The following is a 57671-nucleotide window of genomic DNA, read 5'->3' on the forward strand; positions in this document are numbered from 1 at the left end:
ATTAGGTGATCAGTTTGCTCCGAATCGAGTGATCATTTTAAACTGAAAATCTATGGTCAATTTGACCGTTTTTTCCATAATGTTACCTACGGTCAAACAGGTAAAAGTAAATCTACGAATGAATTAGGGATGCGTGAAATGCAGGCAAAAGCATATGAGTCACGAACAGCAAAATATTTATTATTAAAAGCACCCCCTGCATCAGGAAAATCACGAGCTTTAATGTTTCTTGCATTGGACAAACTAATTAATCAAGGATTAAAAAAAGCTATTGTAGCAGTGCCTGAAAGATCTATTGGGAATTCATTTGCTCCAACAGAATTAAAAAAATACGGCTTTTATGCTGATTGGGAATTGCATCAAAAATATAATTTGTGTTCTCCTGGAAGTGATAAAGCCAAGGTAAAAGCCTTTGCTGAATTTTTAAAATCAGATTCAAAAATATTAATTTGTACCCATGCTACTTTACGTTTTGCTTTTGAACGTCTGCAAGAATCTGATTTCAACAATTGCTTACTTGCTATTGATGAATTTCATCATGTTTCAGCGGATGGAGATAATATTTTAGGAAATGTGATGCGAAAGATAATGGAGAAATCTTCCGCCCATATAGTAGCAATGACAGGGTCCTATTTTCGCGGAGATAGTGTCCCAGTGCTCTTGCCAGAGGATGAAGAAAAATTCATTAAAGTTACTTATAACTATTACGATCAACTAAACGGTTACGAATATTTAAAATCGTTAGGAATAGGTTATCATTTTTATCAGGGGCGTTACTATAAAGTACAACCTGAACGTAATATGTCAGCTTTAGAAGAAATATTAAATGAGAATCTGAAAACAATTATTCATATTCCTAGTGTCAATTCAGCTGAGTCTTCCGGAGATAAATTTGAAGAAGTAAATCATGTTATAGACTGTATAGGAGAATTAGAATATCAAGATACAGAAACAGGTGTTTTATTTGTAAAAAGTAAACGTTCAGGACGTATTTTGAAAATTGCAGATTTAGTCAATGACAATCAAAAGGAAAGGGATAAAATTGTTGCTTACTTACGTGGGGTAAAAACTCCCGAAGATATTGATATGATTATTGCCTTAGGTATGGCAAAAGAAGGTTTTGACTGGCCTTTTTGCCAGCATGCTCTAACCATTGGATACAGAGGTTCTCTAACAGAAATTATCCAGATTATTGGTCGTGCAACTCGCGATAGCAATAACAAGTCACATGCCCAATTTACCAACTTAATAGCTCAACCCGATGCCGTAGATGATGATGTCCGTTTGGCAGTAAATAATATGCTCAAAGCGATAACTGCTTCTCTATTGATGGAACAAGTATTAGCTCCGAACTTCAAGTTTAAACCAATGGACGATATTGATAATGAAGGAGAAGAAGAGGATTCAGATGAAAATACCATAAAAATAAGAGGTTTTAAAAAACCGACTTCACAAAGGGCAAAAGACATAATTGAAAGTGATTTAAATGACTTAAAAGCACGTATTCTTCAAGACGACACTATGCTAAAAGCTTTACCAGGAAATTTGGAACCTGAAATAATCAACACAGTACTTATTCCAAAAATAATTCGCGAAATTTACCCTGATTTAGCAGCAGAGGATGTCGAGGCAATACGACAGTATGTAGTAGTAGATTCTGTAATTAAAAATAGTGAAGTGGAGGAACATGGGACTAAAAAATTTATACGTATGGCTGGTAGCTTTGTGAATATTGATGACATTCATATAGATTTAATAGATACTGTCAATCCGTTCCAAAAAGCGTTTGAAATTTTATCTAAAAATGTTACAACCTCTATCTTGAAATCAATTCAAGACACTATTAATATAACCAAAATTGAAATGACGGAAGAAGAAGCTATAGCTTCTTGGGAAGCGATTAAACGTTGGAAAACAAATACAGGAAAAGCACCGGACATTAATTCTTATGATTCAAAAGAACAACGATTAGCTCAAGCTTTATTAATTTTGCAAGAAGCAAAACGTAGAAAAATTCAAAATGGCTAAAAGTTTAGATGATATTTTTAATGATGATGATTTTGGTTTATTAGAATCAAAAGGGAAACAGAACTTTGTCCGAACCGACGAAGATCGTTTGATTGATTCTTTTGAGGAAATTAATTTATTTTTTGAAAAGAATAAAAGAGAGCCATCTACATCTTCGATGTCCGAATATTCTTTGTGTTCACGACTGAAAGAATTTAAAAATAATGAGCGCAAGAAAAGTATTTTAAAAGCTTTTGATCGATTTAATTTATTAGGTGATGTTGAACTTCAAATTGAAACCATTGATGATATTTTAAATGATGATTCTCTTGGTTTATTAGAAGACATAGGAGATGATTCTATTTTTGAATTTAAATACACTCCTAAAGGACCTAGTAGAGCTAACGCTGATTATATTGCACAACGAAAGTCTATGTCTGAGCGAGAATTTAAGAAATATGAAATCATGTTTCAAGAAGTTCACAAAGATTTAAAAACTGGCAAACGAAAACTACTTGATTTTTCTAATGCAGAAAATAATCTGATTGAGGGAAATTTCTATTTAGTAGATGGAATACTGGCTTATCTTGAAGTTTCTAATGCTGAAAGGACTTTAATGGAAATTAAAACGGGTGATAGGATGCGTATAGAAGGACGAACAGTTACAATATTTGAAAACGGAACTGTTTCAAACATGTTATTTAGATCGTTAGGTAAAGCCATTCAAAAAAATGGAAAAATTATTACAAACAGAGATAAAGACCTGGACAATCAATTACAGCAAAATTTTGGTGCAGTTGGTGAAGAGCATATACAAAGTGGCTGGATTTATATTTTAAAATCGAAATCAGAAAACCCAGAAATCAAAAAAATAGAAGATCTTTATAAAATAGGATTTTCTAAAAACCCAATAAAAGAGCGAATAAAAAATGCTTCAAATGAAGCTACATATTTATTTGCAGATGTAGAAATTGTTGCCTCTTACAACTGTTATAGTTTAAATGTAAAAGCTTTTGAAAGCCTTTTGCACCGTTTTTTTGCTGAGGCATGTTTAAATATTGATTTATATGATAAATCTGGGAATAGATTTATACCTAGAGAATGGTTTAAAGTTCCTTTAACAGTTATTGATGAAGTGATTGAATTGATATTAAATCAGAATATAGTTAACTACAAATATGACTTTACAAATACAAAGATTATTTTAAAATAAAACTTAATCATATTAATTGGGAAAATCAGCGTATTTGGCTACTATTTGTGAAATAAAATGACCATCTAAGTTCGGTTTAAATTTTTCATTTTTTTTACAATTAAAAATCAAATCATACCGAAAAAGTATAATCCAAAGTACAATTTATTCAATTTACAGCCTTGATAATTCACGATAGGGATTATTATATGTTTGTATTATATTGACATTTTTAATATCTTTACATCTATAAAAGTACATTGACTGACTGCAATTAAATTGATCAAGGAAACAAAGGGCTACAAGGTAAGTCATTATAAATGAGACCTATTCGGCTACCCTTTTTGGAAGAGTACTTGAGAACACCAATAAAATCAACGAATTAAGAAATAGGTAGGTCGTCCTGCCACCCCGACAAAAGTCTTTTCATTTACTTGGAAAGACTTTTTTTTTGCACAAAACTCAAACACAGAACATTATTTCCCGACAATTTCTTTTCTGTGCGTTATTCCCCAATCTGTCAGATTACTGATTATGGTTTGTAACGTATTACCGTGTTCTGTAAGTTCATATTGAACTGTTATCGGTTGTGTATCTAAAACAGTTCGTTTTACCAATTGGTTTATTTCTAATTCTTTTAATTCTTTACTCAACATTCTGTTAGAAATTCCTTCTATATCATTCAAAATATCAGAAAATCGTCTTTTACCGTAACAACAAATAGACGTGATAATAGCAATCTTCCATTTTCCATTCAGCACGTCCATTGAATCTTGAACAGCTCTCATTCTTTTCTTTTGTTCCTGTTTAAACTCTTCTATTTTACACCCCATAATGTTACTTTGTTACCTCTATGTTACTGTTATTTTTCAGTACAAAGTTACTAAAAATAACTTCCCTTATCTAACTTTGTCGCTCACAATTAAATTTAACAAAAATGAATAAATTAAAAAATAAGGTTGTCGTGATTACAGGCGGCAATAGCGGAATCGGATTTGGTATTGCTGAAGCATTTAAAAATGAAGGCGCCGCAGGAGTTATTGTCGGCAGAAATCAGAAAACCTTAGATAGTTCTGTGGCTCAACTTGGAGATGATTTTATAGCCATAAATGCAGATGTAACCAATGTTGCCGACTTAGAAAAAATATTTGCAGTAACATCTGAAAAATTTGGTAAAATAGATGTGATTGTCGCCAATGCGGGTGGCGGAATCGTAGGAACTGTAGAAAATATAGGGGAAACCGACTATGACAAGACGATGGATCTAAACCTGAAAAGTGTTTACTTCACTGTTCATAAAGCACTGCCTTATATGAATGATGGCGGTTCTATTATTCTTATCGGGTCAAACGCAGCACATCGGGCATATCCGTCATTTACATTATATGGTGCTGCAAAAGCAGCAGTAATCTATCTTGCAAAAGGATTTTCAAGCGACCTTTTAGGCAGAAGGATCAGGGCAAATGTTATAACACCGGGCACAACAGATACGCCGGCATTCGAGAAGTTTGTTCCCGCAGAACAAATTGAAGGTCTAAAAACACACTTTGCAGGTGAAATGCCGATAGGCAGGATTGGACAACCATCTGACATTGGCAAAACAGCAGTTTTTCTGGCTTCAGATGATTCTTCCTTTATGCTTGGTGCAGAACTTCTTGTTGATGGAGGTATGACCTATTTGGCTAAATAATTAAAATAATTTTCAAAATGAGTAAATTAAAAAATAAAGTTGCCGTAGTTACCGGTGCTTCAAAAGGAATAGGTGCATCTATCGCAAAACACTTTGCCAAAGAAGGCGCAAAAGTTGTAGTCAATTATGCTTCAAGCAAAGAAGGAGCTGACAAAGTAGTTAAAGAGATAACCGATAATGGAGGTACAGCCATTGCGGTACAGGCCGATGTATCGAAAGAAGCCGATGTCATCAGATTGTTTGAAGAAACAAAGAAGGCTTTTGGCACGTTGGATATTTTGGTAAATAACGCAGTTTTTCAGCAGTTCTTACCTATTGAACAAGCATCGGCAGAAGCTTTTCATCAGCATTTCAATGTCAACGTTTTAGGTCCTATACTTACTATCCAGGCATCTTTAAAACTATTTGGCAATAAAGGCGGTAATATTATCAATATCAGTTCGGGTGCAAGTAAATATCCACTCCCGGCAGCTTCATTGTACTCTGCAACTAAAGCAGCATTAGATGCCATAACGATTTCATTATCGAAAGAACTGGGCGTAAAAAACGTTCGTATCAATTCTATTTTGCCGGGCGCTACAGAAACAGAAGGTGCACATAGTGCGGGCGTCACTCCTGGCAGCGAGTATGAAAAAATGTTTATAGCAAATACACCTCTTGGTCGCAGAGGTCAGCCCGAAGATATTGCCAAAGCAGCCGTATTTCTTGCTTCTGATGATGCAGCTTGGATTACGGGAGAACAAATTTCCGTTTCGGGTGGCATGTATGGTTTTTAAATCCATAAACTAAAAAAATGAAAGACAATGCAGCGTAATTGTTGATTAACATCGGTTTCATCAATTACACACTTGTTTCAAAAGTATAAGTTTCTTTCAAATCCCTGTTTCCAAAAGAAACAGGGATTTATTTTAATATAAAAACAAAAAATGTCTTTATATACCATAAATATGACTTCAATAAAACATCAAATTTCTCGCAATTACATCTCTTTGCAAGAAAAATTGAAAAATGAAAAAAATACTATTATATATTATTTTCCTCATCTCTTTAACAGCTGTGGCACAACAAAACCAAGAACTTAAAGATCAGGATATTGAATGTAAATCATTTAGATTATATAAAGAAAATGCTCATGCTTCTTATTACCACAATAAATTTAACGGACGAAAAACAGCAAGCGGTAAAAGATTCGACAACAGTAAGCTGACTGCTGCTCATAAAAAACTCCCTTTTGGTACAATATTAAAAGTTACCAACCCGAGAAATAAAAAATATGTTATTGTAAAAGTTACAGATAGAGGTCCATTTATTAACGGAAGAGAAATTGACCTTACAGAAAAAGCTTTTATGGATATTGCTTCAAACAAAGGCAGCGGCGTGATTAAAGTAAAAATTGAAATCATGGAAAAATAATTAATTTTCCATGATTTCAATTTTAATTCTTTTTAAGCAAAAAAAACTTACCCTATCAAATTGTTATTATATTTACCAATTCATAACATCTTATTAAATACAATATGGAAGTTTTTCTTTTAGTAGTTTTATTTTGTCTTTTAATTTACGTTCTCAATACAATAAAAGGTCGTTTTGACAGTCTCGAAGACGACATTAAAAGACTTAGCAAAAAAATAGATCTTCTAAAAGTTACCGAAAAACCTATTGAAAATCTTCAGCCAACGCCAATTCCTGTTATTAAACATGAGGAAATTAAGATTACACCAGAGCAATCGAAACCAATAATTCCTGAACCACTTAAAAAAGAAGTTCCGGAAGAAAAAATAAGTGATGAAGAATTAGAAAAAATTGCTTTATCTGCAAGTATACATACTCCACCTAAACCGGTTGAGCCTAAAGTAGCTCCAAAACCTTTTGTTCCTGTTGAGCCGGAAAAATCATTCTGGGAAAATTTTAAAGAACAAAATCCGGATTTAGAAAAATTTATTGGAGAAAACCTAATCAACAAAATTGGTGTTTTAATTCTGGTTTTAGGAATTAGTTATTTTGTAAAATATGCTATCGACAAAGACTGGATCAACGAACCGGCACGTGTTGGAATTGGTGTTTTATGTGGCGTTCTTGTAATGGGAATTGCGCATAAACTCCGTAAAAATTATGCTGCTTTTAGTTCTGTTATTGTGGCGGGCGCGATTGCCATTTTTTACTTTACAATCGGAATCGCTTTTCATGATTATCATTTATTCAATCAAACTGTCGCCTTTAGTATAATGGTTGTTATAACCGCTTTTAGTGCGCTGGTTTCATTATCGTATAACCGAATCGAACTTGCCGTTCTTTCCTTAATTGGAGGTTTTGCAGTTCCGTTTATGGTCAGTACGGGCGAAGGAAATTATGTCGTTCTTTTTAGTTATATCATTATTCTGAACATCGGAATATTAGCTATCGCTTATTATAAAAAATGGAATCTTGTCAATGTTCTTGCTTACCTATTTACTGTTCTGTTATATGGCGGATGGTTGTTTAAAGACATCAGCTCCGGAAAACCACATTATGTTGGGGCGCTTTCATTTGGTTTTGCTTTCTACTTCATTTTTATTTTAATGAATATCATTAATAATATTAAATCAAAAGGAGAATTCTCAAAAACACAATTAACCATTTTAGCCAGCAATACCTTTTTGTTTTATGCCGCAGGAATGGTTATTTTAAAAGATTATCATCCCGAATACAGAGGCTTATTTACGGCAACTATAGCATTATTAAATTTGGTGTATGCTACATTTTTATATAAAAAATTCGGTTTAGACAAAAAGGCCGTTTATTTATTAATTGGATTAACGCTAACTTTTATAACACTTGCCATCCCTATTCAGTTTGAAGGCAACTATATCACATTATTCTGGGCAGCCGAAGCCGTTTTATTATTATGGCTTTCTCAAAAATCTAAAATTTCAAGCTATCGATTTGGCTCGTTAATCGTTCATATTTTAATGCTTTTTAGTCTGATTATGGATTGGAATAAATACTATAGAAGCGATTTAGCCCTAAATATCATTATTAATCCAATATTTAGCACAGGTATTTTTGCTTCATGTTCCTTATTTGCAGTTTTATATCTATTAAAAAAAGAATCACAGGAAAATTCTTCATTTAATAGCATATTTGATCCTGAAACATATAAAAACAGTTTTTTAGGAACTGGTCTTTTAATAACTTATTTAACTGGTTTATTTGAAGTTATTTATCAATCTAACAATCATATCGAAAGTATTTACAGCGCCATTTCGTTACCAATCTTGTATCATTTACTGTTTTCTATAGTATTTTCTTCATTCATCATCAAGAAAAAAACATTATCAGGATATCAAGCTGCAACCGTACTGATTGTTGTTAATATTGTTTTATTTGCATTTTGGTTTTCGAACTACCCATTTTTAGAACACAAAGAAATCATCGGTTCCGGAACCGGAAAATCAATTGCTTTTTATTTGCATTATGTTACATTGTTTATCACGGTTTATGCTGCATATCAATTGTTTCAAATTAGTAAAAAAACTGATTTGGCTTTTTTTAAAAATAAATATTTTATCTGGGTAGCTTCTTTTTTTATTATCTACATTGCCAGTTCAGAAGTTATGCTTCATGGCCTTGTATTTATGAATTCACCTGTTACAACTCAAAACATACAAGCAAGTTCTATGTATTTAAGTTACAAAAATGATTTGCCATACTTACGAGATTTCATTGCAGATGACTTTATTGATTTAGCAAGAACTAAAATAATCAAAACAGGTTTTCCTATTCTTTGGGGAGTTTTAGCATTTATATTTCTAATCGTTGGTATAAAAAAGCAAGTTAAAACACTTCGAATTATTGCTTTAAGTTTACTTGGATTAACAATCGTAAAATTATTTTTCTACGACATCAGCAACATTTCCGAAACCGGAAAAATTATATCGTTTATCCTTTTAGGAATCCTGATTTTGATCATCTCTTTTGTGTATCAAAAAATTAAAGTTTTAGTTATTGATGAAAACAAACCTACTAGTGAAACCCATGAAATTAAATAGTCTTTTTATACTTTTATTTTTAACAAACCTTTCGTTTGCCCAATTTCAAACAACGGGAAAAATAAAAGAAGTTGCAGAAAACGGTTTCCATGAAATTGTTTTGTCTCCTGAAATCAGATCATATTCTAAACAAGATTTAAGCGACATCAGAATTTTTAATGCGAAAGGAATCGAGGTTCCGTATTTTATCCAAAGTAATTCAGAAACATTATTAAGTACTTTTGAAGAATACACTATTGTTTCAAAAACAGTATCCCCAAAAAAAAGCACTTCTGTTATTGTTGCCATTCCATCCGTTAAAAACAACAACCAGCTTTCGTTATTTATTGCAAATGCCGATGTTGTAAAAAATTATTCTATATCAGGAAGCAACGATCAGACAGAATGGTTCGGAATATCAAATTCTCAAACTTTAGATAACTTAAACAGTTCATCAGAAACTAGTGTTGTAAAAACAATTTCATATCCGTTAAGCACATATAAATATTTAAAAATTGATTTTGATGATCGAAAAACACTTCCAATTAATATTTTAAAAGTTGGAAATTTTAACGCTCAGCTTCAAAAAAACATATTGCAGGAAATCAAACCTGAAAAATTCGTCAGAACTGAACTTACATCTCAAAAACAAACAGAAATTCATTTTCTTTTTGATGCGCCACAAATCATCAATCAAATTGCTTTTAAGATTTCGGAACCAACTTTTTACAAACGTAATGCTATTATTTACAAGAAAGTAAAACAACAAATAAAGCACAAATCAGAAATATACGACGAAGAAATTGTTTCATTTGAATTAAATTCAAACACAAAAAACATTTTTACAATTCCTGAAATATTCGAAAAAGATTTCTACTTAAAAATAGAAAACAAAGACAATCAGCCTTTAACAATTTCATCTGTAAAATACAGTCAAAAACCCGTTTCTGTTATTGTAGATTTAAATGCAAATGAAAAGTACAGTCTAAAAACAGGCAATAAAAACCTGAATGAACCTGAATATGATCTTTCTGATTTTAAAAATAGCATTACCGGAAAATTACCTCAAACCAACATTTACGAGATTAAACAAATTGTTTCATCGAAAAACCAAGCTGAGAAAAAATCTTTTTGGCAACAAGGATGGTTTATGTGGTTGTGTATTGTATTGGGCGGAATTACAATTTTATATTTCACGGCAAGTTTGGTTAAAGATTTAAAAGAGAAAAATTAGTTTAAATCTAAAGTGAAATTCATGTTTGTAAATTAAATTTTAACTATATTGAATTTTGAGAGCGTTTTAAAGAAAAAATAGTGCGGGTTTTCATATCTGTTTTTCCTTATTCTAAAAATTAAAATCCGCTAAACACGCACGAAACAACGGTAAATCAAAGTTTATCAAATGTTAACAAAATAGATTTTCAAAAACCATAAATAATTGTATTTTTACGGTTCAAAATTCAGAAAATAAATGGGCAAAATCATTGCGATTGCTAATCAAAAAGGAGGCGTTGGAAAGACTACTACATCTGTAAATCTTGCAGCCTCATTAGGTGTTTTAGAAAAGAAAGTATTATTGATTGATGCTGATCCTCAGGCAAATGCTACGTCTGGTCTTGGGATTGATGTAGAATCTGTTGAAATCGGTACCTATCAAATACTTGAACATAGTCACACCCCAAAAGAAACTATAGTTCAATGTTCAGCTCCAAATGTTGATGTGATACCTGCTCACATTGACCTTGTTGCCATCGAAATCGAATTGGTTGATAAAGAAAACAGAGAATATATGCTTAAAAAAGCATTAGAAAGTGTAAAAGATGAATATGATTACATCATCATCGACTGTGCGCCTTCTCTGGGATTATTAACTTTGAATGCTTTAACAGCGGCTGATTCTGTAGTTATTCCAATTCAGTGTGAATATTTTGCACTTGAAGGATTAGGGAAATTATTGAACACGATAAAAAGTATTCAAAAAATTCACAACCCGGATCTTGATATCGAAGGATTGTTACTAACAATGTACGATTCCAGATTACGTTTATCAAATCAGGTTGTAGAAGAGGTTCAAAAACACTTTAACGATATGGTTTTTGATACCGTTATTCAGCGAAATGTAAAATTAAGCGAAGCTCCAAGTTTTGGCGAAAGCATCATCAATTATGACGCAACCAGCAAAGGAGCAGTTAATTACATTAACTTAGCTCAAGAAATTATAAAGAAAAACAGTAAATAGTTTTTATGACAAAAGCAATTAAAAAACAAGCCTTAGGTAGAGGATTATCAGCATTATTAAAAGATCCGGAAAATGACATTGTATCAGTAGAAGACAAAAATGCTGACAAAGTTGTTGGAAATATTATTGAGCTTGAAATAAGTGCTATAGAAATAAATCCGTTTCAGCCTAGAAGCAATTTTAATGAAGAATCGTTACGCGAATTAGCCACTTCTATTAAAGAACTTGGTGTAATTCAACCTATTACTGTTCGTAAATTAGACTTTAATAAATATCAGTTAATTTCTGGAGAACGTCGTTTGCGTGCTTCAACTTTAGTTGGCTTAACTACGGTTCCCGCTTACATTCGTATTGCGAATGATAACGAATCATTGGTTATGGCTTTGGTTGAAAATATTCAACGTCATGACTTAGACCCAATTGAGATCGCTCTTTCTTACCAACGTTTAATTGACGAAATTCAATTAACGCAAGAACAAATGAGCGAACGTGTGGGTAAAAAACGTTCTACAATTGCTAATTATTTACGTCTTTTAAAACTTGATCCGATTATTCAAACAGGTATTCGTGACGGTTTTATTAGTATGGGACACGGCCGTGCCATCATCAATATTGAAGATTTAGATATTCAGACTGATATTTACCAAAAAATCGTAAGTCAGAATTTATCCGTTCGTGAAACAGAAACATTAGTAAAAAATTATCACGAAAGCTTAAAACCAAAAGTAGAAGGAAAACCTAAAGCTGATTCTTCATTTGTAGTTAGAGAAACACAAAAAAATACTTTCAACGACTATTTTGGTTCAAAAGTTGATATTAAAGTCGCTGGTAACGGAAAAGGAAAAATTACAATTCCTTTTAGTTCTGAAGCCGATTTTAATCGAATTATAAAATTAATAAACGGATAGTGAATAAAATTGTCCCCATAAGTCTTTTGTTCTTTCTCTTAGGAACCGTCTCTCTTTTTGCCCAGGCAAAAAAAGAAACGGTTTTGATCGCTAAAGACACTACTAAGTTAGAAGAAATAGATCCGCTTACGCCAGCAAAAGCAGCTTTTTACTCCGCAATTTTACCAGGTTTAGGTCAGGCATACAATAAAAAGTACTGGAAAATTCCATTAGTTTACGGAGCAATTGGAACCAGTTTATATTTCTACATTGACAATAACAACAAATATCGTGATTATCGTAATGCCTACAAACGAAGATTAGAAGGCTATAATAATGATAAATATGATTTTCTAGATGACAGCAGGCTTATTGCCGGGCAAAAATTCTATCAGCGAAACAGAGATTTATCAGCCTTATTTGTAGTTGCTTTTTACGCTTTAAACATTATCGACGCCAATGTTGACGCTGCTTTAATTCAGTTTAATGTAAACGAAAGATTGTCAATGAAACCTGAAATTTACCCCAACGATGTAACATTTAAACCAAATGTTGGACTAACTTTTAATTACAAGTTTTAACTAGATTTCATTTCTATTTAAAATTCAAAAAAATATACACAAAATGAAAATTGCGCTTTTAGGATACGGAAAAATGGGTAAAGTAATCGAGCGAATTGCTTTAGAAAGAGGTCATGAAATTGTTTTAAAAAAGGACGAATTCAACACTTACGACGGACTTTCTACAGCAGATGTTGCCATCGATTTTAGCGTTCCTACTGCAGCCGTAGCAAATATTTCGAATGCTTTTAATGCAAATGTTCCTGTCGTTTCAGGCACAACAGGCTGGTTAGAACATTTTGATGAAATGACAGCACTTTGTAATGAAAAACAAAGCGGCTTTATTTCAAGTTCTAATTTTAGTTTAGGAGTAAATATTTTCTTTGAACTAAATGAATATTTAGCTAAAATAATGTCACAATTTGATTCGTATAAAGTGACAATGGAAGAAATTCATCATACTCAAAAACTAGATGCGCCAAGCGGAACTGCAATTTCGTTAGCAAAAGGCGTTATTGAAAACAGTAATTACGCAAACTGGACTTTAGACGAGGCAAAAAACAACGAAATTCATATTGAAGCAAAAAGAATTGGTGATGTTCCTGGAACTCATACTGTAACTTACGATTCAATTGTAGACAGCATCGAACTTAAACATACTGCGCACAATCGTGAAGGTTTTGCTCTTGGTGCCGTGATTGCTGCCGAATGGTTAGCCGGTAAAAAGGGAATTTATAGTATGAAAGATGTTTTAAACTTAAAATAAACAGATTTAAATTTTAAGGCCAAAATCAAAAACCTTAAACTTGAAACTTTAAACAATATATTATGACACTATATCTTTGGTTTGTTTTTTTCTTAGCAGTACAAGTTATTCATTTTATAGGAACATGGAAATTGTATCAGGCAGCCGGCAGAAAAACCTGGGAAGCTGCAATTCCTGTATATAATTCTATAATTTTAATGAAAATTATTAGTCGACCAACCTGGTGGACATTGTTACTTTTTATTCCAATTATTAACCTAATTATGTTTCCGGTTGTTTGGGTTGAAACTTTAAGAACGTTTGGTAAAAAAACAACTTTAGATACTATTCTTGGAATTTTTACACTTGGTTTTTACATCTATTATGTAAATTATACACAGAAATTAGAGTATAATGCTGATCGCAAATTAACTCCTGAAAACAAAACTGCTGACACTGTAAGTTCTTTACTTTTTGCCATTATTGTGGCAACTTTAGTACACACTTATTTAGTACAACCGTATACAATTCCGACTTCATCTTTAGAAAAATCATTATTAATTGGTGACTTTTTATTTGTAAGTAAAGTAAATTATGGCCCTAGAGTTCCTATGACAACAGTTGCGTTGCCAATGGTTCACGATACAATACCTTTTTTTAAAAGAAAATCATACTTAAGCTGGCCACAATTGCCATACTTTAGATTACCTGCATTTGAAAAAATAAAAAGAACAGATATTGTCGTTTTTAACTGGCCGGTTGATACTGTCCATTATTTCTACGAACCAAAAGGAAGACCCGGCGTAATAAAACCGATCGATAAAAAATCAAATTATGTAAAAAGATGTGTTGGTATTCCCGGCGACAGCTTATCTATAAAAGACGGTTTTGTTTTTATCAATGGAAAAAAATTAGTTTTACCAGAACGTGCTAAACCACAATACTCCTATTCAGTTGCTTTAGACGGAAAAACGCCTATCGATTTTGAAAGTTTACTGAAAGAATTAGATATTACTGACGGAGCTGGTTTTAAAAGCGAAAAAAGAGACACTCTTTACTTTAGAGCGCTAACAGAGGCGAGTGCAGAACGTCTTAAAAATACTCCTGGAATTACAGCCGTAATTAGACAAATTGATAGAGGAAATGATAATGCCATTTTCCCACACATCAACAAATGGAGTCAGGATAATTTTGGACCAATTTATATTCCTGAAGCAGGAAAAACGGTTGCCTTAACAAATGAATCACTTCCTTTTTACAAAGAAATCATCACTAAATATGAGGGAAATACTTTAGAATTAGACGGTTCTCACTTTTTAATTAATGGAAAACAAGCTAATACATATACTTTCAAACAGAATTACTATTGGATGATGGGAGATAACCGTCATAACTCTGAAGATAGCCGTTATTGGGGATATGTTCCTGAAAATCATATCGTAGGGAAACCAGTTTTTATCTGGATGAGCTGGGATACAAACGGTAAAGGAATTAATAAAATTCGTTGGAACAGAGTTTTCACTACTGTTGATGGTGAAGGACAACCACAATCTTACTTTAAGTACTTCTTAATACTTCTTGCAGCTTATTTTGTTGGAGAATATTTCTGGAGAAAAAGAAAAGAAAACAAAGCATAAAACGTTAATTCGTTGAACTGATAAATCGTTTAATCGTATCTTAAAAAGTACGGTTAAACGATTTACCGATTAAACAAAAAATCACAATGAACTCTTTAATACTTCCTACCTATTTTCCGTCAATTAGCCACTTTGCAGTTATGGCTCAATCTGAAAATATTACTTTTGAAATGGAAGATAATTTTCAAAAACAAACCAACAGAAACCGTACTTATATTTATAGTCCAAACGGGATTCAGTTATTGAATATTCCTGTAAAGCATTCTAAAACATTACATCAAAAAACAAAAGATGTTTTAATTGAGAATGAATTTGACTGGCAAAAACAGCATTTTAAATCTTTAGAAGCAGGATATAGAAGTTCTCCTTTTTTTGAGTTTTTTGAAGATGACATTCGTCCAGTTTTCGAAAAACAACATACATTCCTGATGGATTTAAATATGGAAGTTTTAGATATTGTGACTAAATGTTTACGAATGAAATTAGAGTTCGGAAAAACTACTGAATATTTTGTTGAAGCTGAAAACATGACTGATTTCAGAATTCTGGCGAACGGAAAAAAAGATCCTAATTCATTCGAAAAATATACTCAGGTTTTCGACGATAAACATGGCTTTATAAATAATTTAAGTGTATTGGATTTGCTTTTTAACGAAGGTAAATTTGCAATGGATTATCTAAAAACACAGAAACTTCTATAAGCGTTTTTATATTTTTGTGGAATTTGGAATTTAAAAATTGATGTTTCTTTTAAATTTATTCCATCGAAATTCTTGCCATAATTGGGTAATGATCTGAATTTTCGAAATCAGAAAAACTTTCAAATTGTTTTACTTTCATTTTACTGTCTGAAAAGATATAATCAATCCTTGCAGGATAATAACGGAATTTATAAGTTGCACCAAAGCCTGCTCCTGCTTCTTCGAAAGAATCTTTGAGTTTACCTTTAATGCTTCGATAAACATATGAAAACGGACTGTTATTCATGTCTCCACAAATAATAATCGGGCTTTTGCATTGTTTAATATTTTCTTTAAAAATTTCAGCCTGTTCTTGCTGCTGTCTAAACCCTTTACTGATTCTGCTATAAATCTGCTGTGATTTTTGCTGATTCACATTATCAATGTCATTTGAAATCTTGTCAACATCAGGAGAAATCTTGATTGATTGCAAGTGCATATTATACACTCGAATAATATCTTTCCCGCGTTTTATATCAGCATAAATTACGTTGTTATCTGAATTAGGAAAAACAATATTTCCTTCGTAAAGAATAGGAAACTTAGAAAAAATAGCCTGTCCGGTTTTAATTTGATTTCCATCAATAAAAATATAACGGTGCGGATATACTTTTAAATCTAAATGAGCTGAGTTTGAATATTCCTGAATGCATAAAATATCGGGATCTTTTTCGTCTATAAACGTTTTAATATTTGACGGAATATCATCTCGGTCTAACCACTTGAAAACATTAAAAAGACGCACATTATAACTCATTACTGAGAAATCTTTTTCGTCCTTAACATATTCTTTTTGAGAGAATTTATAAAATTTACTGATAAACGTAATTCCGGTTAGCAATACCAGACCAGATAAAATAAGGCGCTTTTTAAACTGAATTGCCCAAAACATAAAGAACAACCCATTCAATACAAAAAATGCCGGCATAAAGAGCGTAAGCACCGATAAAAGCGGAAAACTTTTAGGTGCCAGAAAAGGTAAAATATAGATACTAAAAGTCAGTACAGTTAATACTATATTCAGAAAGAACATTATTTTATTAAACCACGAAAGGTTTTGCATGTTTTCTTTATTACAAGGATTATTTTCCTGCTTTAAACAAAAATTCTTTTTCTTCTTTAGTCAGACAATCATATCCTGACTGGCTGATTTTATCCAAAATTTCATCAATTTGCTGTTGTGTTTTGTCTTTCGCAACAATTTTTGATATTGGTTTTTGCGTAGGTTTATTGTAATTCTTGTGAACTTTTTTGAAAGGGGTCGATGGTGATTTTCTGAATAGATTTGTAAAAAAATCTAATGTTTTAGAAACTATTATGCTCAAATCGGTTCCGTTTTGAAGCAATTTAATAAAAATAAAACCAAAAACAGCACCCGCAAGATGCGAAATGTGACCGCCTGTGTTTCCCATGCGAAACTGCATTAAATCTAAAATTAGAATTACTGCCGTAAGATGCCACAATTTTACATTTCCAATTAATAACAAACGAATATTCATTAATGGCTGATACGTCGTAGTTGCAACCAAAATTGCCATAATTGCAGCCGAAGCACCAACTATTGAAGCAGAATAATTTAAAAAATAATAGCTTAAGGCGAATATTACACCGGCAAAAATGGCACTCAGAATATATAATCCTAAATATTGTTTTTGTGTAAAGTATGTTAAAAACAAAGTACTCGAAAAATTAAGTACCATCATATTAAACAGCAAATGCCAAAATCCGTCATGAAAAAAAGCATACGTTAAGAATGTCCAGGGTTTAAATAAAAAAACCTGCGGATCTGATGATAAAGCTAACCAACTTGGAAAATCAAATTGTCCTACTGAAAATTGGTAAAAAAATATCAACGAAATTACAAAACAAGCTATGTTCCAATAAATGACGCGCATTGCAATTCCACCTAACTTATATTGTAGTTTTAAATCATCCAGAATATTCATAAAAGCTTTTTTTGATCCCGAAACTTCGGGATAATTAATTACCTAAAGTTAAAAATTAATTCCAACGGTTCTTATTAAACTGATTTTTTTTCCAGTACCACATAATTAAAAATCCAAATATTGCGCCTCCAATATGTGCATAATGTGCTACTCCATCTTCGACTCCTAAGAATGAATTTCCAAGAATTCCGAAAAAACCATCATACAAAAGCATATAAACGGGAACAAAATATTTGGCCTTAATTGGAATTGGAATAAACATGATACCCAATTCTGCATTTGGAAACATAAAAGCAAAAGCTACCAATAAACCATAAATTGCTCCAGATGCTCCTACAACGGTTCCATAATAAGCCGAAAAAAGATGTTTAAGTTGTGATGCACTTAAAAGTTCGTTCCAACTTTGATTAATTTTACCCTGATCTACAAGTTGCAAAATTTCGGTTTTATTAAATCCATTTGCAACCAACGTATTTATTGCATCCTGAAAAAAATAATAATTAACCGCATAATTTATTAAAGCAGCACCTAAACCACATGAAATATAAAAAAACAAGAATTTTTTACCACCCCAAAAATGCTCCAAAGTTGAACCAAAAGAATATAAGGCAAACATATTAAAAGCAATATGCATAACACTACCATGCATAAACATGTGTGTTATAGGCTGCCAAACCCTAAATCCTGGATTTTCAGGAAAAAACAGCGCAAAATATGTATTTGCAACCGGCACTAAATTACAGCCAATAAAAAATATAATATTGATTATCAATAATTGTTTTACTACGGGAGTTATTTTCATCATATGGCAAACTTTTTATCTATATCTTCAACACGCATTGTGATAAAGGTTGGTTTTTGAAAAGGTGAAATATTAGGATCTTTGCAAGCAAACAAACCGTTTACTAGATTATCTTGTTCTTTTTCGGTTAAATATGATCCTGTTTTAACCGCTAAACTTTTTGCCATTGATTTGGCTATTGTATCATTTTGACTGTAACTGCTTGCCGGAATTCCGTCTTGCAAATCACTCAGTAATTGCTCGATTACCATTGAAACTTCGCTTTCCGTAATATTTACAGGAATTCCAGAAATCACAATATGATCAGTTTGTGCTTCATCAAATACAAAACCTGTTGTTTCTAAGGAAGGTTTCAGTTCTTCGATTAATGTCATTTCATCTGAAGAATAGAATAAATTCAACGGAAACAACAATTGTTGACTTGAAGCCTGGTTAACAGTCATATTCAACAAAAATTGTTCGTACAAAATACGCTGGTGCGCTCGTTGCTGATCGACAATTACCATTCCTGATTTTATTGGCGAAACAATATATTTTTTATGAATTTGATATGTTCCCTGACTTGCCTGCTCAACTTCATTATCATTAAATAAAGACGATGTTACTTCTTCATTTTCGAAGGTAAAAGGTGAACTTTCAACACTTTCTGTATCTAAACCTACATACAAACTTTCCCAGCTTGCTGTTGGCTCTACTCTTTTTGAATATCCTGAATAAGAATTAGATCCTGAACTAAATCCTGAACCTGAGCCAGATCCCGAACTTGCTTTTGAATAATGCTGATTGGTTTTATCATCAGTAAAAGGATTAAAATTTCCATCAACCTGAATTGTTGGCGTTTCTCCTTCTAAATCTTTATAATGATATGGTGTATCTAAATTAGCATCGCGATCAAAATCTAAAACCGGAGCCACATTAAACTGCCCCAAACTATGTTTTATCGAAGCTCTTAAAATAGCATATAAAGCCTGTTCATCATCAAACTTAATTTCTGTTTTTGTTGGATGTATGTTGATATCGATTGTATTTGGCGGAACCTGCAGATATAAGAAATAACTTGGTTGTGAACCATCTTTCAAAAGTCCGTCATAAGCCGCCATTACTGCATGATGCAGATAACCGCTTTTTATAAAACGATCGTTTACGAAAAAGAACTGCTCTCCCCTATTTTTCTTGGCAAATTCAGGTTTACAAACGAATCCCTGAACATTAATAATCTCAGTATCTTCGTTAACGGGAACTAATTTTTCATTTGTTTTACCTGAAAAAATCCCCACAACTCGTTGGCGATATCCTGCAGCAGGCAAATTATACATTTCACTTCCGTTATGATAAAAAGTAAAATGAATATTTGGATGCGCCAAAGCAACACGCTGAAACTCATCCATAACATGGCGAAATTCAACTGTATCTGATTTTAAGAAGTTACGACGGGCGGGAATATTAAAAAATAAATTTTTAACTGCAAATGAGGTTCCTTTTGGCAAAACGGCCACTTCTTGCGATACAAATTTACTTCCTTCAATTACAATATGCGTCCCCAGTTCTTCCTGATCTTGTTTGGTTTTCATTTCCATGTGCGCAATTGCCGCAATAGAGGCTAATGCTTCTCCACGAAAACCTTTTGTAGATAATGAAAATAAATCTTCTGCCTGGCGAATTTTTGAGGTTGCATGGCGTTCAAAACACAAACGCGCATCGGTAACGCTCATACCTTTTCCATTATCAATAACCTGAACTAAAGATTTTCCTGCATCTTTAATAATTAATTTAATGTCGGTTGCATTTGCATCAACAGCATTTTCCAGCAATTCTTTGACTACCGAAGCGGGTCTTTGAACCACCTCTCCAGCGGCAATTTGATTAGCAACGTGATCAGGAAGTAATTGAATGATACTCGACATTAAAAAATTGGGGTTTAGGTTTATGCTTTGATTTTAGTTAACTTGTTGTAAAAAGCTCAGATTGATAGTGTTAATTCCTGACTGATTTTTTAAACCAACATGTACAAATTTAATGAATTTCTGTTGGGTTTCAGAACTTCATCTGTCATAAAAAAAACAAAAAACCTATACTATTTTTACACAGTATAGGTTTTAGTATTTTTAAAACGATTGTGTTTTATTCTTTTTCGATTTTTCGTGGAGTTTCTTCAATTTGAATTGCACCAGAAACCAATAATGGTTGATTGAAAGGATGTGACATTGAAGCTTGTTGACGAATATAAGCCATTTTTATGGCTGCAATTGCCGCTTCAGTTCCTTTGTTTCCGTGAATTCCTCCACTTCTATCAATAGATTGTTGCATGTTATTATCTGTTAATACACAAAAAATAACCGGAATATCAGTTTGAACATTCAAATCTTTAATTCCTTGTGTAACGCCTTCGCATACAAAATCAAAATGTTTGGTTTGTCCCTGAATTACACATCCAATAACAATAACTGCATCAACATTTTGTGTCTGCAACATTTTCTTTGCACCGTAAATTAACTCAAAACTTCCTGGAACATTCCAACGGATAATTTGTTGAGCAGGAACATCACAATCAATTAAGGCATCAAAAGCGCCATTGTAAAGTCCTTCGGTTATAGTTTCGTTCCACTCAGAAACAACAATCCCAAATCGAAAGTCTTTCGCATTTGGGATCGTGTTTTTATCGTATTCTGATAAGTTTTTATTTTCAGTAGCCATCTTTAATATTTAAGATTTTAGAGTTCAGATTTTAGATTTCAAATCTAATGAACTACAAAACTAATATTTTTATTGCGCTAATCCAATCAATACATCAACAGAAGCTGCTTCCGGAGTTGCATCGAAGTTTTCTTTAATATCTGTAAAATACTTTAAAGCATCTTCTTTTTGACCTAAAGCCAGCGCCGTTTTACCAGCTTTTAATAAGAAACGAGGCGTTGTAAAGTCATTTTTGTTAGACTCAGCAGCTTTTACATAATAGTCTAAAGCTTCTTTTTGTTGATTTTTTTGAGAATAAGCATCTCCAATTGCACCTTTTGCCAAAGCACTTAAAATTAAATCTTCAGATTTAAAATCTCCTAAATATTTAATTGCCTCATCAAATTTACCAGTATTTAAATAAGCCATACCAGCATAATAGTTCGCTAAGTTTCCAGCATCTGTTCCAGAATATTCGTCAGCAATTTTAATGAATCCGAATTTACCTTCAGAACCATTCAATGCTAATTTATATAATGAATCGCTTGCTACGCCATCCGTCGCTTTTTGAAAGTTTTGTTGAGCAACAAACATTTCGTTTGCAGCTTCATCTTGCTTAGGAGCTTCGATAAATTTTTGGTAAGCCAAATATCCAATAGTCGCAACCGCAATACCAGCAACTAAACCAATAATGATTTTTTGATTTTTAGCAACCCAATCCTCAGTTCTTGAAGCAGTTTCATCTAATTTTGAAAAAACACCAGCTGTTGTGCTGTCTTTTTCATCAATAATTACCTGTGTTTCTTCATTTACTTCTTTAACTTCCTTTTCTTTTGGTGCTTTATATCCTCTTTTATTGTAAGTAGCCATTTAAAATTAATTTAGTGAACGGCAAAAATAAAATTTTTATTGAAACTGAAGTAAAAAAAATCAATTTTATATCTATTTAATATAAAATATTTTATTAAACAGAAATTTCTTCACTCATAATAAGAAAATAATTCATCTTCAAGTACTCAAAAAGCCTCTTTTATGAATATTTTTCAATAATTTGCACTCTTAAATTTCAACAAAATAATAAGATCAAAGTATATAAATGAATTTAAAAGCAGGGGAAGTATTAATTCAGAAAATCGAACACACTAAAAAAATACCTTTTAGACTTGAAGATTTAGCCACGATACCTGTTTTTACTTTTATATTTACAATATTAATAATCCTATTAACCCCTTCTAAAAACATCAAAATTAACAACTACGCGGAATTATATTATTATTTCATCATTCCAATTCTTATATTTTTCTATCTGCTTTTAACAGTAGGAAGAATCTTTATTAGATGGTTAAAAACTAAAACAACAGATTTCTTCTTAACAAATCAAAGAATAATTTTTTGTGACTCGCATTCTCAAATAATGAATAAAAGCTTCGAATTAGAAAACTTAATTTTAAATTATAGAGAAAAAGCAAATGATTACGGATATATTATTATTGGACAACCAGAATCAATAGCAACAAGTTCTAATAATTTATTTATGACTCATGTTGGAATTAATTTTTTTGAAGATAAAAATATAATGTATAACATTCCAAAAGTAAAATCTGTTTTTGATTTAATAATAAAAACAAAAAGTAACCTTATAAAAAACAAGTAGCAATCCAAAATCGTAAATTTGCGGGCTTTCTTTTTTTTAATATTATCATGAGGGTTAATCTAAAATGCATTTAAACAAAATTTCTTTATTTAATTATAAAAATTTCTCCGAAGCGAGTTTTGATTTCGACATCAAGATCAATTGTTTTGTTGGCAAAAACGGAATTGGCAAAACAAACGTGCTTGACGCAATTTATCATTTAGCTTACGGAAAAAGTTATTTTAATCCGCTTGCGGTTCAGAATATTAAACACGGAGAAGAGTTTTTTGTTATTGATGCCGAATTAGAAAAAAACGACAGAACAGAACAAATTGTTTGCAGTTTAAAAAAAGGACAAAAGAAAATCCTGAAAAGAAATGGCAAAGCTTATGATAAATTTTCAGACCATATTGGTTTTATTCCGTTGGTTATCATTTCTCCGGCCGACCGCGATTTAATTGTAGAAGGAAGCGAAACGCGCCGTAAATTTATGGACAGTGTAATCTCGCAATTAGATTCGACTTATTTGCATGAACTCATTCAATATCAAAAAGTAATTGCGCAGCGAAATGCACTTCTTAAGTATTTCGCCCTGAATCATGTTTTTGACAATGATACCTTATCTATATATAATGAGCAATTAAATGTTTTTGGAAAATCTATTTTCGCAAAGAGAAAAGATTTCCTGGAACAATTTATACCTATATTTAATATACATCATCAGGCGATAACGGGTTCTGAAGAAACGGTGCAATTGGTTTACGAAAGTCATTTATTCGAAAAAGACTTATTGACTATTTTACAGGAAAACATCAACAAAGATCGAGCGTTACATTACACAAGCGCAGGAATTCACAAAGATGATTTATCTTTTGAAATTGATTCACATCCGATAAAGAAATTTGGATCTCAGGGACAGCAAAAATCTTTTTTGATTGCTTTGAAATTGGCTCAGTTTGAATTTTTAAAAAAACAAAGCGGCGTAAAACCGTTACTGCTTTTTGATGATATTTTCGATAAACTGGACGAAACCCGCGTGGCAAAAATCATCGAAATGGTAAATAGTGAAACTTTCGGGCAGTTGTTTATTTCAGACACACATCCCGAACGTACTGAAGTGATTGTAAAATCGACGCATCAGAGTTATAAAATATTTAATTTGTGATTTCATAAGAAATTGAAAAATGAAAATCATTAATTTAGCCCAAACAAGAATTAAAAAATAACTGCAATAAATACTGATTATGCTAACGAAAGAATCATTGCAATTTTTAGACGATTTAAAAAAGAACAACAATAGAGACTGGTTTCAGGACAATAAAAAACGATACGAAATCTTCAAAAAAGACTACCATCAACTGGTGAGTGATTTTCTGGATGCGATGAAACCGCTGGATCCTTCGTTAGAATTATTAGAGGTTAAAAATTGCACGTTCAGAATTAATCGTGATATACGGTTTTCAAAAGATAAATCACCTTATAAAGCACATTTAGGTGTTTGGCTTTCGTCTGGCGCAAAAGGTCAGAATCGTTCAGGATATTATGTCCATATCGAAAAAGGTGCAAGTTTTATTGCCGGAGGATTTTATTCGCCGGAACCTGATCAATTAAAAAAAGTTCGTAAAGAAATTGCGTTTTTTCATGATGATTTAGAAGCTATTTTGACCGATAAAAATTTCAAAAAAGAATTCGGAAGTTTAGATTTCGATGAAAATAATTCACTTAAAAATCCGCCAAGAGGTTACGAAAAAGAGCATCCGGCGATTGAATTTTTAAAATTGAAGAGCTTTACGGCTACTCAAAAATATGATATTTCTGAAGTGACTCAAAAAGATTTTGTTTCAAAAATGAGTCAAAAATTAATCGCTTTAAAACCTCTAAACGAATTTATTAATCGCGCTTTAGAAACAGACGAAGAATTTTAGAGATAAAAAACGCCACGAATTCACGAATTATTTAAAATTAATTCGTGAATTCGTGGCGTAAAAATTTTACAAATGAAAAGAAAAATACTTTTTCTGGGAGAATCTTATCGCGCAGATGCTATAACATGGATGAAAGGCCTGAAAGAATTTGGCGATTTTGAAATAATAACCTGGGAACTTCAAACACCAAGCAATTCAAAACTAAACCGATTCAAACGTATTGCCGAATATGGCTTCGCTCCTATTGCCATTAGAAAAATCGTTCGCCAGCAAAAACCTGATATGGTTATTGCTGAAAGAACCACCAGTTATGGTTTTCTTGCTGCTTTATCCGGATCTAAAACCATTGCCGTTGCACAACAAGGCAGGACTGATTTATGGCCGGAAGGTTCTGTTTTATATCCTTTTAAGAAATTCATTCAGAAATATGCTTTCAAAAAAGCACACTTAATTCATGCTTGGGGTCCGGTAATGACAATTTCTATGAAAGAAATTGGTGTTGATATGAGCAAAGTTTTAGTCATTCCGAAGGGAATTGATTTGTCGCTTTTTTCTCCTTCAACTAATAATTCAACTAAAATTGAAGCTATTGTAACGCGTTCTTTACAACCGGAATATCGTCATGATTCAATCATAAAAGCTTTTTCAATTCTACATCAAAAAGGAATTGATTTCTCACTAACCATTGTGGGTGATGGAACCCGTTTACAATTTTTAAAAGATTTAGCGAATGAATTGCAAATCGGAAATAAAGTAATTTTTACAGGACGAATTCCAAATACAGAACTTCCTAAATTATTACAAAAATCGAATATTTATATCAGCATGCCTATTACCGAAGGTGTTTCGGCTTCTTTATTTGAAGCAATGGCATGCAATTGTTATCCTGTAGTTTCTAACATTCCGGGAAATCAAAGCTGGATCAAACATCGCGAAAACGGACAATTAATAGAAATTGACAATATCGAAATGCTGGCTGATGAACTGATTTGGTCTTTTGAAAATACTGAATCTCGAAATCAGGCTATTTTACGAAATAGGACTTTTGTGGAGAAAAATGCTAATTATGATACTAATATGAAGATTATTGCGGATAAATATCATGAGTTGTTGGATCGTTAAATCTTAAACTACATCTAAATTGTTTATTAATTTCTAAAAACTATTATATATTTTTAACAAGATATTACTTTGTTTATTTTAAGTTTACCATCATTAAAATTAATGAATGGAGGATTTAATAAATGAGTCTTATGAATTTGAGCAAGTAGACAACAATCCTTTGCATACGAAATACGATTTTCTAAGTAAAGGAGAAAAACAAATTCCTAAAAGAATAGCAATAAGGAAATACCCGCAACCCGGTTTAGAACGATATTATAATTTAGGATTTGGCAATATCTTTATTGATAAAAATGGTATAGAATCAATTTCTGATATGTCACGCGATAATAATAAAAATGACAAAAATAAAGTTTTAAAAACAGTCTTTACTTGTGCTTTAGATTTTTTATCAACTTCACCAAATTCAATTTTAACTTTTTTCGGAAACACTTCTGCAAAACATAGATTATACAAAATGGGTTTAAATAATAATTTAGCTTCTATTGAAAATTATTTTATTATAAAAGGCGGGATCATTAAAGACTTAAAAATTATAGAAAATTTAGAAGATGGGAAACAGCCAAAATCAATTATTGATATAGAAAAAATTGAATATCAACAATATAACCCTATAAAAAGTGTACTCTATAATTTTATAACATTTGAAATTAAAGATGATTTCAAATAATTTCACATATCTTTGTAATATTAAAATGATGTTGTTATGAAAAATATAATTAAAAATATTTTAGACAAATCTGGAAAAAAAAGTACTGTATCTTATAAAGATAAGGAAAACAGAAAGTCTTTTGATGAAACTTTCGGAAAAGAGAAAATGGAAATTGCCTCTAAATTTATTGGAGACGATTCAATTAATCTTTCTAAAAAACTAGCCACAAAATAAAATCAAACAAATATTTATATTTAGAGCCTTCAAATTTGGAGGCTCTTTTTATTTCTAAAACAAGATGCTAATAATCTCTGATAAGAATCTGATTTTATTACAAAATCTAACTCAAATAAATTATAATCCTTACTTTTGAGCTCAGAATTTTTCCGAAGTTTCGGAATTAAAAAGCCTAATAATTTATGGAAATCCAATCCAATTTTTCTTTAAAAAACTATAATACTTTTGGTATTGAAGCCAAAGCAAAACAATTTGTTGCAGTACATTCAGTTACTGAACTGAAAACCATTTTGACAGCAAACAAAAACGAGAAAAAATTTATTTTAGGCGGCGGAAGCAATATGCTTTTAACAAAAGATATTGATGCTTTGGTTATTCATATTGATTTAAAAGGCAAGAAAATCATTAAAGAAGATGATGATTTTGTTTGGGTTGAAAGTCAGGCTGGCGAAACCTGGCACGATTTCGTTCTTTATACTATCGAAAACAATTTTGGTGGTTTAGAAAATATGTCACTAATTCCAGGAAATGTTGGCACAACTCCGGTTCAGAATATCGGTGCTTACGGAACCGAAATAAAAGACACTTTTGTTTCTTGTGAAGCCATCAATATTGAATCTCAGGAAATAAAGACTTTTACAAACGCTGAATGTAATTTTGGATATCGTGAAAGTATTTTTAAAAACGAAGTTAAAGATCAATATATAATTACGTCTGTAGTTTACAAACTGACAAAACGCAATCATAAAATTAACACTTCATACGGAGACATTACTGCCGAATTGGCTAAAAATAATATCGCCATTCCAACGCTGAAAGATGTGAGCAATGCAGTTATTGCGATAAGACAAAGCAAATTACCAGATCCTAAAGAACTTGGAAATAGCGGAAGTTTCTTTAAAAACCCGATTTTATTGAAATCTGATTTCGAAAAAATCCATCAAAAGTTTCCTGAAATGAAATATTATGAAGTTTCAGAAACTGAAGTAAAAGTTCCCGCAGGCTGGCTGATTGAGCAAGCTGGCTTTAAAGGAAAAAGATTTGGTGATGCTGGAGTTCATAAAAACCAAGCTTTGGTTTTAGTCAATTACGGAAATGCAACCGGACAGGAAATTTTAGCGGTTTCGAGAGATGTGCAAAAAACTGTTTTTGAAACTTTTGGAATTCATATTGAAGCTGAAGTGAATGTGATATAAAACACAAATTTCAGGAATTAGCACAAATTTAATTTTTAGCAATTAGCGACATTTGTGACAAAAAAGCTTCAACATACTTTGCCAAAATGATAGAAAGTATTTCCATAAAAATAACAAATCCAGATGAAAAAGTTGCAGCAATTATAGATGAATTGTCAGCAAATCTATATCTTCGTTTTGGAAGCGATGGAAAAAATTCTTTTACGGACTGGCAATATGAAAATTCAAAATTTGTATTTGTAATAGCTGAAATCGATAATGAAATTGTAGGCTGTGGAGCGATTAGACCAATTGATGATACTATTGGCGAAGTTAAACGTATGTATTCAAAATTTCCCGGAAAGAAAATTGGACAAACAATATTAGCTTTTTTAGAAGACAAAGCAAAAACAATTGGCTTCACTGATTTAGTTTTAGAGACCCGGATAAAAAATCAAGATGCAATTCAATTCTACCAAAAACAAGGATACAAAGTAATTCAGAATTACGGAAAATATAGCGATCGACCAGAAGCTATTTGTTTCGGAAAATCTTTGAAATAAAAATAAAAGAGATGTATACACCAGAGATATATAAAAACGAAGATCCGGAATCGATCAGAGCTTTTTTGAAAGAAAATAGTTTTGGAATCCTCATTAATCAAACTCACGGGAAATTATGTGCAACACATATTCCGATAGAACTTGAAGTTAATGCTGACGGAAAAGAAATCCTGCAGGGTCATATTTCTAAACTGAATCCGCAAGCAGAAGGTTTTACAGAAAATGATCAGGTTTTGGCTGTGTTTTCAGGAGCGCATAGTTACATTTCTTCTTCCTGGTACGATCATGAAAATGTTCCCACATGGAATTACATAGCTGTACATATTTACGGACGCATCAAGATTGTAGATTATGATACTTCGGTAGAACAGCTTAAAAAATTAGTTGACAAATATGAAGCAGGTTCCGAAAATCCGGTTCGTGTTGAAGATTTATCAGCAAAAACAATGCGCGAAGCCAGAGGAATATTTGGTTTTGAGATTGAAATTGATGAAATTCAGGCTACGAAAAAACTCTCACAAAACAGAGACGATCATAATTATAAGAATATAATTTCTGAATTAGAAAAAACCAAAAACCCTCAATCTGTCGCTCTGGCAGCCGAAATGTCAAAATGCAGAAAGTAAATGGCTTTTAACCATTGAAAATTAGGAATTCATAAGTACATTTGCATCGCAGATTCAGAAATTAAAAAGACAATTAAATTCAAATGCTTATATATATATTTTACTTTTTTATTGCTATAGTTACTATACAACTTTTTTATTATTTAGGTATTTTTGGGAAATTCGCTTTTGGGAAGCCACAAAATATTACGCAGCAAAACATTCCTGTTTCAGTAATTGTTTGTGCAAAAAACGAGGAAGAGAATGTAAAAAAATACATTCCGTTATTAGCTGAGCAAAATTATCCTGATTTTGAAATTGTTTTAATCGACGATGCTTCAAGCGATGAAACGCTGGAAGTTTTTGAAGAATTTGAAAAACAATATTCAAACATTCGTTTGGTAAAAGTACAAAACAATGAAGCCTTTTGGGGCAACAAAAAATATGCTTTAACATTAGGAATCAAAGCTTCAAAGAAAGATTACTTATTATTTACTGATGCTGATTGTTATCCAACTTCAAAAGAATGGATTACATCAATGACTTCGCAATTTACCGAAGAGAAAACTATTGTTTTAGGTTATGGAGGTTATGAAAAAGAGCGTTCTTTATTGAATAAAATTATTCGATTTGAAACGGTTCTTACAGCTGTACAATATTTTTCATGGGCAAAAGCAGGATTACCATACATGGGAGTTGGTCGAAATTTAGCCTATAAAAAAGAAGAGTTTTTTAATGTAAACGGTTTTATAGAACACATTCAGGTTCGTTCCGGCGATGATGACTTGTTTATAAATCAGGCAGCAAACAAAGCCAATACGACAATTGCTTACAACCCTGAAAGTTTTACTTATTCTAAACCTAAACAATCATACGGTGATTGGTTTATTCAAAAACGAAGACACGTTACTACGGCAAATCATTATAAGTTTTTTGATAAAATTCAATTATCATTGTTTTACGGTTCACAATTATTTTTCTTTTTATTAGTTATTATATTATTGTCTTTCCAATTTCAATGGATAGCTGTATTAGCTTTATTGGCTACACGTTATACAATTGCGTGGACTGTAATGGGCTTTTCTGCAGGAAAATTGCGAGAAAGAGACCTGAAAATTTGGTTTCCTGTTGTAGAGATAGTGCTTATATTCACACAAATTAATATCTTTATAACTAATATCTTTTCAAAACCGGTACATTGGAAATAAATTCTAAAATAGAAAAAGCGAAAAAAGGCGACCAGATCGCCTTTACTTTTTTATTAGATTATTATTGGAATGAAGTCTATGCTTTTATGTTAAAGCGTACTGAGAATGAAACTACTGCAGAAGATATTACTATTGAAACTTTTTCAAAAGCTTTTGATAAAATTGCAACTTACAACTCCGAGTTTCAATTTAATACCTGGCTAATTGCCATTGCCAAAAATGTTTACATAGATTTATTGCGTAAAAAGAAAACTAATCTTTTTATTGAAATTACTGATGCTGAAGATCAGCAGGCTTATAATATTGCAGACACTACTCCGTCTGCAGAAGATGCTTTAATTAAAGAGCAAAATCTTTCCCGTTTATTACTTTGCATTAAAGAATTAAAACCTCATTACCAGGAAGTCATTCAGTTACGATATTTTCAGGAAATGACTTATCAGGAAATTGCGCTCAAAATTGATGAGCCTTTAAGCAATGTAAAAGTAAAACTTCTTCGTGCTAAAAAATTATTAGCAGAAATTATCGAGCGTAACAGATAATTCATTATCTTTAGATAAAGAATAAGATATAATTAACTTTATTCTTAAAACATTATAAATTTCTCACAAAAAAAGTTTTTTTTATTTCCGTTCTTAGTTTTAACCAATCCCATTTGGCTTATGATTTAATGTTTACTTAACCTTAAAATCCAATTAACTATGTCTAATTCAAGCATCTACGAAACCAAGTGGACAAATCTTGTTTTCGAAAACAAAAACAAAGAGTACGGAGCGTATCAATTACGCCAAGAGAATTCCAAAACTACTGTTACAGCACTATTCATGGCGCTGCTATTAATAGCAACCATTGGAAGTATTTCGATGCTGATTAGTAAATTCAGGACGGTAGATCCAGTAATCATTGATGGGGGCATTAGTATTCCAATAACCCCTGTAAAACTGGACCCAATTATTCAACCAAAACAACCGGAACCAATTGTTCAGCCGAAACATCAAAGCACGCCAACATCAACAGACCTTGTTCAATTAACAAATCCTGTTGTAGTTACGAGTAATCAGGCTACAACAGACGTTATTGCGACAAATACGCAAAATGTTCCAACTGTAGACAATTCTACAGGAAACGGAAATGCGCTTAATCCATCGCCAACAACTGGAAACGGAGTCGTTGATGTAGCTGAACCTGTAGACCCAAATTCAGTGCTAAACACAGCTGAATTAGACAAAATGCCTGAATTCCCGGGAGGAATGGGTAAGTTCTATACTTATGTAGGGAATAATTTTACAAGACCAGAATTAGATGCTGAAAGAACTTTAAAAGTTTATGTTTCTTTTGTAATCGAAAAAGACGGTTCTATAACAGATATCATGGTAAGAAATGATCCTGGTTACGGAGTTGGTAAAGAAGCCATCCGAGTTTTAAAATCAATAAAAACAAAATGGAGCCCTGGAATATTAAATGGGAAACCAGTTCGCACCGCATACAACCTTCCGATCACTATAAAAACGGAAGTCGAATAAAAAATAAAAGCAGAACTTAGGTTCTGCTTTTTTTATGGCTTGAATTCAAACTATTGTTAGATTAATAGCTATTAAAATTAATTAATCAACTTCCACTAAAACTTCATTTTCTTAATCTCTTAATGGTAAAACAATATTCTCTTTTTTATTTTTAATTACTTTTACAATACATTAAAAACTAAAACAATTTAAAAATGGGAATATTTTCAGCTTTACTTGGTAATGCCGGTTCGGTAAGTCAGGAAGATTTACTTAAAAAATACGGACAACTTTTAACGGAGAGCGAAGAAATTGAAATGGGTTTTAAATTAATCCGCGATACTTTTATCTTCACTAATAAAAGATTAATTCTGGTTGATGTACAAGGATTAACAGGCAGTAAAACCGAATACAAATCGATTGCTTATAGAAGCATTACAAGATTTAGCGTAGAAACGGCAGGAACTTTTGATCTTGATGCCGAATTAAAAATTTGGGTTGCGAGTGAATTACAGCCTAGCATTGTAAAACAATTCAATAAATCTGTAAATGTTTATGAAGTACAAAAAGTACTGGCATTTCACGTTTTGGGTTAATCATTAAAATATAAAACCCGACAAGTTTCTTAAACTGTCGGGTTTTTATATTACGTTGTCAGAAATTATTATTTCTTTTTAGTCGTAGCTTTTTTAGTTGTTGTAGCTTTCTTAGTTGTCGCTTTTACCGGAGCTGTGTTTACAATTTTTTGTTGTACATAAGCTTTATATAAACCATCTTTTTCAGCTCTTGCTTTTGCATCATCAGCTCTTTGTTTAGAATCCGGGTGAGAACTCATCATTTTATCGATAAATGAAGCTTCAGTTCCTTCGCTCATTTTAGCTAAAATCCTGAAAGCAGATTCTTCTGCATTTACATTATAACCATTCTTTTTCAAGAAATTATAAGAGAACAAATCTGCATCAGCCTCTTGTTTGCGGCTAAATTTACTATCAATAATAGAGCTTCCTATTTTCCCTAACTGACTATCTGTAACTGTAGCAATTGTAGTAGATTGTGAAGCTGCTGCATCCATCAAAGCTTCTTTTTTATAAGCAGCTTTTATAGCATCCTGAGAGTCGTGATTAGCAACGTGACCAATTTCGTGACCAATTACAGCAAGCAATTCATTATCGTCCATGATATCCATCAAACCTGTATATACACGAACACTTCCGTCAGCAGTTGCAAAAGCATTTACTTCCTTTAATTTATATACCTTATAGTTTAAAGTATATCCTTCTCCGGCGCTATGCTTTCCAAAAACTCGGTTCAATCTTAATGTGTAAGGATCTGTTGCGCTTGCCACTTCGTGTTCTGCATCCAATTTGTCAACAGCAGCCTTAGACAATGCAGCGGCATCGGCATTACTAAAGGTAAATCCTGTTACTCCTTTTTGAACAGCTCCAATCGCTTTTTCGCCAAAATTAATTTGCGCATTCATTTTAGTAAAACTCAACGCAGCCAATAAAACTCCAAATACTATAATTTTCTTTTTCATGTTTTTTAAAATTTCAATTTAACAACAAATGTACTATTAACAAAATATGAATTTATACAGTTTAAATTTATTTTTTAACAAATAAAGGTATAAATTTTAAATGAGTAAAAATCAACCACATATCATAATTATTCAGCATATCAACAGAAAAATAAAATAAATCTTACGTAATTAAATCTGAAAAGCTCTAAACCCAATATTTTAACATTTTAATCACATTATACACAAAGAGGATTTTCTGAAAATCTAATTTTAACAGTTTCAAATTAAACTTCAAACTAAATCTCCAAATAAACTACATTGCTTATCTTTGTACTTTGAATTTTGATATATGGAAACAGTCATTGAAAATATACCAACCGGAAAACCTAAATGGTTAAAAGTAAAACTTCCGATTGGACAAAAATATACTGAACTACGTGGTTTAGTTGATAAATACAGCTTAAATACTATTTGTACCTCCGGAAGTTGCCCTAATATGGGAGAATGTTGGGGAGAAGGAACAGCAACATTTATGATTTTAGGAAATGTTTGTACACGTTCATGCGGATTTTGCGGTGTTAAAACCGGAAGACCTGAAACGGTAGATTGGGATGAACCTGAAAAAGTAGCCCGCTCTATCAAAATCATGAACATTAAACATGCAGTAGTTACAAGTGTTGACAGAGATGATTTGAAAGATGGTGGTTCTATTATCTGGATTGAAACTGTAAAAGCAATCCGAAGAATGAATCCTAACACTACGCTTGAAACTTTAATTCCGGATTTTCAGGGAATAGAAAGAAACCTTGACCGTATTGTTGAGGCTAATCCTGAAGTTGTTTCTCATAATGTTGAAACTGTACGTCGTTTAACTCGCGAAGTACGTATTCAGGCAAAATATGATCGTAGTCTTGAAGTTTTACGTTATTTGAAAGAAAAAGGAATTAACAGAACAAAATCTGGAATTATGTTAGGTCTTGGAGAAACTGAAGAAGAAGTTTTTCAGACAATGACAGATTTACGTAATGCTAATGTTGATGTTGTTACAATTGGTCAATACCTACAGCCAAGTAAAAAACATCTTCCTGTAAAAGAATTTATTACCCCAGATCAATTCGCTAAATATGAAAAATTTGGTTTAGAATTAGGTTTCCGTCATGTAGAAAGCGGACCTTTAGTTCGTTCTTCATACAAAGCACAAAAACATATATTATAAAAAGGTTATTCGTTTAATTGTTAAATCGTTTAATCACACTGATGATTTAACGATTTAACGATTTAACGACTGAACGATTAAACAAATAAACAAGCGTTTGAAAACTAGAATTGCTATTAATGGTTTTGGAAGAATTGGAAGAAATTTATTTCGTCTTCTTTTAAACCATCCTGATATTGAAGTCGTTGCCATTAATGACATTGCTGATAATAAAACAATGTCGCATTTAATAAAATATGACAGTATTCACGGTGTTTTACCGTTTAAAGTAAGTCATGACGAAGAAAGTATAATTGTAGATGGAAAACATATTTTGTTTTTTCATGAAAAAAGCATTTTAAATTTAGACTGGGAAAGTCTTAATATTGATTTTGTAATAGAATCAACAGGTAAATATAAGACCTATGAAGAATTACATGCACATATAAAAGTTGGAGCAAAAAAGGTTATCCTTTCAGCCCCATCAGAAGTTGACACGATAAAAACTGTTGTTTTAGGAGTAAATGAAAATATTTTAGACGGAACTGAAGTTATTGTTTCAAATGCAAGTTGTACTACAAACAATGCTGCTCCGATGATAAAAATCATCGATGAATTATGCGGAATCGAGCAAGCATATATTACAACTATACATTCTTACACTACAGATCAAAGTCTTCATGACCAGCCACATAAGGATTTAAGGAGAGCAAGAGCTGCAAGTCAGTCAATTGTTCCAACAACTACAGGTGCGGCTAAGGCATTGACAAAAATTTTTCCTAAATTGCATGAGAAAATAGGTGGATGCGGAATTCGTGTACCGGTTCCGGATGGTTCGCTAACCGACATTACATTCAATGTAAAGCGAGCCGTAACTATTGAAGAAATTAATACAGCATTTGAACAAGCCTCAAATTCAAATTTAAAAGGAATATTAGATTACACAGAAGATCCAATCGTTTCGGTTGATGTAATTGGCAATACAAATTCGTGTTTATTCGACGCGCAACTAACTTCCGTTATTGATAAAATGGTAAAAGTTGTAGGTTGGTATGATAACGAAATTGGCTATTCATCAAGATTGATAGATTTGATTTTACTGATGAGAAAAGCATAAAATTCATTGTAAAAGCCTTGCAATACATGAAATACCTTTTAATTCTTATTAGTTTTTTTAATTCAATTTTGTATTCTCAAACTAAGCAGAATATAGATAGCATTTCCTATTATAACAAGTTAGCGAATTCAAATCTTAAGGTTAGAAAGTACGATCAGGCCATTTTTTACACCAAAAAGTCAATAGATTTTTGCGCCGCCAATAACAAGTCCGAGAATTTAGCCAATCAGACTTTTAAGCTTGGAAAAATTTATTACAATCAGCGGAACTACGAAGAAGCATTAAAAAAATTCCACAAAAGTGTTTCATTATTTCAAAATATAAAACCAACGTGCACCAAAGTTTTAGCCTTGCATTATATTGGTGTTACCAACTCTGCAAAAGGCAATAATAAAACTGCGGAAGTTTATTATAAAAAAGCTGAGAATCTATTAAAAAAACTAAACATTGCTGATAGTGCCGAAATTTTAAGCTACCAAAAAGCAATGGCTTTTAAAAGCAATAAAAATTTTAATGCTGCCGAAAAAACCTTTCATACAATAATCCGGAAACCGGATAATACTGCAAACTTAAAAACCAAAGCCGATTCTTATTATCAACTTGGTTTAATCGAAAGTCATCGTAAACCAAACGATTCTGCCTTGATTTATTTTGATAATGCTTTAGACCTTAATTCAAAAGGCAATGATCTTGTTCAAAAATCAAAAATTGTTTTAGGTATAAGCGAATATTATAAGGAAAACAAAAACTTCGATCTCGCCTATTCTTATTTAAATGAACATTATCAGATTGAAAATTATATTTTAAAACTAAAAAATAGCCAAATCGATTTAAATGAATTCGAAAGATTCAAAAAAAATCAAAGCTTAAACAATACTTTAAAACGAGAAAGTGAAGAAAAAATTCAATTAAAAACCTATCGTTATTCTAAACTCGTTAGTATTTTAGCCATTGCATTAATTTCTATTCTTTCGCTTTTAAGTCTTGCTTTATATAAAAACAATATTATCCGAAATCAGAATAATTTACTTTTAAGAGAAAAAAACAAAGAGCTTATTTTAGCCAAAAATAAAGCTGAAAAAGCATCAAAAGCAAGATCTGAATTCCTCTCAACCGTAAGTCACGAATTACGGACACCTTTGAATGCCATTAACGGAATCACACATTTACTTCTTGAAGACAGTCCGAAAAAAAGGCAATTAAAATATCTTGAATCTTTAAAATTTTCAGGAAATTACCTTACTACATTTATCAATGAAATTCTTGAAATAAACAAAATCGATTCAACAAAAGTCGAGATAGAAAACATTTGTTTTAATCTAAAAGAACTTATGTTCAATATTCAGGTTTCTTTAAAAGAATTGGCTACGGCCAATAAAAATTATTTTAATCTTGATATAGACAAATCTATTCCTGATAATCTTATTGGCGATCCTACCAAAATATCTCAAATTATCCTCAACTTAATCAACAATGCTTTAAAGTTTACACAAAATGGACAAGTAAATGTTATTGCAAAATTATATGACAAAGATGAGGAGAATGCAACTGTTTATTTTGAAATAGTAGATACCGGAATTGGTATTCCGGAGGATAAACTCCAAACTGTTTTTGAAAGTTTTTCGCAAGGTTCAATAGAAGTTAACCGCAAATATGGCGGCACAGGGTTAGGATTGACTATTGTAAAAAAATTAATTGAGCTTTTGGGAGGTGAAATAAAATTAAAAAGTGAAGTTGGTAAAGGTTCTACTTTTACTTTCAAATTAAATTTCAGCATCAATAAAGAGCCTCTTCAAATTATTGAAGAACCTAAACATTATAATGACAAACAATTGAAACATAAATCGATTTTACTGATTGAAGACAACAAAATCAACCAAATGATTACACGAAAAATGCTCGAAAACAAAGCTATTTCCTGTGAAATAATTGATAATGGCGAAGATGCTGTCGAGCTTTTAAAAATTAAAAAATTCGATATGATTTTGATGGATGTACATTTACCTGGCATCAACGGAACTACAGCTACAAAACAAATTCGGGAATTTGACAAATCGACACCAATTATAGCTTTAACAGCTATTTCACTAGATGAAAACAGAGATATGCTTTTGGCTTTCGGCATGAACGATGTGATTACAAAACCTTTTGTTCCTGACGAATTTTACAGCATAATCGCTAAGTTTTTTGACTAGTTTTTTAAGATTCTGAGATACTAAGTTGCTGAGTTTGTTTTGATGTATTCTAAAATCGTTGCATCAAAATTTTGTTTGTTATTGATAAACGTACTTTTTATAGGCAAGTAATACAATTGTGAAACCAGTTTAGAGTCTTTAAGTCTAACGTAATCTTTCTCTGTTGTAATGATTTTTTTGTTTTCGGCTTTTTTCTGAACCTCATCTAAATCTCCCTCAGAAAAATGATGATGATCCGGATACGTTAAGCATTCATCATTTTCATTGTTTAAATAATCAAAAAATGGTTTAGGTTTTGCAATTCCCGCCAAAAGTAATTTCGGTTCATTTTTAATTTCAGAAACCGTTATTTTTTCATCTTTACTATAAATTTCATTATCATAATCTATAAAAGTAAAAAAGATTTGCTGTGAACAAGTTAGCTTCAATTTCAACCGAATTTCATTTTGTTCCTGATCTGATAAATTTTTCGGGCATTTCGTTACAATTACAATTTTTGCCCTATTTGCCCCGCTTCTGCTTTCACGCAAATTCCCGGTTGGCAGCATAAAATCATCAGCATACAAATCTCCATAAGAAGTCAATAAAATATAAAAACCTGCTTCTACTTTTCGGTGTTGATACGCATCATCTAACAAAACAATCTCAGGTTTTTCCTTTTGAGAAAGTAGTTGTGTAATTCCGTTCGTTCTGTTTGCATCAACAGCAACCTGAATATTTGGGAATTTTTGATAAAACTGAAAAGGTTCATCACCTAAAATTTCGGCATTTGAAGTTGAATCTGCCAAAACAAAACCTTCAGATTTACGCTTGTAACCGCGGCTTAAAGTCGCAATTTTATATTTATCAGATAATAATCGAATTAAATATTCTATTTGAGGTGTTTTCCCGGTTCCGCCCACGCTTAAATTTCCAACGGCAATAACCGGAATATCAAATGAACTAGATTTCAGAACTCCTTTATCAAAAAGATAATTTCTGATTGAAGTAATAAATCCATACAAGATGGCGAATGGGAAAAGTATTTTTCGAAGTAGATTCATAGATTTATTTATCAGAATAATGCCCCATTGCTGAAACTACAAAAACGGTTACAATTTCATCTTCTACCCGATAAATTAGCCTGTCTTTTTGATTAATGCGTCTTGACCACAATCCAGAGTATTCATATTTCAGCGGTTCTGGATTTTCAAAACCTTCATATGGATTTTCTGAAAGATCAATTAAGATTTTAGCAATATTTTTAATAGAAGTTTTATTTCCTGATTTTTTATGTTTTTCAATATCCTGATTTGCGACCTTAGTTACTTCAACCCTAAACTTCCCCATATATCATCTGGATTCAGCGTTGTAGTTTCGCCATTTTTAATATTTTCTTCTGCCTTTTTCATTTTTTCAACAAATTCAGAAGTATATATACTTCTTTCTTCGTTAACTTGCCCATAATCATCTGTTTCAACAATTTCAATACCTTCCACACCTCTAAAAAAAGCTTCAAACATTTCCATAAATGCTTTTCCCGTTTTGGTGCGTTCATTAATTTTTATCGTAGTCATGACTTTAGATTTAGAATTACAAATATACAAAATACATATCATTCGTATATATAATATAAATGAGAACGAATTCTGGAAATTAAATAAAACATAATATTTTTCGTTAATTTGTTTTATGAATTTATTTCAGGTTTCAAGTTTTCCCTGCAACATAAAACTTGAAACGAATAAAACCTGAAACTTGAAACAAACATAAAAAATGAAAATATCAAATATATTAGCAATCCTCGAAGAAATGGCTCCTTTGGCTTACGCCGAAGATTTTGACAATGTTGGACTTTTAGTTGGAAATGCCGAAACGGAAAGTACTGGGGTTTTGGTTTGTCACGATGCTTTAGAAAGTGTAATCGAAGAAGCCATTGCAAAAAACTGCAATTTGGTTGTTTGCTTCCACCCGATTTTATTCTCTGGAATTAAAAAAATTACGGGTAAAAATTATGTCGAACGTGCGATTCTAAAAGCCATCAAAAATGACATTGCTATTTATGCTGTTCACACTGCTTTAGACAATCATTTTGCAGGCGTTAATAAAATATTTTGTGATGCTTTAGGATTAATAAATACAAAGGTTTTAATTCCAAAACAGAATTTCATTCAAAAATTGGTTACTTATACAGTTCCTGAAAACGCTCAAAAAGTACGTCAGGCTTTGTTTGATGCTGGCGCGGGAACAATTGGAAATTATGAGAATTGCAGTTTTAACTCTAACGGAATTGGAACATACAAAGGGAATTCTGAAAGTAATCCGGTTATTGGAGAACGCCATGAATTGACTGAAACCGAAGAAATAAAAATTGAAGTTACATTTGAAAAACATTTGCAGTCCAGAATTCTAAAAGCCCTTTTTACGAATCATATTTATGAAGAAGTAGCTTATGAAATTTACGATTTACAAAACCAGCATCAAAATATTGGTTTGGGAATGGTTGGAGAATTTGAAACTGAAATGGATGAAAAAGACTTTTTATATTTCGTAAAAGATAAAATGATTGCTGACGGAATTCGTCATTCTGCCTTTACAGGCAAAAAAATCAAGAAAGTAGCTGTTTTGGGAGGTTCGGGAAGTTTTGCCATAAAAAATGCAATTATGGCCGGAGCCGATGCTTTTTTGACAGCCGATTTAAAATACCATCAGTTTTATGAAGCCGAAAACAAGTTACTTTTAGCAGATATTGGTCATTTTGAGAGTGAACGCTATACAAAAAACTATATTGTTGATTATCTTCGAAAAAAAATCCTTAATTTTGCAATCATTTTATCAGAAGAAAATACAAATCCAGTTAAGTACTTATAGAATATGGCGAATACGAAAGAATTAAGTGTTGAGGACAAGTTAAGAGCAATATACGATTTACAGCTTATTGACTCTAGAATTGACGAAATCAGAAACGTAAGAGGAGAACTTCCTTTAGAGGTTGAAGATTTAGAAGATGAAGTTGCAGGTTTGAGCACTCGTTCAGAGAAACTGAAAAGTGAACTTGAAGTGATTGAGGATCTTATCAAATCGAAGAAAAATGCGATTGATGAGCACAAAGAGGTTATCAAAAAATACACAAAACAACAAGAATCAGTTCGTAATAACAGAGAATTTAATTCTTTGACTAAAGAGGTTGAATTTCAAGAATTAGAAATTCAATTGGCTGAAAAGCAAATCAAAGAAATGAAAGCTTCTATCGAACATAAAAAAGAAGTTATTTCTAATTTAAAAGAAAAACTTGACGCTAAAAGTTCTCATTTAAAACATAAAAAATCTGAATTAGATGCGATTATGTCTGAGACTCAAAAAGAAGAAATCTTCTTATCTGAGAAATCTGCTGAATATTCAGGTCAGATCGAAGAAAGATTATTAGCGGCTTACAACAGAATCAGAAGTAGTGTACGTAACGGTTTAGCGGTTGTTTCTATCGAAAGAGGAGCTTCTGCAGGATCATTCTTCACTATTCCACCACAAACTCAGGTTGAAATCGCTTCTAGAAAGAAAATCATTACTGATGAGCACTCTGGAAGAATTTTAGTTGACAGCGCATTGGCTGAAGAAGAAAAAGAAAAAATGGAACAATTGTTCTCTAAATTCTAAATAATACGAGTCCCGATTTAATCGGGACTTTTTTTTTATAGTTATTTTTGCCACAGATTTAAGATCTCGGTTGGAAGATAAAATCCTTTATAAATCTTTTTTAATCTGTGGCAAAAATTTTTTCACCAAGTTTAAAATCATATTTTTTATCTTTAGAAAAAATTTAAGTTTTGGGAATTAAAAAAGGAATTCGTTTCATTACATTAAAATCAGTTGGACAATATATTAACTTCTTAAGTTATATTCGCCCACAAAAAGCTGTAGCACTTTCTTACGCACTATTTAGCCAGCCCAGAGTTGGAAGACTTCAAAAAGACAGCTTGCCTAAAATACTAAGAAATACAGAAACAGAAACGTTTCACCACAACGAACATCATTTTCAAACATACGTCTGGAAAGGAAACGAAACCAAAATTTTACTCGTTCACGGCTGGGAAAGCAATGCTTCGCGCTGGAAAAAAACATTACCTCATCTACAAAAATCCGGAAGTACCATTATTGCTATTGATGCGCCGGCTCACGGACAAAGCAGCGGGAAGGAATTCAATATTCCGCTTTATGCTGAATTCATCAATAAAGCCGTAGAAAAATATCAGCCAACTATTATTATTGGGCATTCGATTGGTGGCGCAGCCTGCGTTTATCATCAATATTTATTTCCGAATACCAGTATTAACAAAATGGTGATTTTAGGAGCGCCGTCAGATTTAAAGACTTTGATTGACAATTATGTTTCGATGTTAAGTTTAAATACCAAAATGTTTTCACTTTTAGAAAGTCGTTTTTTAACACGTTTCAATTTTAAATTAGAAGATTTCTCCGGACAAAAATTTGCATCACAATTTGATGTAGCCGGTTTTATTGCGCACGACACAGCTGATAATGTTGTTGCTTTTGAAGAAGGAAAGAAAATTGCCAGCAATTGGAAAAACAGCCAGTTTATCGAAACTAAAGGTTTAGGCCACGGAATGCATGATGATGAATTGTATCAGAAGGTTATTGAGTTTTTGTTTGCTTCTTAAAAAAGGTTCAAAGAGGCAGAGGCTCAAAGGAACAAAGGTTTTTTTTATTTTGTCATCCTGAGGAACGAAGGATCACACGCGTAACTCGACAAAGATTGGTGACTTTCTGCACGGGGCTTCTAGTGCCATCCTTCGTTCCTCAGGATGATAAGATTGTAGAAAATTCTAAGAAGTTTAAATAACAATTTTAAAATACTTCAATAATTCTTTTTCACCTTTTCCGGTAATTGTTATTGCTCTTGAGTTTTTGGTTTTTCTGAGCCAGTCTTCTTTTATCATTTTATTTAAAAGTAATGCACCTACCGAACCTGCAATATGATTTCTTCTTTCGCTCCAGTCAAGACAAGGTTTTAAGAATATTCTTTTTTGCTTTTGAGCTTCTGTTATATCGATTCCAAAATCTGAAAACCATTTTTTGCCTTCAGGGCTTATTTCAAAAGTATTTTTATTTTCTACAATTATTTTTTGCTCTAATAAACTATCTGTCAAAGCAACACCAATTTTTCCGGCCAAATGATCATAACAAGTTCTGCAAAATTTTATTGGAGGATAATTTTCGGTTTTCTTAATGGAAGAAATTTCATGTTTCGGAACCAGATTTGCCATTGCTTCAACTGCATACGCAACTTCTTTGTTCGAAAATCTGTAATATTTATGGCGTCCTTGTTTTTCGACAGAAAGCAAATCAGCATCAAGAAGTTTTCCTAAATGCATACTTATGCTTTGCGGAGATGTCTGAGCAACAACAGCAAGTTCTGTTGCTGTAAAAGCTCTTCCGTCTAACAATGTCCACAAAATTGAAGCGCGCGTTGGGTCGCCAATTAATGTTGCCGTTTTTACAAATTGATCTTCCATTTGGGTATTTATAGTTAAATGTAGAATGAAGTATTGCTTTGTAAAGTTAAATAACTTTGCTAAAAATAATCTATATGACCTCTACTTTATTCCTGCAATCTGATGCTATCGATCCTTATTTGGTATATAAAACCATGTTAGAAAAAAATCCTGTTTATTGGGATGAAACTAATAAAATATGGGCAATATATTGTTATGAAGATTGTGTTTCTATTTTGAAAAATATAAAAACTGAGATTCCAGCAATTAATCCAAACAACGAACAAAAACTGAATAAACATGCATTAGATATTCTAACTAATTTAACCCGTTTATCGAATGGAATTCAACATGAAATTTCAAAAGAAATTGCGACGTTGTTATTCTCAAATATGAAATCGGTTGAAATCAGCAAAATCATTTCTCAATTGATACAAGATAATCTTATTGAAAATAAAATCGATTGGGTAAATTCGGTTTGTAAAAAATTGCCGGTTTTAGTTGTTTTAAAAAGCTTTGGCTTTGAAGAAAATGATTGTGCTTTTATTCTGCAGAAAATAGAAGATTTTGTCAAAATAATGCTTCCGAATAAAACAGAAGAACAAGTAAAATGCATTAATCAAATTTCAGAAGAAATCTTTACAATTACCCAAAAGCAGCTTCTATCTTTAAATGTATTAAATAAAATATCCGAATCAGATTCATTTTCGTCTGACGAAATAAAAACAATATTTATTAGTAATTTAATCGGATTGTTTATTCAGAGTTTTGATGCCGGAAGAGGGATTTTGAGTAATTCTTTATTACAGATTCTGAACAACAAAAGCTTTTCGAATAAAGTAGAAATTCAAAACTCCGTTATTGAAACTTTACGATTTGATCCGCCAATTCATAATACAAGAAGAATTGCTGCCGAAGACTTTTACATCGGCGAAAGCCTTATTAAAAAAAATGATCCTATTTTAATTGTGCTTGCATCTGCAAATCGTGATCCTGAAAAATTTGAAAACGCCGGGAAATTTGATATTGAAAGAAGCAACAATGCTCAGAATTTAACTTTTGGAATTGGTGGTCATATGTGTCTGGCGAAGCATTTCTCGATTCATTTAACTACTGAAGCTTTATGGTTTTTATTTGATGCATACAAAACGATAGAACTTTTAGAAAATAATATTCAATACGAACCTATGATTAATGCCAGATTGCCTAAAAACATCTGGATCTCAATACAATAATTAAAACACAAAACTATGATAGCTGTAATTTTTGAAGTCATTCCAAACCAAGGAAAAAAAGAAGAATATCTGGATATCGCTGCCAATTTGCGACCTGAATTAAATAATATTGAAGGTTTTATTTCTATAGAACGTTTTCAGAGTTTTAGCGATCCTGAAAAAGTTTTGTCTCTATCTTTTTGGAAAGATGAAGAAAGCATTCAACAATGGCGAAATCTCGAAATGCATCGTCACGCGCAATCAAAAGGCAGAAATGAAATTTTTAAGGATTATCATTTAAGAATTGCGAATGTCGTTCGTGATTATGGAATGTTTGATCGAAAGGAGACGCCTTTGGATAGTTCTGGATTTCATAATTAAGGTTCAAAGGTGCAGAGGTTCAAAGGAACAAAGCGGTGTGAAATTCCTAAAATCTAAGAAGTCTAAAATCTAAAGATCTGAGAAGTCTAAATTTTAACTACTTTTGCAGTATGGAAGAGAATTTAAAACGTCTGAATAAATTTATTGGAGAAACCGGGTATTGTTCTCGTCGTGAAGCCGATAAATTGATTGAAGAAGGACGCGTAACAATAAATGGTGTTGTGCCTGAAATGGGAACGAAGGTTTCGCCAGATGATGAAGTGCGTATTGACGGAAAGTTGATTGTGGAGAAACACGAAAAAATGGTGTATTTAGCTTTCAACAAACCTGTTGGAATTGAATGTACGACTAATTTAGAGGTTCGAAATAATATTGTGGATTATATTAATTACCCAAAACGTATTTTCCCGATTGGAAGATTGGATAAAGCCAGTGAAGGATTAATTTTCATGACAAATGATGGTGATATCGTAAACAAGATTTTGCGCGCCAGAAACAACCACGAAAAAGAATATACGGTTACTGTTAACAAACCTATTACAGAACGTTTTATACAACGAATGGGAAATGGTGTTCCGATTTTGGATACGGTTACTAGAAAATGTAAAGTAGAACAGATTAGTAAATTCACTTTTAAAATTATTCTTACGCAAGGTTTAAATCGCCAAATTCGTCGTATGACAGAATATTTGGGTTATGATGTAACGGCTTTGAAACGTATTCGAATTATCAATATTTCATTGGATGTTCCGGTTGGTCGTTATCGTGATTTGACCGATGATGAAATTAAAGAATTAAATCATTTAATTGAACCTTCGAGCAAAACTGAGGAAGCAAGTTTACCAAAGGTAGAAACAAAAACTCCAACAGCAACAGGAACAAAACGAAGAACAGAATTTATATCGAAAGACGATCCAAGATTTAAGAAAAAAGGAGATTATTAGAAACTTATGAATCAATAAAAAAGCCTCAAATATTAAAATTTGAGGCTTTTTTATTGATTGAAAAAACGAGTAAAAGACTATCTTAATATGCGAAAGTTTTTTACAAAGTCTTTGTATTTATCACTTAAGGTTACTTTGTGATTTCCTTTTAAAATTACAAGGTTATCATTGACAATTATTTCTTCTATTTTACTTAAGTTAACAATATAGTTTCGATGTGTCTGGCAAAATTTACTTGCATCGAGAAGCTGAATAATTTTGGTTAATGATATTAAGATTACAAACTTTTCAACCTCGGTTATGATATTGCAATAACGATCTTCGACTTCGATGTAAACAATATCTTCAATTTTAACTTTCTTTAATGCTTTATTCTTTTTGATAAAAAGCGAATCGTTACTTACAACCGTGTTTTGATCTTCGCTATGAAAAACGTTTGTTTGATCATAAAACTTTTCTACGGCCATTTCGAGCGCGTACAAAATTTCAAGCTCATTAAACGGTTTAAGCAAAAAGCTGAAAGGTTTCGTCAGTTTTGCTCTTTCAAAAATTTGACGGTCTTTTGAACTGGTTAAAAAAACAAAAGGTTTTACGCTGTTTGGAACAATATTTATGGTTTCTGCAAAAGTAATTCCGTCTGGTTTTCCGTCTAAAAAAACATCAATAACTACAATATCAATGTTATTTTGATAAAATAGTTTTAAAGCTTCATTATATGTCGGAGCAATTCCAACAATATTATAATTGTTTTCGGTAAGCACTTTTACGAGCGCATCGCCTTCGCTGGCAGTATCCTCGATAATAAGTACATTTATATTATCCATTGTTTTTAATCTTTTGTAATGCAATAATTATTTTTGTCCCCACATTCTCTTCACTCTCTATATCGAGTTTACCGCCGTTTTTATGAATCATGCTTTTGCACAATTGCATTCCTAATCCTGTTCCTATGTTTTCGTCGTTCTTCTTTTTCGAAAGCAAAACCGTCTCTTTTAATAGTTCTTTTTTTGTTGCTGCATTCATTCCTGATCCGGTGTCTTCGATTACTAAAAAACAAAAATCGTCTGACGAAGGTCTGGTATAAATAGAAATTGTTCCGTTTTCCTGAGAGAATTTAATGGCGTTATCTAATAGATTCCTGATTATAATTTTAAGAGAATCCATGTCGGCAAATACATAATCAGAAGCTGCAACATTGTTTTTATAATTGATGTTTTTGTTTAACATCAATGGTTTATAATTATATTCTACATGTTGCACAATCGAAGACAAATGAAGCGATTCCTGATAAAAATAAGCTTGTTTGGTTTGCAACAAAGCCCAATTAAGCAAATTATCTAAAAGGTTATAAGCTCCGTTGGCTATATCACTATTGTTATGAAGCAGTACATCGAGTTCTGAGAAATTTTTACTTTTTAAATTCTCTATCAATTTACCGTTACTTGTTTTTAAAGCATTTACCGAAGAACGTAAATCGTGACTTACTATCGAGAACAATTTATCTTTAGTAGCATTCAGTTCGTCCAGCTCATTTTTCTGAGCCAGAATAATTTTATTATTTCTAATCTTTTGGCGGTAAAAATAAACGCCTGCACCAAACAAGATTAGTAATAAAACTGACGAAATAATAAAACCATTTCTTTCAGCCGCTTTTAGTTTATTCTCGGCTGCAAGAACATCGACTTCTTTTTGTTTCTGCTTGACAGCAAATTTCTTTTCTACTTCGGCAATTGCCCAGACTTTGTTTTGATCATTTAAAGAATCTTTCCATTGTTCAAATTCTTTTCTATATGTTAAGGCTAAAGGAAAATTTTTTCTATTTTCTTCAACTGCGGCCATATTTACGGCTGCGGCTCTTTTTAAATCAAATGAATTTACCATTTTTGACAAATGGTATGCTTTTTCAAAATACGGAATTGCTTGATTGTCTTTATATTGTTCATAATACAAATTTGCGAGATCCATATACGAACCAATAAGCAATAAAGAATCTTTTTGCTTTTCTTGTATTTTAGAACTTCTAAACAAATATTCTTCCGCCTCACTAAACTTTTTAAGGTGTAAATAACATATTCCAATATTATGTAATATTATACTGTTTTTAAGTTCGTATCCTGTCTTATAAGGCAGTTTCTGAACTTCTTTAAAATAATTCAAAGCAGTTTCAAACTCTTTTTGTTCTAATGCTATTTCACCTAAATTAACCTTAACTTTATAATAAAATAAAAAAGAAGCAGAAATATTATTAAACTCTTTTTTAGCTTCGTTATAAAGTTTTTTATTCCTAAAACTGAATCCTCTACAATATCTACAATAATCTACAATTTCTGGGTTTTTATTAACGCTTAGGGTTTTCATAGAATAAACAATCGTTGAATCCCATTTTTTTTCTACAAAAAAAGTTACTGTTTTATTAAAGTTGATATTTTCTTTATGCTTTATAGCTGCTTTTTTTATTGTAGATTCTAATAATTGGTCTATGTGAGATTGTTCTTGAGAGAATAAAATAAAACAGGAAAGAAATAATATCAAAGTATTAAACAATTTAATTCTCATCATTTTTTCATAATTAATAACAAATTAACAATCATAAAAGCTGTATATATAAATGGTTTATATATACAGCTTTATAACTTTCTTAAAATATTAACCTCCTACTTGAACAGTTGTCTCAGTTCCTCGTGATGTTTGTGGATCAATATCCCAAAGAAAAGTTTGTATTGTTTTTATATCAGCAAATGTATCTTTTCCATAAGGGTATGGATTAGCTTTAAAACTTGCTTCATAAACATCAAAATATTTTTCTGGATCATCCAGTATATCATAAGCTATAAAAAACTGCAGCTGGCGCTTTCCATCAATATCTACATACCAATTTTGATAAATCTCAAATACTAATTCATCTTCTGTATTGGCTTCATCTTCTTTTTGTCCTTTCGGTTTACGAGCAACCAAAAAAACTGCCCTAACTTGAAATGTTCCATCCTTCAATAATGTAGCTTGAACAATTGGAGCAAAAGGAATTTTTGATTCATTCTCTGGAAAACTTATAGCCTTTTGTTTTGTTATTTTACTTGTGCTTTCAGGTAGCATACATTCACCTGGAGGGTAAATTTTTTCAAGAGGCGATACTAGGGTAATGTTTGTCATGGGTTTTGTTGTTATTAGGTTAGACTTAAATAATTAATTATGTTTTTAAGAAAAATCTCACTTTATTCATTTAAAAACATAGAAAATTTTAAATTTTCAAGAATCAAATATAGTAAACAATTTCTTAATAAGTTTTACCTCTTTGTAATAAGTATATTAATTAACAATTAGCCATTTAAACCTTTAATAAAAATTGACCTACAATACAGTAAAACCAACAAAAAATCCCATTCATGATTGAATGGGATTCTATTATTATTTTTTATCATTTACATATTCGTAATATAAAACCTTAGATAAAATCGTTTGATTTTTATATTCTTCAATTTCTTTTTCTCTTGAAATTTCTATGTCTTTTCCGTCAAGATTATGACGTAACAAGTATTCCCGACGTGCTTCATCATTAAAATTTAATCCGCTTAGAAATTTTGGTTCTAAACCTTTATTTACAGAGATATTATATTTTGTAATTAAATCTCCCCAATTGACAAAACTGCACAAAAGAACGGTTCCGTAAAAATACCAGATCATTTGGTTAAAGAGATATGCATTTGTTTTTTGTCTGGTAATTTTTAAGAATGCATGCACTAAACCAATAATTGCCAAAGTTAAAAAAGCATAAACTCCAAGTCGTTTATAGGTTAATCCGAAAAAAGAAACGTATTCTGAATTTTTAATGATTGTGCTTACAATTAAAATACCATTTAAGAAGATCCATATTTTAGCTAACTTTTTAAGTGTTGTTGCTTTTTGATCAAAATTAAATCCTCCTTTAAAATAAAACAAGATTACGCCAACTGCCATAAGTGTAGAAAAAATTACTGAATTTACTCTTTCGTGTGTATCAGCACTAAGTTTAGAAGCCTGCGCTGTAACTACTTCAAAAAACTGTTCGTAATTGTACGTTACTATAAAAACCAGGAGCATGAAATTTAATAGTAATAAAGTAATCTCGCCGCTTTTTCTTTCGAAGTGCAGATCAAGAAATGAAAATGTATTTTGATTTTTAACTTCATCTGCATTTTTGAAATCATTATCCAGCAATTCATTTTTGTCGTAACAAACATCAGGAACCCAATAATTCCAGAAGCTGAAAGAAATATAAAAGCCTAAAACACTTATCAATAACAATTGTAAAATATCAATATCTAAAGTATAATCTGTAAACAGAGATGAAAAATGATCACTTCCAAAAGAATACACTATAAAAAACAATAGTAGAAATACTGTGGGAATGATAAAATATGCTACCAGTTTTTTCGTAAAGTCACTGCTGATTTTCTGTTCCGGAAGCCATTGATCGAACATAAAAACGCGTCCTAATGAAGTTATTCCGTTTAAGAATACCAGTGGAAAGATTTGTATGATTTTGAGCTTAAAATCCTGCGTTTTAAATTGCAAAAAGAGAACTGACATTGCTAATGCCAGAAACGAAGCAAAATCGCCATACCAGGCAAAAGCAAAGCAAGATAAGACCGATGTTACAACCAAAATCAAATGTGTGCGGTCGATAAACCGATCCTGAAAAAAATAACAGATTAAGCCTGTTATGACCAATCCAAAAATAGCGAGGTTTACTCCTATTAACTCTTTGTAAAAAAGCAGCGTAAATACTAAACTGCATGCCAGAATAAAATGATGTTTTTTCATGATTTTAAATTTAAAAGTACTTTGCTTTTCAAAGTATTTGGGTAAAAAAATTTTACTTGTTAGATTTCATTAATTTTTCAAGACTCGATAAGTGTTCATTAAAGGCCGCGCGTCCTCTATTGGTCACTCTGTAAGATGTTTTAGGTTTTTTGCCTACGAATTCTTTTTTTACTTCAATATATTCAGATTTTTCAAGTGCCGAGGAATGACTTGCTAAATTGCCATCGGTGATATTTAAGAGTGTTTTCATCTCGGTAAAATCTACCCAGTCATTGACCATCAGAATGGACATAATTCCCAATCTGACACGGCTTTCAAAATCTTTATTTAGTTTATCAATGATTCCCATTGGTTTATTTATATTTTTTGAACATCACTAATCCGTACAAGATATGCAAAATACCAAAGCCTATTATCCAAAAAACTAAACCATATCCAATATAAAAAAGAGAAATAAATCCTAAAATGAGTTCGCTAAACCCTAAATATTTGACATCAGAAAAAGTATATTTTTCTGCATTAATCAACGCTAAACCATAAAATATTAAAGTTGTTGGTGCAACTAAAACATATATCTGATGATATAGAAGTGCCAGACAAAATATACCTCCGGCAAGAAGCGGAACGGCTAAATTGAACAACATTTTTTTTGTTGCAGTTGTCCAAATTGGCAAATTATATTTTTTGCTTTTTCTAATCGTAAAAAGGATTCCGAATGTAAGTGCGAACAGCAAAATTACTGCTCCTGTCCAGAATAATTCTGAAACAAGATTTACTGAATATAATTTGTGCTCTCCATCAAAGTATTCAAGTCCATTTGCTTTAAACAACTGATAAACATACAATCCGCCAATTAATGCCGATAAACCAGCGAAAACTCCTGAAAGTCCGCTTAACGATATAAATCTTGAAGAACGCTCCATCATTGAGCGAATGTGTGCTAAATCTTCCTGATGCTTCTGATTCATAATTAAAGTACTTTGAAGTACAAAGTTATTCTTTATTTTGAATTGACAAATAAAAATTACCTTTTATTTTTTTGATGCTGAAAATATTTCTGCAAGGTTTTGTCCCGAAGCTTCGGGATTGCAGGAATAATACGTTTTATTAACCACGGATTGCGTGAGGGATAGGAATAAGCTACCGAAGTAGCGCGGATAGCCCGACCGTATTTGCGAAAGGCGCGAATAAGCGGTTTGTTAAATAGCGCCTTTTGCAAATAAGGTCACGCCCAGATTATAAAACGAAAAAGCCTATTCGTAATGAACAGGCTTTTATTTATGTTTTGTTTTGGATTTAAAACCATCTTCTTCGTTTAAAAAGAAATACACCAACGGCCGAAAGTATGATTGAAACTGAAAGAAGAATCCAAATTCCGTATTTAATTTCTTCGAGACCATTTGGAACATTCATACCATATAAACTGGCAATTAATGTTGGAATCATCAAAATAATCGAGATCGAAGTCATTTGTTTCATGATATTATTCATGTTGTTGGAAATTACAGAAGCGTAGGAATCAACCATTCTTGTCAAAATATCACTGTAAATGTTTGCCGTATCTTGCGCCTGACTTAACTCAATTTCGACATCTTCGACCAAATCTGTGTCGTAGTTTTGTGTTTGTATTTTTAAGTTTTTAATGCGATGAAATAAAACATCATTCCCTTTTAAAGAGGTTATAAAAAAGACAAGACATTTCTCAATTTGAAGCAATGTTTGCAGTTCTTCATTTTTAATTGATTTTTCTAAATTATCTTCTGCTACTTTAATTTTTTGATTGATTTGTTTAAGATATTTCAAATACCAAACGCTTGACGAGAGCAAAAGTCTTAAAACTAAACAAAAATTATCATTGATTTGGATATGTTTTTTTTGTGAATAACGCACAAGGTCACAGATAATTTCAGTTTTATAAAAGCTGATTGTCACTTTTATATCGTCTTTGAAAACGAATCCTAAAGGTATGGTTTGAAATGGTAATTTTATATCATCTCTTTTTACCGGAACACGTAAAACTACTAATGTCCAGCCATCTTCAGTTTCGATACGAGGTCTTTCGTCGATATCTTCAATATCATTATAAAAAGCTTCAGGAATTTGAAGTTCTTCTAATAAATATTTTTTTTCTTCTACAGTTGGTGATTCTATGTTAATCCAGCTGTTCGAACTCCATTCAGGAATTTCAAATAATCCGTTATTACTTTTATAAAATGTTTTCATTTCAAATTCTGAATGTTTTTATATCGCTTTGTAAAACCAAAAAGCCCATCTTTAGTTAGATGGACTTTTCTGTATTGTATATTCTTTTTTGTCTTATTTTCTGGCGCTTCTCATTTTGCGGGCCAAAAGCGTGTTTTTAAGTAACATTGCAATTGTCATTGGTCCTACTCCACCAGGAACTGGCGTTATGAATGATGCTTTTTTACTTACTCCGTCAAAATCTACGTCACCTTTTATAACATATCCTTTTGGATTTGATGCGTCATCTACGCGAGTAATTCCAACGTCGATAACCGTTACTCCTTCTTTTACCATATCGGCTTTTAAAAATTCAGGAACTCCTAAAGCTGTAATAATAATATCTGCATTTTTAGTGAATTCTGCTAAGTTTTTAGTACGACTATGTGTTAGTGTAACTGTCGAATCTCCCGGATTTCCTTTGCGGCTCATCAAGATACTCATTGGTCGGCCTACAATATGGCTTCTTCCAATTACTACGGTATGTTTTCCGGCAGTTTCTACTTTGTAACGTTCTAACAATTCCATAATTCCAAATGGTGTTGCCGGAATAAAACTTTCCATTTCAAGTGCCATTCTTCCAAAGTTTGTTGGGTGAAAACCATCAACATCTTTATCAGGATCAATTGCTAATAATATTTTTTGTTCGTCGATGTGTTTTGGTAAAGGCAACTGAACGATGTATCCGTCAAGATCATCATCTTCGTTTAATTCCTTAATTTTAGCTAACAACGCTTCTTCGGTAATATCTTCCGGTAAACTTACTAAAGTTGAATCAAAGCCAATTTGCTGACAAGATTTTACTTTACTTCCTACGTAAGTTAAACTTGCTCCGTTTGTTCCTACGATAACTGCTGCTAAATGAGGCACTTTTCCTCCAGCATTTTTTATCGATTGAACTTCGGCTGCGATTTCGTTTTTAATGTCTTCAGCTGTTTTTTTACCGTCTAGTAGTTGCATTGTTTTTATTTCAGGTTTAAAGTTTCATGTTTCACGTTAAATGTGAAACTCATATTTATTATATTAAAAAAGTTCCAAATTTCAGCCTCATAACTTGAAACCTGAAACTTGAAACTTTTAATTTTATTATCTCGGCATTCCGCCTGGCATTCCTTTCATGCCGCCCATCATTTTCATCAGGTTTTTTCCGCCCGGACCTTGCATCATCTTCATCATTTTGCTCATTTGGTCAAACTGCTTCATTAACTGATTTACTTGCTCGACTTTGGTTCCTGAACCTTTAGCGATTCTGGCTTTCCTTTTTACGTCGATTATGGCAGGTTTGCTTCTTTCGATTGGTGTCATCGAGTGAATGATTGCTTCTATATGTTTAAAGGCATCATCTTCTATTTCTACATCTTTCATGGCTTTTGAAGCTCCTGGTATCATTCCAACCAAGTCTTTCATATTACCCATTTTCTTTACTTGTTGAATTTGCGTTAAGAAATCATCAAAACCGAATTCGTTTTTAGCAATTTTCTTTTGAAGTTTTCTTGCTTCTTCTTCATCAAATTGTTCCTGCGCTCTTTCTACAAGTGACACAACGTCTCCCATACCTAAGATACGCTCCGCCATACGATCTGGATAGAAAACATCAATTGCTTCCATTTTCTCTCCTGTACCAACAAATTTGATTGGTTTATTTACAACCGATTTAATCGAAATTGCAGCTCCACCACGTGTATCTCCATCTAATTTCGTTAAGATAACTCCATCAAAGTTTAAGATATCGTTGAAAGCTTTTGCTGTGTTTACAGCATCTTGTCCTGTCATTGCATCAACAACGAACAATGTTTCCTGTGGCTGAATTGCTTTGTGAACACGTGCAATTTCATCCATCATTTCCTGATCTACTGCTAAACGTCCGGCTGTATCGACAATTACGACATTAAAACCGTTTGCTTTTGCATGTTTAATCGCGTTTTGAGCAATTTCTACAGGATTTTTATTTTCTGGTTCTGAGTAAACCTCTACACCAATTTGATCTCCAACAACATGCAACTGATTAATCGCCGCAGGACGGTAGATATCACACGCTACAAGAAGTGGTTTTTTATTTTTCTTAGTCTTTAAAAAGTTGGCTAATTTTCCTGAGAAAGTTGTTTTACCAGAACCTTGCAATCCTGACATTAAAATAACTGAAGGAGTTCCAGAAAGATTAATTCCTGCAACATCGCCACCCATTAATTCTGTCAACTCATCTTTTACCAGCTTCACCAATAATTGTCCTGGCTGAAGCGTAGTTAAAACGTCCTGACCAATTGCTTTTTCTTTTACTTTGGTTGTAAAATCTTTAGCAATTTTAAAGTTAACATCGGCATCAAGCAAGGCACGACGAACTTCTTTTAAGGTATCGGCAACGTTTACTTCTGTAATTTTACCGTGCCCTTTTAATATATGGAAGGCTTTATCTAACTTATCACTTAAATTATCAAACATACTATTTTCTTTATTTGAAGTGCAAAGATAATCTAATTAGATATTTCAGGCAATTTTTATTTATGCGCAATTTTGCCACGAAGACACTAAGGCACAAAGTTTATTATTTGCGTTGTGTTACTTAACTGCAAAATGCGCGAAGTTTTTTTTTCATGCAAAGACACAAAGTTTAAAGCCAAATATTAAAAAAAGTTTCTCGCAGATTTAGCAGATTAGGCAGATATTTTTTTAGGTTAAGCATGAAAAAATCTATTAAATCTGCTAAATCTGCGAGAAACAAAAAAAGCGCAAAGAAATAAATCTTTGCGCTTTTGTGCCTTTGTGGCAATATTTTTAGAACTGGAAATAAATAAAAGGCTGTGAACCTGCAACTGCTGTTGCGTAAACTATCCAATAAACAAATCCCAGGATTATTGCTTTTGCTAATAATGGTGTTTTATCAAAAACGAACTTCATTTTATCTGTAATCACTTCCGGCAAGAAATGCCAAACGTAACCAAACAGCATTAATAAGAATACATTTTTATATCCTAAAACGATGACTTTCCATTGTTCCGGTTCGAATGTTAATTGCCCTATATTATTAATTACCTGCAACGCTGTTTCGAAATCTCTGGCGCGGAAAAAGATCCAACAGAAAACAACGAAATGAAACGTGATTACTATTGAAAAGAATTTCCATAAGAAATTAGAACCTTCTTTTTTGGAAGGAAAAAATTCCATGAAGATTTTATGAACCGCCAACGCCAATCCGTGCAAAGCTCCCCAGATAATAAACTGTGCTCCGGCTCCGTGCCACAATCCTCCTAAAAGCATTGTTGTAAACAAATTGAAATTGGTTACCAGCGTTTGATTTTTTTTATTTGAAAGTAAAAATGTCAAACAAAAAAGTGCGATTGCGCCAATTGCGATTGCCAATGGAATAAAACTAACATTCACGTTTGAAATTCCCCAAAGCAATAATCCGAAGAAAAATAAACTCGGAAATAAAAATCCTGCGAATGTTCCTTCTCTGTTTCCTCCAATAGAAATATATAAAAAGTCTTTTAACCAGGTTGATAACGAAATATGCCATCTTCTCCAGAAATCAGTAATCGAAACAGATTTATACGGCGTTCTAAAGTTGGCCGGTAATTTAAATCCAAGTAACAAAGCGATTCCGATTGCCATATCTGAATATCCAGAAAAGTCACAATAAATCTGAATTGCATATCCGTAAGACGCCATTAAATTTTCGAATGATGTATAATTCATCGGCGTATCAAAAACACGATCTACAAAGTTTATAGAAATATAATTTGATATTACTGTTTTCTTGATTAATCCACCAATAATCAGAAACAATGCATTGTTTACATCTTGTTTGGTAAGGTTTAATTTTTGATAAATCTGCGGCAGGAAATCTTTTGCGCGTACAATTGGTCCGGCAACTAATTGCGGGAAAAACGAAACGAAAAATAAATATTCGATATAGTTTTTTGTTGGTTTAATTTCTTCACGATAAATCTCGATAATATAACTCATCGACTGAAAAGTATAAAACGATATTCCGACAGGAAGAAAAATATTATGAAGCTGGAAATGACCATTGAACATATCATTGTATGTTACAATCATAAAGTTCATGTATTTAAAATAGCCTAATAATCCCAAATTCAGGATTACACTTATAACTAAATATATTTTCTTGGTATTTACTTTGGTTTCTTTGTAAATGATCTGGCTTAAGCCATAATCGACTACTGAAGAAAGCAATAAAAGTAAAAAGTAAATTCCGCTTGACTTATAATAAAAGAAAAGCGAGAACAGAATTACATACGTTAATCGTAAATAAAATGTTTTACGTAAAAAGGCGTATACAAAATAGAACACCAAAAACAATCCAAGAAATAGTCCTGTATTGAATAATAATTTTTCGTCGGGATTATAAACGAACCAACTTTTGACTTGTTCTAATGTTATGGTACCAAAATTTTGAACAAACCAATTATTTATGCTATTACTTGCTATCAACTTATTTCTTAAATTTAAAATTATCGTATGCTTTTAAAAATGCTTCTGTAAACAATTTTCCTTGTTTTTCGTATCCTTTTTTAGAATAATGAACCCAATCAGGACCTATTAATTTTTCTGCTTTTAGATTTCGAATTCCTTCTAATCCTCCAAACTCATCATATAAATCCCAAACTGCAAAACCATCTGTTTCTGCAATTTCATTAATTCTTCTTGCATAATCACGAACATACACGTTAGGTTTTCTTCCTTTAAGCAAAGATGGCGGTGGGGTCATCACAATTACCGAAACATTGCTGTTTTGCGCTTTTATGTTTTTTATAAACTCACGTAATTCTCTTATATAAGATGAAGCTTCCATGTGATCATAACTTTCA

58 protein-coding genes (1 of these 58 running past the window's edge) are annotated in these 57671 nt (G+C 32.0%); 35 read left to right on the forward strand and 23 right to left on the reverse strand.

The window, feature by feature from the left end; translation table 11 throughout:
- The first annotated feature begins 138 nt into the window (after window positions 1-138).
- Both GKZ86_RS22625 and GKZ86_RS22630 read left to right on the forward strand, forming a co-directional pair.
- Complete coding sequence (locus GKZ86_RS22625) at window positions 139-2028, forward strand: DEAD/DEAH box helicase (RefSeq protein ID WP_230328257.1); 1890 nt, start codon at window positions 139-141, stop codon at window positions 2026-2028.
- On the forward strand, window positions 2021-3220 hold the full coding sequence (locus GKZ86_RS22630) for a GIY-YIG nuclease family protein (protein WP_154785317.1): 1200 nt from the start codon (window positions 2021-2023) through the stop codon (window positions 3218-3220). Before GKZ86_RS22625 ends, GKZ86_RS22630 begins: the two co-directional genes overlap by 8 nt.
- A gap of 455 nt (window positions 3221-3675) precedes the next feature.
- Here the strand turns inward: GKZ86_RS22630 and GKZ86_RS22635 are convergent, their stop codons facing one another.
- Window positions 3676-4032 (reverse strand): helix-turn-helix domain-containing protein, encoded by a 357-nt coding sequence (locus tag GKZ86_RS22635; RefSeq protein ID WP_154785318.1) that lies wholly within the window; start codon window positions 4030-4032, stop codon window positions 3676-3678.
- Window positions 4033-4136: 104 nt separating this feature from the next.
- Between GKZ86_RS22635 and GKZ86_RS22640 the strand changes: the two genes are divergently transcribed.
- From GKZ86_RS22640 to GKZ86_RS22690, 11 genes are all read left to right on the forward strand, one after another.
- The gene (locus GKZ86_RS22640) at window positions 4137-4889 is read left to right on the forward strand and encodes an SDR family NAD(P)-dependent oxidoreductase (RefSeq protein WP_154785319.1); all 753 of its coding nucleotides are present in this window, start codon (window positions 4137-4139) and stop codon (window positions 4887-4889) included.
- A gap of 17 nt (window positions 4890-4906) precedes the next feature.
- A complete protein-coding gene (locus GKZ86_RS22645) occupies window positions 4907-5665 on the forward strand; it encodes an SDR family NAD(P)-dependent oxidoreductase (protein ID WP_154785320.1) in 759 nt (252 codons plus the stop codon).
- 232 nt (window positions 5666-5897) lie between these two features.
- Window positions 5898-6302, forward strand: a complete 405-nt coding sequence (locus GKZ86_RS22650) for a septal ring lytic transglycosylase RlpA family protein (protein ID WP_154785321.1) — start codon at window positions 5898-5900, stop codon at window positions 6300-6302.
- A gap of 104 nt (window positions 6303-6406) precedes the next feature.
- Window positions 6407-8917, forward strand: coding sequence for a DUF2339 domain-containing protein (locus tag GKZ86_RS22655; RefSeq protein WP_154785322.1), 2511 nt, complete (start codon window positions 6407-6409; stop codon window positions 8915-8917).
- On the forward strand, window positions 8904-10130 hold the full coding sequence (locus GKZ86_RS22660) for a hypothetical protein (RefSeq protein ID WP_154785323.1): 1227 nt from the start codon (window positions 8904-8906) through the stop codon (window positions 10128-10130). Before GKZ86_RS22655 ends, GKZ86_RS22660 begins: the two co-directional genes overlap by 14 nt.
- A 237-nt stretch (window positions 10131-10367) precedes the next feature.
- Window positions 10368-11135 (forward strand): ParA family protein, encoded by a 768-nt coding sequence (locus tag GKZ86_RS22665; protein WP_029272236.1) that lies wholly within the window; start codon window positions 10368-10370, stop codon window positions 11133-11135.
- A gap of 5 nt (window positions 11136-11140) precedes the next feature.
- Window positions 11141-12043, forward strand: a complete 903-nt coding sequence (locus tag GKZ86_RS22670; RefSeq protein WP_154785324.1) for a ParB/RepB/Spo0J family partition protein — start codon at window positions 11141-11143, stop codon at window positions 12041-12043.
- Window positions 12043-12603, forward strand: a complete 561-nt coding sequence (locus tag GKZ86_RS22675) for a DUF5683 domain-containing protein (protein ID WP_194632528.1) — start codon at window positions 12043-12045, stop codon at window positions 12601-12603. Before GKZ86_RS22670 ends, GKZ86_RS22675 begins: the two co-directional genes overlap by 1 nt.
- A gap of 43 nt (window positions 12604-12646) precedes the next feature.
- The gene (dapB, locus tag GKZ86_RS22680) at window positions 12647-13348 is read left to right on the forward strand and encodes a 4-hydroxy-tetrahydrodipicolinate reductase (protein ID WP_154785325.1); all 702 of its coding nucleotides are present in this window, start codon (window positions 12647-12649) and stop codon (window positions 13346-13348) included.
- Window positions 13349-13410: 62 nt separating this feature from the next.
- Complete coding sequence (gene lepB, locus GKZ86_RS22685; RefSeq protein WP_154785326.1) at window positions 13411-14964, forward strand: signal peptidase I; 1554 nt, start codon at window positions 13411-13413, stop codon at window positions 14962-14964.
- 86 nt (window positions 14965-15050) lie between these two features.
- Window positions 15051-15665, forward strand: coding sequence for a WbqC family protein (locus GKZ86_RS22690; protein WP_154785327.1), 615 nt, complete (start codon window positions 15051-15053; stop codon window positions 15663-15665).
- Window positions 15666-15720: 55 nt separating this feature from the next.
- Here the strand turns inward: GKZ86_RS22690 and GKZ86_RS22695 are convergent, their stop codons facing one another.
- The 6 genes from GKZ86_RS22695 to GKZ86_RS22720 all read right to left on the reverse strand — a co-directional run bounded on the left by GKZ86_RS22695 (window position 15721) and on the right by GKZ86_RS22720 (window position 21995).
- Window positions 15721-16767 (reverse strand): endonuclease/exonuclease/phosphatase family protein, encoded by a 1047-nt coding sequence (locus GKZ86_RS22695; RefSeq protein ID WP_194632529.1) that lies wholly within the window; start codon window positions 16765-16767, stop codon window positions 15721-15723.
- Between the two features lie 19 nt (window positions 16768-16786).
- Complete coding sequence (locus GKZ86_RS22700) at window positions 16787-17650, reverse strand: rhomboid family intramembrane serine protease (protein ID WP_154785328.1); 864 nt, start codon at window positions 17648-17650, stop codon at window positions 16787-16789.
- 55 nt (window positions 17651-17705) lie between these two features.
- Window positions 17706-18455: a rhomboid family intramembrane serine protease gene (locus GKZ86_RS22705; protein WP_154785329.1), complete on the reverse strand. Its 750-nt coding sequence runs from the start codon at window positions 18453-18455 to the stop codon at window positions 17706-17708.
- The gene (gene mutL / locus GKZ86_RS22710) at window positions 18452-20356 is read right to left on the reverse strand and encodes a DNA mismatch repair endonuclease MutL (RefSeq protein WP_154785330.1); all 1905 of its coding nucleotides are present in this window, start codon (window positions 20354-20356) and stop codon (window positions 18452-18454) included. The genes GKZ86_RS22705 and mutL overlap by 4 nt, the downstream gene beginning before the upstream one ends.
- Before the next feature lie 217 nt (window positions 20357-20573).
- Window positions 20574-21146 carry a 6,7-dimethyl-8-ribityllumazine synthase gene (ribH, locus tag GKZ86_RS22715; protein WP_154785331.1) on the reverse strand — a complete coding sequence of 191 codons (573 nt, stop codon included), beginning with the start codon at window positions 21144-21146 and terminating at the stop codon, window positions 20574-20576.
- A 69-nt stretch (window positions 21147-21215) separates the two neighbouring features.
- The gene (locus tag GKZ86_RS22720; RefSeq protein ID WP_154785332.1) at window positions 21216-21995 is read right to left on the reverse strand and encodes a tetratricopeptide repeat protein; all 780 of its coding nucleotides are present in this window, start codon (window positions 21993-21995) and stop codon (window positions 21216-21218) included.
- Window positions 21996-22221: 226 nt separating this feature from the next.
- On the opposite strand from GKZ86_RS22720, the gene GKZ86_RS22725 reads away from it, so the two are divergent.
- The 13 genes from GKZ86_RS22725 (at window position 22222) to GKZ86_RS22785 (ending at window position 32343) form a co-directional block, all read left to right on the forward strand.
- Window positions 22222-22779, forward strand: coding sequence for a hypothetical protein (locus tag GKZ86_RS22725; RefSeq protein ID WP_154785333.1), 558 nt, complete (start codon window positions 22222-22224; stop codon window positions 22777-22779).
- A 64-nt stretch (window positions 22780-22843) separates the two neighbouring features.
- A complete protein-coding gene (locus GKZ86_RS22730; protein ID WP_154785334.1) occupies window positions 22844-23923 on the forward strand; it encodes a DNA replication/repair protein RecF in 1080 nt (359 codons plus the stop codon).
- 79 nt (window positions 23924-24002) lie between these two features.
- Window positions 24003-24683: a DUF2461 domain-containing protein gene (locus GKZ86_RS22735; RefSeq protein ID WP_154785335.1), complete on the forward strand. Its 681-nt coding sequence runs from the start codon at window positions 24003-24005 to the stop codon at window positions 24681-24683.
- A gap of 72 nt (window positions 24684-24755) precedes the next feature.
- Window positions 24756-25805, forward strand: coding sequence for a glycosyltransferase (locus GKZ86_RS22740; RefSeq protein WP_154785336.1), 1050 nt, complete (start codon window positions 24756-24758; stop codon window positions 25803-25805).
- A 106-nt stretch (window positions 25806-25911) separates the two neighbouring features.
- The gene (locus GKZ86_RS22745; RefSeq protein ID WP_154785337.1) at window positions 25912-26475 is read left to right on the forward strand and encodes a hypothetical protein; all 564 of its coding nucleotides are present in this window, start codon (window positions 25912-25914) and stop codon (window positions 26473-26475) included.
- 36 nt (window positions 26476-26511) lie between these two features.
- Window positions 26512-26691: a hypothetical protein gene (locus GKZ86_RS22750; protein WP_154785338.1), complete on the forward strand. Its 180-nt coding sequence runs from the start codon at window positions 26512-26514 to the stop codon at window positions 26689-26691.
- Between the two features lie 185 nt (window positions 26692-26876).
- Entirely contained in the window at window positions 26877-27890 is a 1014-nt protein-coding gene (gene murB / locus GKZ86_RS22755) for a UDP-N-acetylmuramate dehydrogenase (RefSeq protein WP_154785339.1), read from the forward strand.
- 86 nt (window positions 27891-27976) lie between these two features.
- Window positions 27977-28432 (forward strand): GNAT family N-acetyltransferase, encoded by a 456-nt coding sequence (locus tag GKZ86_RS22760; RefSeq protein WP_154785340.1) that lies wholly within the window; start codon window positions 27977-27979, stop codon window positions 28430-28432.
- 11 nt (window positions 28433-28443) lie between these two features.
- The gene (locus GKZ86_RS22765; RefSeq protein WP_154785341.1) at window positions 28444-29058 is read left to right on the forward strand and encodes an FMN-binding negative transcriptional regulator; all 615 of its coding nucleotides are present in this window, start codon (window positions 28444-28446) and stop codon (window positions 29056-29058) included.
- Window positions 29059-29141: 83 nt separating this feature from the next.
- On the forward strand, window positions 29142-30245 hold the full coding sequence (locus GKZ86_RS22770; RefSeq protein ID WP_154785342.1) for a glycosyltransferase: 1104 nt from the start codon (window positions 29142-29144) through the stop codon (window positions 30243-30245).
- Entirely contained in the window at window positions 30236-30787 is a 552-nt protein-coding gene (locus tag GKZ86_RS22775; protein ID WP_154785343.1) for an RNA polymerase sigma factor, read from the forward strand. The genes GKZ86_RS22770 and GKZ86_RS22775 overlap by 10 nt, the downstream gene beginning before the upstream one ends.
- 159 nt (window positions 30788-30946) lie before the next feature.
- Entirely contained in the window at window positions 30947-31768 is an 822-nt protein-coding gene (locus GKZ86_RS22780) for an energy transducer TonB (protein ID WP_154785344.1), read from the forward strand.
- Between the two features lie 194 nt (window positions 31769-31962).
- A complete protein-coding gene (locus GKZ86_RS22785) occupies window positions 31963-32343 on the forward strand; it encodes a PH domain-containing protein (protein ID WP_154785345.1) in 381 nt (126 codons plus the stop codon).
- Window positions 32344-32411: 68 nt separating this feature from the next.
- Here GKZ86_RS22785 and GKZ86_RS22790 read toward each other — a convergent pair whose 3' ends face one another.
- Window positions 32412-33284, reverse strand: coding sequence for a M48 family metalloprotease (locus tag GKZ86_RS22790; protein ID WP_154785346.1), 873 nt, complete (start codon window positions 33282-33284; stop codon window positions 32412-32414).
- Window positions 33285-33615: 331 nt separating this feature from the next.
- Between GKZ86_RS22790 and lipA the strand changes: the two genes are divergently transcribed.
- From lipA to GKZ86_RS22805, 3 genes are all read left to right on the forward strand, one after another.
- Window positions 33616-34482, forward strand: a complete 867-nt coding sequence (lipA, locus tag GKZ86_RS22795) for a lipoyl synthase (protein WP_154785347.1) — start codon at window positions 33616-33618, stop codon at window positions 34480-34482.
- A gap of 97 nt (window positions 34483-34579) precedes the next feature.
- A complete protein-coding gene (gene gap / locus GKZ86_RS22800; RefSeq protein WP_154785348.1) occupies window positions 34580-35578 on the forward strand; it encodes a type I glyceraldehyde-3-phosphate dehydrogenase in 999 nt (332 codons plus the stop codon).
- A 26-nt stretch (window positions 35579-35604) separates the two neighbouring features.
- Window positions 35605-37773 (forward strand): ATP-binding protein, encoded by a 2169-nt coding sequence (locus tag GKZ86_RS22805; protein WP_154785349.1) that lies wholly within the window; start codon window positions 35605-35607, stop codon window positions 37771-37773.
- A 20-nt stretch (window positions 37774-37793) separates the two neighbouring features.
- Here GKZ86_RS22805 and lpxK read toward each other — a convergent pair whose 3' ends face one another.
- From lpxK to GKZ86_RS22820, 3 genes are read right to left on the reverse strand one after another with little or no spacing between them, the layout of a single operon-like run.
- Window positions 37794-38816, reverse strand: a complete 1023-nt coding sequence (gene lpxK / locus GKZ86_RS22810) for a tetraacyldisaccharide 4'-kinase (RefSeq protein ID WP_154785350.1) — start codon at window positions 38814-38816, stop codon at window positions 37794-37796.
- Between the two features lie 4 nt (window positions 38817-38820).
- Window positions 38821-39102, reverse strand: coding sequence for a Txe/YoeB family addiction module toxin (locus tag GKZ86_RS22815; RefSeq protein WP_154785351.1), 282 nt, complete (start codon window positions 39100-39102; stop codon window positions 38821-38823).
- Window positions 39078-39329, reverse strand: coding sequence for a DUF2683 family protein (locus GKZ86_RS22820; protein ID WP_154785352.1), 252 nt, complete (start codon window positions 39327-39329; stop codon window positions 39078-39080). The genes GKZ86_RS22815 and GKZ86_RS22820 overlap by 25 nt, the downstream gene beginning before the upstream one ends.
- Before the next feature lie 199 nt (window positions 39330-39528).
- Here GKZ86_RS22820 and GKZ86_RS22825 point away from each other — a divergent pair, with 199 nt between their 5' ends.
- From GKZ86_RS22825 to GKZ86_RS22835, 3 genes are all read left to right on the forward strand, one after another.
- On the forward strand, window positions 39529-40623 hold the full coding sequence (locus tag GKZ86_RS22825; RefSeq protein WP_154785353.1) for a Nif3-like dinuclear metal center hexameric protein: 1095 nt from the start codon (window positions 39529-39531) through the stop codon (window positions 40621-40623).
- 3 nt (window positions 40624-40626) lie between these two features.
- Complete coding sequence (locus GKZ86_RS22830; RefSeq protein WP_059114295.1) at window positions 40627-41406, forward strand: zinc ribbon domain-containing protein; 780 nt, start codon at window positions 40627-40629, stop codon at window positions 41404-41406.
- A 170-nt stretch (window positions 41407-41576) separates the two neighbouring features.
- Entirely contained in the window at window positions 41577-42428 is an 852-nt protein-coding gene (locus GKZ86_RS22835) for an alpha/beta fold hydrolase (RefSeq protein ID WP_154785354.1), read from the forward strand.
- A 174-nt stretch (window positions 42429-42602) separates the two neighbouring features.
- Here the strand turns inward: GKZ86_RS22835 and GKZ86_RS22840 are convergent, their stop codons facing one another.
- Window positions 42603-43283, reverse strand: a complete 681-nt coding sequence (locus GKZ86_RS22840; protein ID WP_154785355.1) for a helix-turn-helix transcriptional regulator — start codon at window positions 43281-43283, stop codon at window positions 42603-42605.
- Between the two features lie 74 nt (window positions 43284-43357).
- Between GKZ86_RS22840 and GKZ86_RS22845 the strand changes: the two genes are divergently transcribed.
- From GKZ86_RS22845 to rluF, 3 genes are all read left to right on the forward strand, one after another.
- Window positions 43358-44497: a cytochrome P450 gene (locus tag GKZ86_RS22845; protein WP_154785356.1), complete on the forward strand. Its 1140-nt coding sequence runs from the start codon at window positions 43358-43360 to the stop codon at window positions 44495-44497.
- 15 nt (window positions 44498-44512) lie between these two features.
- A complete protein-coding gene (locus tag GKZ86_RS22850; RefSeq protein WP_154785357.1) occupies window positions 44513-44857 on the forward strand; it encodes an antibiotic biosynthesis monooxygenase in 345 nt (114 codons plus the stop codon).
- A 110-nt stretch (window positions 44858-44967) separates the two neighbouring features.
- Window positions 44968-45801, forward strand: coding sequence for a 23S rRNA pseudouridine(2604) synthase RluF (gene rluF / locus GKZ86_RS22855; protein ID WP_154785358.1), 834 nt, complete (start codon window positions 44968-44970; stop codon window positions 45799-45801).
- 77 nt (window positions 45802-45878) lie between these two features.
- Here rluF and GKZ86_RS22860 read toward each other — a convergent pair whose 3' ends face one another.
- The 11 genes from GKZ86_RS22860 to GKZ86_RS22910 form a co-directional block, all read right to left on the reverse strand.
- Window positions 45879-46625: a LytTR family DNA-binding domain-containing protein gene (locus tag GKZ86_RS22860; protein WP_154785359.1), complete on the reverse strand. Its 747-nt coding sequence runs from the start codon at window positions 46623-46625 to the stop codon at window positions 45879-45881.
- Window positions 46618-48360: an ATP-binding protein gene (locus GKZ86_RS22865; RefSeq protein WP_154785360.1), complete on the reverse strand. Its 1743-nt coding sequence runs from the start codon at window positions 48358-48360 to the stop codon at window positions 46618-46620. The genes GKZ86_RS22860 and GKZ86_RS22865 overlap by 8 nt, the downstream gene beginning before the upstream one ends.
- 87 nt (window positions 48361-48447) lie before the next feature.
- On the reverse strand, window positions 48448-48951 hold the full coding sequence (locus GKZ86_RS22870; protein WP_154785361.1) for a hypothetical protein: 504 nt from the start codon (window positions 48949-48951) through the stop codon (window positions 48448-48450).
- Between the two features lie 255 nt (window positions 48952-49206).
- Window positions 49207-50601, reverse strand: coding sequence for a DUF4173 domain-containing protein (locus GKZ86_RS22875; protein WP_154785362.1), 1395 nt, complete (start codon window positions 50599-50601; stop codon window positions 49207-49209).
- A 52-nt stretch (window positions 50602-50653) separates the two neighbouring features.
- Window positions 50654-50950 (reverse strand): transcriptional regulator, encoded by a 297-nt coding sequence (locus GKZ86_RS22880; protein ID WP_133507876.1) that lies wholly within the window; start codon window positions 50948-50950, stop codon window positions 50654-50656.
- 4 nt (window positions 50951-50954) lie between these two features.
- The gene (locus tag GKZ86_RS22885; RefSeq protein WP_154785363.1) at window positions 50955-51569 is read right to left on the reverse strand and encodes a hypothetical protein; all 615 of its coding nucleotides are present in this window, start codon (window positions 51567-51569) and stop codon (window positions 50955-50957) included.
- Window positions 51570-51897: 328 nt separating this feature from the next.
- Window positions 51898-52824 carry a magnesium transporter CorA family protein gene (locus GKZ86_RS22890; RefSeq protein WP_154785364.1) on the reverse strand — a complete coding sequence of 309 codons (927 nt, stop codon included), beginning with the start codon at window positions 52822-52824 and terminating at the stop codon, window positions 51898-51900.
- 93 nt (window positions 52825-52917) lie between these two features.
- Window positions 52918-53802 (reverse strand): bifunctional 5,10-methylenetetrahydrofolate dehydrogenase/5,10-methenyltetrahydrofolate cyclohydrolase, encoded by an 885-nt coding sequence (locus GKZ86_RS22895; RefSeq protein WP_154785365.1) that lies wholly within the window; start codon window positions 53800-53802, stop codon window positions 52918-52920.
- 126 nt (window positions 53803-53928) lie between these two features.
- The gene (gene ffh / locus GKZ86_RS22900) at window positions 53929-55281 is read right to left on the reverse strand and encodes a signal recognition particle protein (protein ID WP_042565987.1); all 1353 of its coding nucleotides are present in this window, start codon (window positions 55279-55281) and stop codon (window positions 53929-53931) included.
- 333 nt (window positions 55282-55614) lie between these two features.
- Window positions 55615-57294, reverse strand: a complete 1680-nt coding sequence (locus GKZ86_RS22905) for an MBOAT family protein (RefSeq protein ID WP_154785366.1) — start codon at window positions 57292-57294, stop codon at window positions 55615-55617.
- Window position 57295: 1 nt separating this feature from the next.
- Window positions 57296-57671 carry the 3' end of a GDSL-type esterase/lipase family protein gene (locus GKZ86_RS22910; protein WP_228526587.1) on the reverse strand. 956 nt of this gene lie beyond the right edge of the window, so 376 of the gene's 1332 nt are visible here — the last part of the coding sequence; its start codon lies off the right edge, out of view; it ends in the stop codon at window positions 57296-57298.

Origin of the sequence: Flavobacterium sp. LC2016-13 (genome assembly GCF_009707955.1) — a bacterium.
Lineage (GTDB): Bacteria > Bacteroidota > Bacteroidia > Flavobacteriales > Flavobacteriaceae > Flavobacterium.

What these genes read in the sequence shown, in the direction of transcription:
- GKZ86_RS22645 (WP_154785320.1), top strand. Translation starts at nt 4,907, where the DNA reads ATGAGTAAATTAAAAAATAAAGTTGCCGTAGTTACCGGTGCTTCAAAA.
- GKZ86_RS22825 (WP_154785353.1), top strand. Translation starts at nt 39,529, where the DNA reads ATGAAAATATCAAATATATTAGCAATCCTCGAAGAAATGGCTCCTTTG.
- lepB (WP_154785326.1), top strand. Translation starts at nt 13,411, where the DNA reads ATGACACTATATCTTTGGTTTGTTTTTTTCTTAGCAGTACAAGTTATT.
- GKZ86_RS22650 (WP_154785321.1), top strand. Translation starts at nt 5,898, where the DNA reads ATGAAAAAAATACTATTATATATTATTTTCCTCATCTCTTTAACAGCT.
- GKZ86_RS22660 (WP_154785323.1), top strand. Translation starts at nt 8,904, where the DNA reads ATGAAATTAAATAGTCTTTTTATACTTTTATTTTTAACAAACCTTTCG.
- GKZ86_RS22885 (WP_154785363.1), bottom strand. Translation starts at nt 51,569, where the DNA reads ATGAATCAGAAGCATCAGGAAGATTTAGCACACATTCGCTCAATGATG.
- ffh (WP_042565987.1), bottom strand. Translation starts at nt 55,281, where the DNA reads ATGTTTGATAATTTAAGTGATAAGTTAGATAAAGCCTTCCATATATTA.
- ribH (WP_154785331.1), bottom strand. Translation starts at nt 21,146, where the DNA reads ATGGCTACTGAAAATAAAAACTTATCAGAATACGATAAAAACACGATC.
- lipA (WP_154785347.1), top strand. Translation starts at nt 33,616, where the DNA reads ATGGAAACAGTCATTGAAAATATACCAACCGGAAAACCTAAATGGTTA.
- GKZ86_RS22790 (WP_154785346.1), bottom strand. Translation starts at nt 33,284, where the DNA reads ATGAAAAAGAAAATTATAGTATTTGGAGTTTTATTGGCTGCGTTGAGT.
- GKZ86_RS22805 (WP_154785349.1), top strand. Translation starts at nt 35,605, where the DNA reads ATGAAATACCTTTTAATTCTTATTAGTTTTTTTAATTCAATTTTGTAT.
- GKZ86_RS22700 (WP_154785328.1), bottom strand. Translation starts at nt 17,650, where the DNA reads ATGAATATTCTGGATGATTTAAAACTACAATATAAGTTAGGTGGAATT.
- GKZ86_RS22750 (WP_154785338.1), top strand. Translation starts at nt 26,512, where the DNA reads ATGAAAAATATAATTAAAAATATTTTAGACAAATCTGGAAAAAAAAGT.
- GKZ86_RS22890 (WP_154785364.1), bottom strand. Translation starts at nt 52,824, where the DNA reads ATGAAAACATTTTATAAAAGTAATAACGGATTATTTGAAATTCCTGAA.
- GKZ86_RS22820 (WP_154785352.1), bottom strand. Translation starts at nt 39,329, where the DNA reads ATGACTACGATAAAAATTAATGAACGCACCAAAACGGGAAAAGCATTT.
- GKZ86_RS22760 (WP_154785340.1), top strand. Translation starts at nt 27,977, where the DNA reads ATGATAGAAAGTATTTCCATAAAAATAACAAATCCAGATGAAAAAGTT.
- GKZ86_RS22875 (WP_154785362.1), bottom strand. Translation starts at nt 50,601, where the DNA reads ATGAAAAAACATCATTTTATTCTGGCATGCAGTTTAGTATTTACGCTG.
- GKZ86_RS22730 (WP_154785334.1), top strand. Translation starts at nt 22,844, where the DNA reads ATGCATTTAAACAAAATTTCTTTATTTAATTATAAAAATTTCTCCGAA.
- rluF (WP_154785358.1), top strand. Translation starts at nt 44,968, where the DNA reads ATGGAAGAGAATTTAAAACGTCTGAATAAATTTATTGGAGAAACCGGG.
- GKZ86_RS22870 (WP_154785361.1), bottom strand. Translation starts at nt 48,951, where the DNA reads ATGACAAACATTACCCTAGTATCGCCTCTTGAAAAAATTTACCCTCCA.
- mutL (WP_154785330.1), bottom strand. Translation starts at nt 20,356, where the DNA reads ATGTCGAGTATCATTCAATTACTTCCTGATCACGTTGCTAATCAAATT.
- GKZ86_RS22785 (WP_154785345.1), top strand. Translation starts at nt 31,963, where the DNA reads ATGGGAATATTTTCAGCTTTACTTGGTAATGCCGGTTCGGTAAGTCAG.
- GKZ86_RS22850 (WP_154785357.1), top strand. Translation starts at nt 44,513, where the DNA reads ATGATAGCTGTAATTTTTGAAGTCATTCCAAACCAAGGAAAAAAAGAA.
- GKZ86_RS22815 (WP_154785351.1), bottom strand. Translation starts at nt 39,102, where the DNA reads ATGGGGAAGTTTAGGGTTGAAGTAACTAAGGTCGCAAATCAGGATATT.
- GKZ86_RS22735 (WP_154785335.1), top strand. Translation starts at nt 24,003, where the DNA reads ATGCTAACGAAAGAATCATTGCAATTTTTAGACGATTTAAAAAAGAAC.
- GKZ86_RS22655 (WP_154785322.1), top strand. Translation starts at nt 6,407, where the DNA reads ATGGAAGTTTTTCTTTTAGTAGTTTTATTTTGTCTTTTAATTTACGTT.
- GKZ86_RS22725 (WP_154785333.1), top strand. Translation starts at nt 22,222, where the DNA reads ATGAATTTAAAAGCAGGGGAAGTATTAATTCAGAAAATCGAACACACT.
- GKZ86_RS22830 (WP_059114295.1), top strand. Translation starts at nt 40,627, where the DNA reads ATGGCGAATACGAAAGAATTAAGTGTTGAGGACAAGTTAAGAGCAATA.
- GKZ86_RS22625 (WP_230328257.1), top strand. Translation starts at nt 139, where the DNA reads ATGCAGGCAAAAGCATATGAGTCACGAACAGCAAAATATTTATTATTA.
- GKZ86_RS22640 (WP_154785319.1), top strand. Translation starts at nt 4,137, where the DNA reads ATGAATAAATTAAAAAATAAGGTTGTCGTGATTACAGGCGGCAATAGC.
- GKZ86_RS22840 (WP_154785355.1), bottom strand. Translation starts at nt 43,283, where the DNA reads ATGGAAGATCAATTTGTAAAAACGGCAACATTAATTGGCGACCCAACG.
- GKZ86_RS22895 (WP_154785365.1), bottom strand. Translation starts at nt 53,802, where the DNA reads ATGCAACTACTAGACGGTAAAAAAACAGCTGAAGACATTAAAAACGAA.
- GKZ86_RS22845 (WP_154785356.1), top strand. Translation starts at nt 43,358, where the DNA reads ATGACCTCTACTTTATTCCTGCAATCTGATGCTATCGATCCTTATTTG.
- dapB (WP_154785325.1), top strand. Translation starts at nt 12,647, where the DNA reads ATGAAAATTGCGCTTTTAGGATACGGAAAAATGGGTAAAGTAATCGAG.
- GKZ86_RS22780 (WP_154785344.1), top strand. Translation starts at nt 30,947, where the DNA reads ATGTCTAATTCAAGCATCTACGAAACCAAGTGGACAAATCTTGTTTTC.
- GKZ86_RS22745 (WP_154785337.1), top strand. Translation starts at nt 25,912, where the DNA reads ATGGAGGATTTAATAAATGAGTCTTATGAATTTGAGCAAGTAGACAAC.
- GKZ86_RS22740 (WP_154785336.1), top strand. Translation starts at nt 24,756, where the DNA reads ATGAAAAGAAAAATACTTTTTCTGGGAGAATCTTATCGCGCAGATGCT.
- lpxK (WP_154785350.1), bottom strand. Translation starts at nt 38,816, where the DNA reads ATGAATCTACTTCGAAAAATACTTTTCCCATTCGCCATCTTGTATGGA.
- GKZ86_RS22630 (WP_154785317.1), top strand. Translation starts at nt 2,021, where the DNA reads ATGGCTAAAAGTTTAGATGATATTTTTAATGATGATGATTTTGGTTTA.
- GKZ86_RS22690 (WP_154785327.1), top strand. Translation starts at nt 15,051, where the DNA reads ATGAACTCTTTAATACTTCCTACCTATTTTCCGTCAATTAGCCACTTT.
- GKZ86_RS22670 (WP_154785324.1), top strand. Translation starts at nt 11,141, where the DNA reads ATGACAAAAGCAATTAAAAAACAAGCCTTAGGTAGAGGATTATCAGCA.
- GKZ86_RS22705 (WP_154785329.1), bottom strand. Translation starts at nt 18,455, where the DNA reads ATGATGAAAATAACTCCCGTAGTAAAACAATTATTGATAATCAATATT.
- GKZ86_RS22880 (WP_133507876.1), bottom strand. Translation starts at nt 50,950, where the DNA reads ATGGGAATCATTGATAAACTAAATAAAGATTTTGAAAGCCGTGTCAGA.
- GKZ86_RS22770 (WP_154785342.1), top strand. Translation starts at nt 29,142, where the DNA reads ATGCTTATATATATATTTTACTTTTTTATTGCTATAGTTACTATACAA.
- GKZ86_RS22765 (WP_154785341.1), top strand. Translation starts at nt 28,444, where the DNA reads ATGTATACACCAGAGATATATAAAAACGAAGATCCGGAATCGATCAGA.
- GKZ86_RS22865 (WP_154785360.1), bottom strand. Translation starts at nt 48,360, where the DNA reads ATGATGAGAATTAAATTGTTTAATACTTTGATATTATTTCTTTCCTGT.
- GKZ86_RS22665 (WP_029272236.1), top strand. Translation starts at nt 10,368, where the DNA reads ATGGGCAAAATCATTGCGATTGCTAATCAAAAAGGAGGCGTTGGAAAG.
- GKZ86_RS22860 (WP_154785359.1), bottom strand. Translation starts at nt 46,625, where the DNA reads ATGGATAATATAAATGTACTTATTATCGAGGATACTGCCAGCGAAGGC.
- GKZ86_RS22695 (WP_194632529.1), bottom strand. Translation starts at nt 16,767, where the DNA reads ATGCAAAACCTTTCGTGGTTTAATAAAATAATGTTCTTTCTGAATATA.
- GKZ86_RS22635 (WP_154785318.1), bottom strand. Translation starts at nt 4,032, where the DNA reads ATGGGGTGTAAAATAGAAGAGTTTAAACAGGAACAAAAGAAAAGAATG.
- GKZ86_RS22720 (WP_154785332.1), bottom strand. Translation starts at nt 21,995, where the DNA reads ATGGCTACTTACAATAAAAGAGGATATAAAGCACCAAAAGAAAAGGAA.
- murB (WP_154785339.1), top strand. Translation starts at nt 26,877, where the DNA reads ATGGAAATCCAATCCAATTTTTCTTTAAAAAACTATAATACTTTTGGT.